Source organism: Dehalococcoidia bacterium, from assembly GCA_035310145.1.
Taxonomy (GTDB): Bacteria; Chloroflexota; Dehalococcoidia; order CAUJGQ01; family CAUJGQ01; genus CALFMN01.
This window is the reverse complement of the sequence record DATGEL010000146.1, coordinates 1-51,038: the sequence shown is the minus strand read 5'-3', so window position 1 is coordinate 51,038 and position 51,038 is coordinate 1. Positions and strand designations below refer to the sequence as shown.

The 51,038-nt window shown below is 70.4% G+C and carries 48 protein-coding genes and 1 riboswitch; of the genes, 12 read left to right on the top strand and 36 right to left on the bottom strand.

What is annotated here, in order from left to right; translation table 11 throughout:
- Positions 1-1,269 (top strand): hypothetical protein (locus VKV26_25805; protein ID HLZ73335.1); only part of this gene is annotated, 1,269 nt, incomplete at its 5' end.
- A 98-nt stretch (positions 1,270-1,367) separates the two neighbouring features.
- Here the strand turns inward: VKV26_25805 and VKV26_25800 are convergent.
- Positions 1,368-2,528, bottom strand: coding sequence for a citrate/2-methylcitrate synthase (locus VKV26_25800; GenBank protein ID HLZ73334.1), 1,161 nt, complete (start codon positions 2,526-2,528; stop codon positions 1,368-1,370).
- A gap of 183 nt (positions 2,529-2,711) precedes the next feature.
- Here VKV26_25800 and VKV26_25795 point away from each other — a divergent pair, with 183 nt between their 5' ends.
- The gene (locus VKV26_25795; protein ID HLZ73333.1) at positions 2,712-3,038 is read left to right on the top strand and encodes a helix-turn-helix domain-containing protein; all 327 of its coding nucleotides are present in this window, start codon (positions 2,712-2,714) and stop codon (positions 3,036-3,038) included.
- A 2-nt stretch (positions 3,039-3,040) separates the two neighbouring features.
- Entirely contained in the window at positions 3,041-4,174 is a 1,134-nt protein-coding gene (locus tag VKV26_25790) for a citrate/2-methylcitrate synthase (protein HLZ73332.1), read from the top strand.
- On the opposite strand, the gene VKV26_25785 is transcribed toward VKV26_25790, so the two are convergent.
- Positions 4,171-4,389, bottom strand: a complete 219-nt coding sequence (locus VKV26_25785; protein HLZ73331.1) for a hypothetical protein — start codon at positions 4,387-4,389, stop codon at positions 4,171-4,173. The genes VKV26_25790 and VKV26_25785 overlap by 4 nt on opposite strands.
- Positions 4,390-4,500: 111 nt before the next feature.
- Here VKV26_25785 and sppA point away from each other — a divergent pair, with 111 nt between their 5' ends.
- Entirely contained in the window at positions 4,501-5,295 is a 795-nt protein-coding gene (sppA, locus tag VKV26_25780; protein HLZ73330.1) for a signal peptide peptidase SppA, read from the top strand.
- Positions 5,296-5,308: 13 nt separating this feature from the next.
- Here the strand turns inward: sppA and VKV26_25775 are convergent, their stop codons facing one another.
- From VKV26_25775 to pyrR, 8 genes are all read right to left on the bottom strand, one after another.
- Positions 5,309-6,070 carry a hypothetical protein gene (locus VKV26_25775; protein HLZ73329.1) on the bottom strand — a complete coding sequence of 254 codons (762 nt, stop codon included), beginning with the start codon at positions 6,068-6,070 and terminating at the stop codon, positions 5,309-5,311.
- A complete protein-coding gene (gene carB, locus VKV26_25770) occupies positions 6,067-9,360 on the bottom strand; it encodes a carbamoyl-phosphate synthase large subunit (protein ID HLZ73328.1) in 3,294 nt (1,097 codons plus the stop codon). Before carB ends, VKV26_25775 begins: the two co-directional genes overlap by 4 nt.
- Positions 9,357-9,758 carry a hypothetical protein gene (locus tag VKV26_25765; protein ID HLZ73327.1) on the bottom strand — a complete coding sequence of 134 codons (402 nt, stop codon included), beginning with the start codon at positions 9,756-9,758 and terminating at the stop codon, positions 9,357-9,359. Before VKV26_25765 ends, carB begins: the two co-directional genes overlap by 4 nt.
- A 101-nt stretch (positions 9,759-9,859) precedes the next feature.
- Positions 9,860-10,318, bottom strand: a complete 459-nt coding sequence (locus VKV26_25760; protein ID HLZ73326.1) for a GNAT family N-acetyltransferase — start codon at positions 10,316-10,318, stop codon at positions 9,860-9,862.
- Between the two features lie 70 nt (positions 10,319-10,388).
- A complete protein-coding gene (gene carA / locus VKV26_25755; protein HLZ73325.1) occupies positions 10,389-11,498 on the bottom strand; it encodes a glutamine-hydrolyzing carbamoyl-phosphate synthase small subunit in 1,110 nt (369 codons plus the stop codon).
- Between the two features lie 11 nt (positions 11,499-11,509).
- Complete coding sequence (locus VKV26_25750) at positions 11,510-12,838, bottom strand: dihydroorotase (GenBank protein HLZ73324.1); 1,329 nt, start codon at positions 12,836-12,838, stop codon at positions 11,510-11,512.
- Between the two features lie 29 nt (positions 12,839-12,867).
- A complete protein-coding gene (locus tag VKV26_25745; protein ID HLZ73323.1) occupies positions 12,868-13,962 on the bottom strand; it encodes an aspartate carbamoyltransferase catalytic subunit in 1,095 nt (364 codons plus the stop codon).
- Complete coding sequence (pyrR, locus tag VKV26_25740) at positions 13,962-14,504, bottom strand: bifunctional pyr operon transcriptional regulator/uracil phosphoribosyltransferase PyrR (GenBank protein HLZ73322.1); 543 nt, start codon at positions 14,502-14,504, stop codon at positions 13,962-13,964. The genes VKV26_25745 and pyrR overlap by 1 nt, the downstream gene beginning before the upstream one ends.
- A gap of 541 nt (positions 14,505-15,045) precedes the next feature.
- Here pyrR and VKV26_25735 point away from each other — a divergent pair.
- On the top strand, positions 15,046-16,545 hold the full coding sequence (locus VKV26_25735; GenBank protein ID HLZ73321.1) for a trehalose-6-phosphate synthase: 1,500 nt from the start codon (positions 15,046-15,048) through the stop codon (positions 16,543-16,545).
- Between the two features lie 24 nt (positions 16,546-16,569).
- Here the strand turns inward: VKV26_25735 and VKV26_25730 are convergent, their stop codons facing one another.
- The 8 genes from VKV26_25730 to VKV26_25695 form a co-directional block, all read right to left on the bottom strand.
- Positions 16,570-18,594, bottom strand: a complete 2,025-nt coding sequence (locus VKV26_25730; protein ID HLZ73320.1) for an alpha/beta hydrolase domain-containing protein — start codon at positions 18,592-18,594, stop codon at positions 16,570-16,572.
- 91 nt (positions 18,595-18,685) lie between these two features.
- Complete coding sequence (locus tag VKV26_25725) at positions 18,686-19,267, bottom strand: DUF5655 domain-containing protein (GenBank protein ID HLZ73319.1); 582 nt, start codon at positions 19,265-19,267, stop codon at positions 18,686-18,688.
- 177 nt (positions 19,268-19,444) lie between these two features.
- Positions 19,445-20,905 carry an MDR family MFS transporter gene (locus VKV26_25720; protein HLZ73318.1) on the bottom strand — a complete coding sequence of 487 codons (1,461 nt, stop codon included), beginning with the start codon at positions 20,903-20,905 and terminating at the stop codon, positions 19,445-19,447.
- Positions 20,902-22,257: a M20/M25/M40 family metallo-hydrolase gene (locus VKV26_25715; GenBank protein ID HLZ73317.1), complete on the bottom strand. Its 1,356-nt coding sequence runs from the start codon at positions 22,255-22,257 to the stop codon at positions 20,902-20,904. The genes VKV26_25720 and VKV26_25715 overlap by 4 nt, the downstream gene beginning before the upstream one ends.
- A gap of 38 nt (positions 22,258-22,295) precedes the next feature.
- Positions 22,296-23,696, bottom strand: coding sequence for an MBL fold metallo-hydrolase (locus tag VKV26_25710; GenBank protein ID HLZ73316.1), 1,401 nt, complete (start codon positions 23,694-23,696; stop codon positions 22,296-22,298).
- Between the two features lie 208 nt (positions 23,697-23,904).
- Positions 23,905-25,266 carry a LuxR C-terminal-related transcriptional regulator gene (locus tag VKV26_25705; GenBank protein ID HLZ73315.1) on the bottom strand — a complete coding sequence of 454 codons (1,362 nt, stop codon included), beginning with the start codon at positions 25,264-25,266 and terminating at the stop codon, positions 23,905-23,907.
- A 110-nt stretch (positions 25,267-25,376) separates the two neighbouring features.
- Positions 25,377-26,453 carry a Gfo/Idh/MocA family oxidoreductase gene (locus VKV26_25700; protein HLZ73314.1) on the bottom strand — a complete coding sequence of 359 codons (1,077 nt, stop codon included), beginning with the start codon at positions 26,451-26,453 and terminating at the stop codon, positions 25,377-25,379.
- A gap of 137 nt (positions 26,454-26,590) precedes the next feature.
- Entirely contained in the window at positions 26,591-27,301 is a 711-nt protein-coding gene (locus VKV26_25695) for a hypothetical protein (GenBank protein HLZ73313.1), read from the bottom strand.
- A gap of 375 nt (positions 27,302-27,676) precedes the next feature.
- Between VKV26_25695 and VKV26_25690 the strand changes: the two genes are divergently transcribed.
- The 5 genes from VKV26_25690 to VKV26_25670 all read left to right on the top strand — a co-directional run bounded on the left by VKV26_25690 (position 27,677) and on the right by VKV26_25670 (position 30,397).
- Entirely contained in the window at positions 27,677-27,928 is a 252-nt protein-coding gene (locus VKV26_25690) for a MoaD/ThiS family protein (protein HLZ73312.1), read from the top strand.
- A 105-nt stretch (positions 27,929-28,033) separates the two neighbouring features.
- Complete coding sequence (locus tag VKV26_25685) at positions 28,034-28,258, top strand: hypothetical protein (GenBank protein HLZ73311.1); 225 nt, start codon at positions 28,034-28,036, stop codon at positions 28,256-28,258.
- Between the two features lie 66 nt (positions 28,259-28,324).
- On the top strand, positions 28,325-28,969 hold the full coding sequence (locus VKV26_25680; GenBank protein HLZ73310.1) for a hypothetical protein: 645 nt from the start codon (positions 28,325-28,327) through the stop codon (positions 28,967-28,969).
- A 166-nt stretch (positions 28,970-29,135) separates the two neighbouring features.
- Positions 29,136-30,161: an LLM class flavin-dependent oxidoreductase gene (locus VKV26_25675; GenBank protein ID HLZ73309.1), complete on the top strand. Its 1,026-nt coding sequence runs from the start codon at positions 29,136-29,138 to the stop codon at positions 30,159-30,161.
- On the top strand, positions 30,158-30,397 hold the full coding sequence (locus tag VKV26_25670; protein ID HLZ73308.1) for a hypothetical protein: 240 nt from the start codon (positions 30,158-30,160) through the stop codon (positions 30,395-30,397). Before VKV26_25675 ends, VKV26_25670 begins: the two co-directional genes overlap by 4 nt.
- Before the next feature lie 49 nt (positions 30,398-30,446).
- Here VKV26_25670 and VKV26_25665 read toward each other — a convergent pair whose 3' ends face one another.
- The 13 genes from VKV26_25665 to VKV26_25605 all read right to left on the bottom strand — a co-directional run bounded on the left by VKV26_25665 (position 30,447) and on the right by VKV26_25605 (position 44,568).
- Positions 30,447-31,442: a hypothetical protein gene (locus VKV26_25665; GenBank protein HLZ73307.1), complete on the bottom strand. Its 996-nt coding sequence runs from the start codon at positions 31,440-31,442 to the stop codon at positions 30,447-30,449.
- 88 nt (positions 31,443-31,530) lie between these two features.
- Positions 31,531-32,721 (bottom strand): M23 family metallopeptidase, encoded by a 1,191-nt coding sequence (locus VKV26_25660; protein HLZ73306.1) that lies wholly within the window; start codon positions 32,719-32,721, stop codon positions 31,531-31,533.
- A gap of 130 nt (positions 32,722-32,851) precedes the next feature.
- Positions 32,852-33,739 (bottom strand): type II secretion system F family protein, encoded by an 888-nt coding sequence (locus tag VKV26_25655; GenBank protein ID HLZ73305.1) that lies wholly within the window; start codon positions 33,737-33,739, stop codon positions 32,852-32,854.
- A 4-nt stretch (positions 33,740-33,743) separates the two neighbouring features.
- Entirely contained in the window at positions 33,744-34,700 is a 957-nt protein-coding gene (locus tag VKV26_25650; protein HLZ73304.1) for a type II secretion system F family protein, read from the bottom strand.
- A gap of 12 nt (positions 34,701-34,712) precedes the next feature.
- Positions 34,713-36,263, bottom strand: a complete 1,551-nt coding sequence (locus VKV26_25645; GenBank protein ID HLZ73303.1) for a CpaF family protein — start codon at positions 36,261-36,263, stop codon at positions 34,713-34,715.
- 156 nt (positions 36,264-36,419) lie between these two features.
- Entirely contained in the window at positions 36,420-37,655 is a 1,236-nt protein-coding gene (locus VKV26_25640; protein ID HLZ73302.1) for an AAA family ATPase, read from the bottom strand.
- Positions 37,656-38,060: 405 nt separating this feature from the next.
- Complete coding sequence (locus VKV26_25635) at positions 38,061-38,252, bottom strand: hypothetical protein (protein HLZ73301.1); 192 nt, start codon at positions 38,250-38,252, stop codon at positions 38,061-38,063.
- Between the two features lie 91 nt (positions 38,253-38,343).
- On the bottom strand, positions 38,344-38,532 hold the full coding sequence (locus tag VKV26_25630; protein ID HLZ73300.1) for a Flp family type IVb pilin: 189 nt from the start codon (positions 38,530-38,532) through the stop codon (positions 38,344-38,346).
- A gap of 76 nt (positions 38,533-38,608) precedes the next feature.
- On the bottom strand, positions 38,609-38,797 hold the full coding sequence (locus VKV26_25625) for a hypothetical protein (protein ID HLZ73299.1): 189 nt from the start codon (positions 38,795-38,797) through the stop codon (positions 38,609-38,611).
- 60 nt (positions 38,798-38,857) lie between these two features.
- A complete protein-coding gene (locus VKV26_25620) occupies positions 38,858-39,046 on the bottom strand; it encodes a Flp family type IVb pilin (GenBank protein ID HLZ73298.1) in 189 nt (62 codons plus the stop codon).
- A 188-nt stretch (positions 39,047-39,234) separates the two neighbouring features.
- A riboswitch (cyclic di-GMP riboswitch) is annotated at positions 39,235-39,343 on the bottom strand.
- A gap of 323 nt (positions 39,344-39,666) precedes the next feature.
- On the bottom strand, positions 39,667-40,899 hold the full coding sequence (locus VKV26_25615) for a CoA transferase (GenBank protein ID HLZ73297.1): 1,233 nt from the start codon (positions 40,897-40,899) through the stop codon (positions 39,667-39,669).
- Positions 40,900-41,003: 104 nt separating this feature from the next.
- Complete coding sequence (locus VKV26_25610) at positions 41,004-42,686, bottom strand: thiamine pyrophosphate-binding protein (GenBank protein HLZ73296.1); 1,683 nt, start codon at positions 42,684-42,686, stop codon at positions 41,004-41,006.
- 172 nt (positions 42,687-42,858) lie between these two features.
- Entirely contained in the window at positions 42,859-44,568 is a 1,710-nt protein-coding gene (locus VKV26_25605) for a CocE/NonD family hydrolase (protein ID HLZ73295.1), read from the bottom strand.
- Positions 44,569-44,672: 104 nt separating this feature from the next.
- Between VKV26_25605 and VKV26_25600 the strand changes: the two genes are divergently transcribed.
- On the top strand, positions 44,673-45,368 hold the full coding sequence (locus VKV26_25600; protein ID HLZ73294.1) for a PaaI family thioesterase: 696 nt from the start codon (positions 44,673-44,675) through the stop codon (positions 45,366-45,368).
- Positions 45,369-45,438: 70 nt separating this feature from the next.
- Here VKV26_25600 and VKV26_25595 read toward each other — a convergent pair whose 3' ends face one another.
- Both VKV26_25595 and VKV26_25590 read right to left on the bottom strand, forming a co-directional pair.
- The gene (locus VKV26_25595) at positions 45,439-46,023 is read right to left on the bottom strand and encodes a maleylpyruvate isomerase N-terminal domain-containing protein (protein HLZ73293.1); all 585 of its coding nucleotides are present in this window, start codon (positions 46,021-46,023) and stop codon (positions 45,439-45,441) included.
- A 2-nt stretch (positions 46,024-46,025) separates the two neighbouring features.
- The gene (locus VKV26_25590; GenBank protein HLZ73292.1) at positions 46,026-46,244 is read right to left on the bottom strand and encodes a hypothetical protein; all 219 of its coding nucleotides are present in this window, start codon (positions 46,242-46,244) and stop codon (positions 46,026-46,028) included.
- A 209-nt stretch (positions 46,245-46,453) separates the two neighbouring features.
- Between VKV26_25590 and VKV26_25585 the strand changes: the two genes are divergently transcribed.
- The gene (locus VKV26_25585) at positions 46,454-47,035 is read left to right on the top strand and encodes a CGNR zinc finger domain-containing protein (GenBank protein ID HLZ73291.1); all 582 of its coding nucleotides are present in this window, start codon (positions 46,454-46,456) and stop codon (positions 47,033-47,035) included.
- Positions 47,036-47,051: 16 nt separating this feature from the next.
- Here VKV26_25585 and VKV26_25580 read toward each other — a convergent pair whose 3' ends face one another.
- From VKV26_25580 to VKV26_25570, 3 genes are all read right to left on the bottom strand, one after another.
- On the bottom strand, positions 47,052-47,969 hold the full coding sequence (locus tag VKV26_25580) for an ABC transporter permease (GenBank protein ID HLZ73290.1): 918 nt from the start codon (positions 47,967-47,969) through the stop codon (positions 47,052-47,054).
- Positions 47,970-48,007: 38 nt separating this feature from the next.
- Positions 48,008-48,958, bottom strand: coding sequence for an ABC transporter permease (locus VKV26_25575; protein HLZ73289.1), 951 nt, complete (start codon positions 48,956-48,958; stop codon positions 48,008-48,010).
- Between the two features lie 85 nt (positions 48,959-49,043).
- The gene (locus tag VKV26_25570) at positions 49,044-50,783 is read right to left on the bottom strand and encodes an ABC transporter substrate-binding protein (protein ID HLZ73288.1); all 1,740 of its coding nucleotides are present in this window, start codon (positions 50,781-50,783) and stop codon (positions 49,044-49,046) included.
- Positions 50,784-51,038: the final 255 nt, after the last annotated feature.

Below are 51,038 nucleotides of genomic sequence, written 5' to 3'. Positions count from 1 at the left end.
CGTAACTCGGCAGGGTACCTGGTCACCTTTGCCATTGCTCCGTCCTCTCAAAGTCCGGAGCCTCCAGGATACCCGGGGCGGTTCAAGCAGTACCATATCCCGGTAATACTTCTTGGGAAGGAGACTCCGAAGGAGGCGGTGTGCCAGGTCTTCGAGAAAGTCAACACAGGCGGAGTATCCCTGACCGTATTCGAACTGCTTACGGCGACATTCGCAGCCGACGACTTTAACCTCCGTGACGACTGGGACGCACGCCTAAAGCGGCTGCGCAGGCACCGGGCGTTGGAGAGCGTTGAGAACACCGACTTCCTTCAAGCCATTTCGCTGCTGTCCACGCGGGCCCGCCAGCTCAACGCCGAGGCAGACGAGGCAACATCGGAGCGTTCTCCGGGAATTAGTTGCAAGCGCAAGGACGTACTGAAGCTCACGCTTCTCGATTATCAGGAGTGGGCCGAGTCGGTCACCGCTGCCTTCGAGCAGGTTGCAAGATTCCTACGTTCACAGCGAATCTTCACCGCACGAGACTTACCGTATAGGACACAACTGACACCACTTGCAGCGCTGTTCGCGGTACTTGGCAAGGACGGCGAGAACGATGGTGTGCAAGCCAAACTCGCCCGCTGGTACTGGTGCGGCGTGTTCGGCGAGTTATATGGCGGCGCCATCGAGAGCCGATTCGCGAAGGATTTGCCGCAAGTGTTGGCGTGGATCCACGGTGGAGTAGAGCCGGATACCATACGTGACGCGAATTTCACAGCATCTCGTCTGCTCAGCGTTCGTATGCGAATCAGCGCTGCGTACAAGGGCATTCATGCGCTACTGATGCGCGGAGGTGGAATGGATTTCCGCACAGGAGACACCATAGATCAGCAAACATACTACGATGAGTCGATCGATATCCATCACATCTTTCCACGAGACTGGTGTGTCAAACAGCAAATGAGTCCATCAGTATTTAATAGTATCGTCAATAAAACTCCAGTTTCAGCGCGTACAAATCGAATGATCGGGGGGAATGCCCCAAGCAGCTACCTGCAGCACCTCGAACGGACCGCGAAAATCAGCCCCGAACGCATGGATGAGATACTGCGGTCTCATCTGATTGATCCCGGTTTGCTTCGCGCCGACCGTTTTAGTGAATTTTTCGCGGCGCGAGAGGAGTCGCTCATTCAGGGCATCGAGCGCGTTATGGGCAAGCCTGTCGCCCGAGATGGCATGCCAACTGAAGAGGCCGAAGACGAGATCGACGACGACGATGCGGTTGCGTAAACGAAGGCCCGCTTCGCTCTGAGCGCGCGGCCACATCGACACCGCGAGACCGTCCAATAGGGCGGTCTCGCGGTGTGCACCACCGCCGAGAGGGGCGCTCAGCGCGCGGCGTCCGCCGGCACGTGGCGGCCGCGGGCGCCGGTGTACTCGGCGCGGGGGCGGATCAGGCGGTTGTTGGCGTACTGCTCCAGCGCGTGCGCCGTCCAGCCCGCCATGCGCGAGACGGCGAAGAGGCTGGTGTTCAGGTCGACGGGAATGCCGAGCGACTGGTAGACCAGCGCCGAGTAGAAGTCGACGTTGACCTTCAGCCCCTTCTCCGCCGCCATGATCGCGCGCACCCGGTCGGCGATCGCCAGCCAGTTGGCCGTGCGGGCGTCGCTGTCCGCCAGCACGGCGGCCATGCGGCGCAGGTGGGCGGCGCGCGGGTCGTCCACCTTGTAGACGCGGTGGCCGAAGCCGGAGAAGCGGGCCTTGATCATCTGGCGCTCGGCCGGCGGCAGCGTCTCGCGCCAGGCGAGCTTCTGCTTCACGTACACCTCGGCGCGGTCGGGCGCGCCGATCTCTTCCAGCATCACCAGCACGTCCTCGTTGGCGCCGCCGTGCTTGGGACCTTTGAGCACGGCGCAGGCCGCGGTGATCGCCGCGTGCAGGTCGGTCTCCGTCGCGGCGGCGACGCGGGCGGCGAAGGTCGAGGCGTTCAGCTCGTGGTCGGCGTGCAGGATCAGCGCCGCGTCGATCGCCCGTTCGGCCTCTGCCGAGGGCGCCGTGCCCAGCACGGCGCGCAGCAGGCTGGCGGCGATGCTGTCCGACGGCGCCGGCGCGACCGGCTCCTTGCCCGAGCGCAGGCGGTAGAAGGCGCCGACGATCAGCGGCGCCTGCACGGTCAGCCGCCGCGTCTTGCGCAGGTTCGCCTCGGTCGAGCCGTCTTCGCCGTCGGCGTCGAGGGCGCCGAGCGCGGAGACGGCGGTGCGCAGCGCCGTGAGCGGGTGCGTGGCTGCCGGCAGGCCGCGCAGCAGCGCGATCACCTCGTCGGGCAGCCGGCGCTCGTCCGCGAAGGCCCAGCGCAGCGCCGCGAGCTGCGCTGCGCTCGCCAGCTCGCCCGTCCAGAGCAGGTGGCAGACGGCCTCGAAGCTCAACTCGACCAGCTCGTCGGTGTCGTAGCCGCGATAGTAGAGCTTGCCGTGCACGCCGTCGATCTCGCAGATCGCGGATGTGCAGGCGATCACGTCTTCCAGGCCGGCCTTCGCCATCGTCGTCATGACTTCGCCTCCTCAGCGTTCGGGGGCGGTCGTCGCCGGCGGCGCCGGTCGCGCGCCGTCCCACGGCCATGGTGCGATGAAACTGGATGGAAGTCAATATCTATTGATTCATATTGATTTGTCGATACCGCGCCGCGTTGACGCCGCCGCGCCAGCCCCTACACTGAGATCGGGGAGCGCACGATGATCGACATTCACGGCGAGCTGTACCTGGACGTGCACGAGGCCGCCGCAAGCCTCGGCGTCAAGCCCGAGACGCTGTACGCCTACGTCTCGCGCGGCCGCCTGCGCAGCTTCCGCCGCGGCATCGGCCGCAACCGCCTCTACCGCAAGGCCGAGATCGACGCCCTGCTCACGCTGCAGCCGTCGTCGCCGTCCGCGCCGCCGTCACCAGCGCCAGCGCCCACCGCGGAGACGCCGGCAGCAGCGGAAGCGAGCGAGGCTGAACCGCCGGTGCCGCCCGATCAGGGCGGCTTCCCCCGCGCCGACCGCTGGGCGACGGAGCGCTAGCGATGGCCGAGCCGGGCGAGCTGGTCAAGCCGTTCGGCGTCACGGTGCTGCCCTCCGCGATCAGCTCGATCGACGCCGAGGGACTGCGCTACCGCGGCTACCGCGTCGAAGACCTCGCCGCCCGCTGCCGCTACGAAGCGGTCGCCTGGCTGCTCTGGACCGGTGAGCTGCCTTCAGCCGGCCAGCGCGCCGCGTTGCAGGCGGACCTCGCCGCGGGCGCGGCCCTGCCCGCGGCGCTGCGCACGGCGATCGCGGCGCTGCCGGGCGGCGCGCCGCCGAGCGTGCGCCTGCAGGCCGCGCTGCCTCTACTCGGGCTGCACGTCGCCGAGCTGGGCGCCCCGGTTGAAACCGTGACGACGGGCACCGTTGCGCGCCTGCTCTCCGCCGTTGTCCTGCTCGTCGCGGAGGTAGCGGCTGCCGGCAGCCGCCCGGGCGCTGACCTCCCGCTTCCGCCGCCGGAAGCGGGAATCGCCGCGCGATTTCTGGCGGCCCTGCGCGGAAGCGGCGCGGCGCCGGAGACTGCGCGGGCGCTGGAGCAGGTACTGATCCTCTACGCCGACCACGAGCTGAACGCCTCGACCTTCGCCGGCCGCGTGGCCGCCTCGACGCGCGCGGACCTGATCTCCTGCGTGCTCGCCGCCCTCTCCACCCTGCGCGGACCGCTGCACGGCGGCATCGACCGGCAGCTACGCTCGCTCTTCGCCGCCGCGCAGGAGGAGGGCGCCGAGAGCGTGGTGGAGCGCTACGCCCGCGCCGGCGCCGTGCTGCCCGGCTTCGGTCACGCCGTCTACCGCGGCATGGACCCGCGCGCCGTACTGATGCGCGAGCTGGCGCTGAGGCTGGCGCCCGCCGCCGGGCAAGGTCAACTGCTGGAGACGACCGAAGGAGTCGTCGAGGCGGCACGCGTGCGCGGCGTGCCGCCTCCCAACGTCGATCTCTATACGCTTGTGCTCTACCGGGCGCTGGACATTCCCGACCAGCTCTCCTCGCTGGTCTTCGCCATGGGCCGGCTGGCCGGCTGGTGCGCCCACATCCTGGAACAGTACGAGCGCAACCGCCTGATCCGCCCGCGTGCCGCCTACGTTGGGGCCGAACCGCGCGAACTGCCAGCCGAGTGGCCCGCGGCCGGCGATTAACGGAAGATCAGAATCAGGATGATGATGATGATGATCAGGACCAGCAGGCCCCCGCCGATGTACATGTTCGCTTCCTCTCCGTCGTCTGTCGCGGCGTCATCGACCGCAGCCGCGCGGGCTGACTCGATCGCCGCGCCATCGTCACGCCTTCCGCGCGACAGGGACAGGGTAGGCGGCAGCTCAGGAACGGCGCATACCCAACCGAGCCGTCTCATGACGTCAAACGGTGGTAGGCCGGCGACGGAGATGCGGGCCTGCAGGTGGTAGACTGGTGGAAGATTCGTGATCGTGACACCGCGGCCAGCGCAGAGGAGTGCGACCCGGCGATGAATCTGCCTTTGCCCAACCGGCCGCGTGTGGCCGTGGTCGAGATGAACGGTACGATCGGCGGCGGCGTGCGCTCGCGCAGCTATGCGCCGCTGTTCAAGGCATTGCGCGAGGACCGCGGCGTGCGGGCGCTGGTGCTCGACATCGATTCGCCGGGCGGCTCCGCCTCGGAGTCGGATTACCTTTACGGCCAGATCCGCCGCGCGGCGGCGCGCAAGCCGGTGATCGCCTTCATTCGCGGCACCGGCGCCTCGGGCGCCTACTTCATCGCCTGCGCCGGCCAGCGCATCATTGCGCAGCGCTCCAGCATCATCGGCAGCATCGGCGTGATCACGATCCGGCCGCAGGTGCAGGAGCTGCTGGAGAAGATCGGCGTCAAGGTCAGCGTCACGGCCACGGGCCCGCTTAAAGGGATGGGGCTGCCCTTCCGTGAGGAGTCGGAGCAGGAGAAGGCGAAGAACGAGGCGCTGGTCGGCGCCTTCTTCGAGCACTTCATCGACGTGGTTGCCGCGGGCCGCAAGGTGTCGAAGGAGACGGTGCGCGGCTGGGCCACCGGCGAGGTCTTCTGGGCGCCGCAGGCGCTGGAGCGCGGCATGGTCGACGAGCTGGGCGACCTCGAACACGCGGTCGCCGTGGCGGCGAAGCTGGTCGATATCTCGCCGAAGCAGGCGGTGACCGTGCGGCCGAAGCTGCCCTTCCCGCAGCGGCTGCTGCAGCGCGCCGCCGCGGCCTCGCTCAACGCCGCCCGCGCCGAGGCCGAGCGCCTGTTCGCAGCGCGCGTCGAGTATCGCTAAGCGGCCGGCCCCCTCAGACCAGATCGCGCAGCTCGAACCATGGCCCGTCCGTGCAGAAGAGGCGCGTGCCCTGACGCCGCGTCGCTACCGGGCAGGCCATGCACAAGCCCGTGCCGCAGGGCAGCGGCTGCCAGCGCATCGCGTGAACGGGCGTGCGACTCTGCGCCCGCAGGCGGCCGGCGCTCAGCTCGCGCAGCACGGCGTCGTCGCCGCAGACAAACACCTCGTCGGCCCAGGCGAGCCGGTCGATCAGCGCGCCTGCCGCCGCCGGTCCCGCGTCGGCCGCAATTTCTACCTCGACTTCCGGCGGCAGCAAGCCGGGCGGAAGGGCCGGCATGCCGGCGGCCGGCGCCGTCACCAGCGCGACTGAGACGCCGCGGACAACCGCCAGCTCGGCCATGAGCAGCAGCGGCGCGATCTCGATAGCGGCGCCGCCCAGCAGCAGGTGGCGCGTGCTCGCCGCCGGCGCCATGCCGCGGCCGCACCAGCCGATCACGCGCAGCGTGTCGCCGGTCCGGCGCTCCGCCAGCCAGGCGCTGCCTTTGCCCGCCGCCGCAACCAGCAGGCCGAAGCGCCGGCCTTCGCCCGCTGAGCCGAGCGTGCTGGTGAGGAAGAATGGGCGCGGCAGGAAGGGATCGAGGCCGTCGCCGCACTGGATCATCAGGAACTGGCCGGGCAGCGGGCGATCGGGCAGCTCGGGCGCTGCGAGCACGAGACGGTCATACGGGAGCAGCAGCTCCTCGGCTTCTACGACCCGCGCCCGCGTCACGATCACCGCGCGGCGGACTCCGCCGCCGCGGCGGGCTGGCGATACTGCGGCAATGGCAGCACCTGGTAGCCAGCGCCGCCCGCCAGCGCCTGCGCCGCCGCCAGCGCCGTGTCGATCGAGGTGAAGCAGGGGATGCGGCGTTCGGCGGCGGCCCGGCGAATATTGAAGCCGTCGCGCACCGGACCGCGGCCGCCTTCCGGCGTATTGATCACCGCGTTCACCAGCCCGCTGGAGACCACGTCGATCACGTTCGGATGCCCTTCCGCCACCCGTTTCGCCACCTGCTCGACGGGGATATCGATCGCGCGCAGCAGCGCCGCCGTGCCGCTCGTCGCGTAGAAGCGGTAGCCGGCCGAATGCAGCAGCCGCGCCACGTCGAGCGCGTCGGCCTTGTCGCGGTCGGCCACGGTCAGCAGCACGGCGCCGTTCGGCGGCAGCATCAGGTCGCAGGCGAGCAGCGCCTTCGCCAGCGCCGCCGGATAGGTCCGATCGACGCCCATCACCTCGCCCGTGGACTTCATCTCCGGGCCGAGATAGGTGTCCACGCCCACGAGCTTCGCCATGGAGAAGACCGGCGCCTTGACCGCGACCAGCGGCTGCCGCGGCCAGAGGCCGGCGGGGTAGCCCTGCGCCGCGATCGAGCGGCCGAGCATGATGTTCACCGCGAGCTCGACCATGGGCACGCCGGTGACTTTGCTCAAGAAGGGCACCGTGCGGCTGCCGCGCGGGTTCACTTCCAGCACGTAGACCGACGACGGCCCGCCTTCGGGGTCGCGCAGGATCACGTACTGGACGTTGATCAGTCCCTTCGCGCCCAGCGCCACGCCGATGCGCTCGGTGTAGCTCACCAGCGTCTCGACCTCGTCCTCGCGCAGACGCACGCCGGGGTAGACGGCCATCGAGTCGCCCGAGTGCACGCCGGCGCGCTCGACGTGCTCCATGATGCCGGGAATCAGCACCTGGGCGCCGTCGCAGATCGCGTCGACCTCGACCTCTTTGCCCTGCAGGTACTTGTCGATCAGGATCGGCCGGCCCGACGGCAGCTCGACGGCCGCGCCCATATAGCGGATCAGTTCTTGAGGCCCCTCCACGATCTCCATCGCGCGGCCGCCGAGCACGTACGACGGCCGCACCAGCACCGGGTAGCCGATCGACTGCGCCGTCTTCAGCGCGTCATCGATGTTCGTCACGGCCGAGCCGGGCGGCTGCGGCACGCCGATGCGCTGCAGGAACTCCTCGAAGCGGCGGCGGTCCTCGGCCAGGTCGATGACCTCGGCGTCGGAGCCGATGATCGGCAGGTTCGCCGCCGTCAGCGGCCCGGCGAGGTTGATCGCCGTCTGCCCGCCGAACTGCACGATCGAGGACGGCGGCTCGCCCGCGCCGTTTTCAGCCTCGCCACAGGTCTCGTTCTCGATGATGTCGCGCACCGCCTCTTCGTCCAGCGGCTCGAAGTAGAGCCGCTCGCAGGTGTCGAAGTCGGTGGAGACGGTCTCGGGGTTGGAGTTGGCCATCAGCGCCCGGTAGCCGGCGCGCTGCAGCGCCCAGGCCGCCTGCACCGAGCAGTAGTCGAACTCGATCCCCTGGCCGATGCGGATCGGGCCGCTGCCGATCACGAGCGCGGTCGGCCCGGCCTGCGGCTTGGCCTCGTTCTCCTGCTCGTAGGTGCTGTAGAAATAGGGCGTGGCCGCGTCGAACTCGGCGGCGCAGGTGTCCACCATCTTGTAGACGGGGCGGATCTGCCACTGCTTGCGTTGCTCGCGCACCTGCTCGGGCAAAAGATCGGCCAGCGTGCCGATCTGGCGGTCGGAGAAGCCCATGCGCTTGGCGCGGCGCAGGAGGGCCGGCGTCAGCGGCTCGGAGAGCAGCCGCTTCTCCATCGCCACGAGGTTCTCCAGCCGCTCCAAAAACCAGGGGTCGATGCCGGTCTGCCGCGCGATCGCCAGCGGCTCAACGCGGCGGCGCAGCATCGCGATCAGCGTCCACAGCCGCTCGTCGTTGGCCGCAAGCGGCCACTCGCCGTCCCGTGCCCACTCCGGCCGCTCCCAGAGCAGCGAGCGGCCACCCACTTCGAGCGAGCGCACCGCCTTCTGCAGGGCGGCCTCGAAGGTGCGGTCGATCGCCATCACCTCGCCCGTCGCCTTCATCTGCGTGCCGAGCGAGCGGTCGCCGAGCGGGAACTTGTCGAAGGGCCAGCGCGGAATCTTGACGACCACGTAGTCCAGCGCCGGCTCGAAGGCGGCGGTCGTTTTCTGCGTGACGGCGTTGGCGATCTCGTCCAGCCGCCGGCCGACGGCGATCTTCGCCGCCACGCGGGCGATCGGGTAGCCGGTCGCCTTGCTGGCCAGCGCCGAGGAGCGCGAGACGCGGGGATTGACCTCGATCACGTAATAGGGCAGTGCCTGCTGATCGCCCGGCTCCCACTCGGTTACGTCGGGCCGCGGGCCGAGCGAGAACTGCACGTTGCAGCCGCCCTCGATGCCGAGCGCGCGGATGATCTTCAGGCTGGCGGTGCGCAGCATCTGGTAATCGCGGTCGGAGAGCGTCTGGCTGGGCGCGACGACGATGCTGTCGCCGGTGTGCACGCCCATGGGGTCGAGGTTTTCCATGTTGCAGACGGTGATGCAGGTGCCGGCGCCGTCGCGCATCACCTCGTACTCGACCTCCTTCCAGCCGCCGAGATACTTTTCGACGAGGACCTGGTGGATCGGGCTGGCGTCGATGCCGCCCTGGGCGATGCGGTCGAACTCTTCCAGCGTGAAGGCGATGCCGCCGCCGGTGCCGCCGAGCGTGAAGGCCGGCCGGATCACGGCGGGCAGGCCGATGTGCTCCAGCGCCGCGTGCGCCGCCGCCAGGTTGGTAACCGTCTCGCCTTCGAGCACCGGCTCGCCGATCTCCGCCAGCATCCGCTTGAACAGTTCGCGGTCCTCGGCGCGCTGGATCGCGGCGAGCGGCGTGCCCAGCAGGCGCACGTCGTACTTCTGCAGCACGCCCGCCTCGTGCAGCGCCACGGCCAGGTTGAGGCCGGTCTGCCCGCCGAGCGTGGCGAGCAGCCCCTCCGGCCGCTCGCGGGCGATGATCCGCTCCAGCACGGGCACGGTCAGCGGCTCGATGTACACGACGTCGGCGATGCCCTCGTCGGTCATGATCGTGGCGGGGTTGGAGTTGACCAGGATCGAGCGCACGCCTTCTTCGCGCATCGCCTTGCAGGCCTGCGTGCCGGCGTAGTCGAACTCCGCCGCCTGGCCGATCACGATCGGGCCGGAGCCGATGATCAGGACGCTGCTGGGCTTGTTCACCGCTGTTCGTCTACTCCCTCGTCGCCGTCACCAGAATACTCGGCCCCGTCCGAGCGCCCCGGCAGCTCGATCACGCCGTCGCCGTTGCGCCGGGCGCCGTCCGGCCGCGCCGGCTCGACCCGCTGCCAGCCCGCGCCGAAGCTGATCTGCCTCGGCGCCGCGGCCGACGCGTCGGCCGTCGTGAAGCGCCGCACGCCAACCGCGAGGGAGACGAGCCCGACCGCCGCGAACGCCGCCGGGAAGACCGTCAGCAGCCCGATGCAGTTGAACAGGTCGTCCGTCGCCAGGCAGCGGATGCCGAGCACGATGCACAGCGCCGCGCCGAGCAGCCCCACCGCCGCGATCGCCAGGCAACCGTAGCCCTGCCGCCGGCTGATCGCGACCGGCTCAGGCGTCACGGCGCGACCCGGCGGACGAGGAAATAGGATGTAGGAAGTAGGAGATAGGGAGGGACGGCCTTGTAGCCCTATTTCCTCTTTCCTTTTTCCTACTTCCTCGCCTACAGCGGCAGCTCAAAGCGCATCTCCGGGTTCTGCATCGGCACCAGCGCGCCGAGCGCCGACAGGAACGACAGCGCCGGCGGATTGTTCTCCGGCAGGCGGCCGCGCACGCGGCGGTAGCCATGCTCGCGCGCGAAGTCGAGCACACATTCGCCGAGCTGCGTCGCCAGGCCGCGCCGGCGGTGCTCCGGCAGCACCCAGACGCCGATCGTGCCCGTGTCGGGCTCCTCCGTGTTGTAGTCCAGCGCGGCGAAGGCCACGATCTGGTCGCCGACCTCGGCCACGTAGAGGCAGCCCTGGTCGCCCAGCCGCCGCAGCCAACCGGCCACCTGTTCAGCGGACATCGCCTCGCGGAAACCGACCGGGTTTGGCTCCTGCATGATGCGGGCGATGACCGCCGCGATCGCGGGCGCATCGGCCGCCGTTGCCAGCCGCAGTGTCGCCTCAGCCGTCGTCATGGCGCGCCCCCAATCTGAGGTTGTCCGAGGTTGTCCTGTGAGCGCGTCGCGCGCTCGCCGGCCGCTCGCTTCACCCGGCCGCCTTCGCGCCCTGGGCAGACTGCACGAGGTCGAGAAAGCGGTCGAAGAGATACATGTTGTCGCGCGGGCCGGGCGCCGCCTCGGAGTGGTACTGGATCGAGACGATCGGCAGGTCGCGGTGCGAGAGGCCCTCGCAGGTGTTGTCGTTGAGATTCAGATGGCTGACCTGGGCGCCGCCGCGCAGCCCCTCCCCGTCCACCGCGTAGCCGTGGTTCTGCGAGGTGATGTAGACATTGCCCGTGGCCAGGTCCTTGACCGGGTGGTTGGCGCCGTGGTGGCCAAACTTGAGCTTGTACGTCTTCGCCCCGAACACCTGCCCGAGCACTTGATGGCCCAGGCAGATGCCGAGGATCGGCACGCGCCCGACCAGTCCCTCGACCGTCTTCACCACGTAATCGAGCTTCTCCGGGTCGCCGGGACCGGGCGAGAGCACCACGCCATCGGGCCGCAGCGCCAGCACGTCGGCGGCCGGCGTTGTTGCCGGCAGCGCGGTGGTGCGGTAGCCCCTGGCGTTGAGCATGCGCATGATGTTGTATTTGACGCCGGTGTCGAGCACGGCGATCTTCCCACGCGGCTCGCCGTCCGCCGCCTCCCAGTCGTAGGGCACGGGCGTGGAAACCTCACGCGCCAGGTCGGTGGTGCCGTAGGGTGGGCGCTCGCGCAGCCAGGCCAGCGCCTCCTCGGGCGCTTCGCCCGGCGCCGAGATCGCGGCCATGAGCACGCCGCTCGAGCGCAAGCGCCGCGTCAGCGCACGCGTGTCGATGCCAGCGATCGCGGGCACGCCGCGTGCCGTCAAAAACTCCCGCAGGCTTTCGCCGCTGCGCCAGTGGCTGGGTAGGTCGCACTCCTCGCGCATCACCATGCCCGCGGCCTGAATCTTGCGCGACTCGACGTCGTCGAGGTTGGTGCCGTAGTTGCCGATCAGTGGGTAGGTCATGGTCACGATCTGGCCGGCGTAGGATGGGTCGGTGAGGATCTCCTCGTAGCCGGTCATCGAGGTGTTGAAGACCAGCTCGCCGAAGCCGCGCACGGGCGCGCCCGCCGCCAGGCCGGCGAACCGCGCGCCGTCTTCGAGCACCAGCCAGGCCTGTTCGTCCACCGTCAACCGCCTCACGCCCCGGCGGCAAGGGCCGCCGTTTCGTACACAAGGGTACCATCGACGATCGTCGCGATCACGCGGCCGCGCACCCGCCGCCCGCGGAAGGGCGTGTTCTTGCCCAGCGAGGCGAACTCTCGCGGGTCCACGGCCCACTCCGCCTCGGGGTCGAGCAGCACGGCGTCGGCCGGCGCGCCGGGCGCCAGCGTGCCGAGGCCGGAGACGAAGCGGTCGAGGCCGAGCGCCCGCACCGGCGCGGCCGTCAGCGCCTCGATCGCGCGGCTGAGCGAAAGCTCGCCCGCCTGCACCAACTCCAGCAGCAGTGGCAGCGCCGTCTCCAGGCCGCTGATGCCCGGCGCCGCCTGGTCGAACTCGCATTCTTTATCTGTGAGGGCGTGCGGCGCATGGTCGGTGGCCACGCAATCGATCGCGCCCTCGGCCAGGGCACGGCGGCAGGCGTCGCGGTCCGCACGGCCGCGCAGGGGCGGATTGACGCGCGCGGCCGTGTCGTAGGCCGGCACGCCTGAGCCGGGCGGGCCGTAGAGCGCGGCCTCGTCGGTGAGGGTGAGGTGGTGCGGCGTGACCTCGGCCGTGACGTGCACGCCGCGGGCCTTTGCGGCGGCGACGACGACGATCGAGCCGGCGGTGCTGACGTGAGCGATGTGCACGTGAGCGCCGGTGAGTTCGGCAAGGCCGCAGTCGCGCGCCACCATCGCCTCTTCGGCCGCGGCGGGCTGACCTTTGAGGCCGAGGCGCGTGCTCACCCAGCCCTCGTGCAGCACGCCGCCCTTCGCCAGCGACGGCTCCTCGCAATGGTTGATCACCGCCAGACCGAGGCCGGAGGCGTATTCGAGCGCCCGCCGCATCAGCTCGGCGTCGGCCACGGGGCTGCCGTCGTCGCTGAAGGCGATGCAGCCCGCCTCGGCCAGCTCCGCCAGCTCCGCCAGTTGCTTACCGGCGCGGCCCAGCGTGACGGCGCCGATCGGCAGCACGCGGGCGAGGCCGGCGGCCCGGGCCGTGCGCAGCACGAACTCGACCACCGAGCGGTTGTCCGTCGCCGGCTCGGTGTTGGGCATGGCGCAGACGGTGGTGAAGCCGCCGCGCACGGCCGCCCCGAGGCCGGTGCGGATCGTCTCCTTGTACTCCTGGCCCGGTTCGCGCAGGTGGCAGTGCAGGTCCACGAAGCCGGGCGCCAGCACCAGCCCGGCGCCGTCCAGCACGCGCTCGGCCGGCCCGTCTGCTCCGGCGACGACGCGGCCATCGACGAAGCGCACGTCTTCCACGCGATCGATGTCCCGCGCCGGGTCGATCAGCCGCGCCCCGCGGATCAGCAGCGAACCCATGCCGGCCTCCTGCCGTTTCTTGCCGGCGGCTACGCGCCGCGCCCGATCAGGTAGAGCAGCGCCATGCGCACGGCGACGCCGTTCGTCACCTGCTCCTCGATCACCGACTGCAGCGAGCGGGCTACATCCGGCGCGATCTCCACGCCCTCGTTCATCGGGCCGGGGTGCATCACCAGCGCGTGCGGCGCGGCCAGCGCCACGCGCTCGCTGCTGATGCCGTAGCGGCGCGAATACTCGCGCAGGCTGGGCAGCAGGCCAGCCTGCATGCGCTCATGCTGCAGGCGCAAGGTCATCACCACGTCGGCGCCGCGCAGCGCCCGCTCGATCTGCGGCTCGATCGTCACGCCGGGCAGCGCGATCTCTTCCTGCTCCGTCTGCACGCGGCGGCCGAGCCCCGCGGGCAGCAAGGTTGGCGGGGCGCAGAGCACGATCTCGGCGCCCATGACGGAGAGCCCCCAGATGTCGGAGCGGGCGACGCGGCTGTGGGCGATGTCGCCGACGATGGCAACGCGCCGGCCGCGCAGGCTGCCGAGCCGGCTCTGCATCGTGTAGAGGTCGAGCAGCGCCTGCGTGGGATGCGCGTGCCAGCCGTCGCCCCCGTTGAGCACCGCCGCGTCGGTGTGCGCCGCGGCAAGATACGGCGCGCCGCTGCTCTTATGGCGCATCACAAGGATGTTGACACCGATCGCACGCAGCGTCTTCACGGTGTCGACCAGCGATTCGCCCTTCTCCACGCTGCTGCCGCTGGCGCTGACGTTGATCACGTCCGCGCCGAGCACCTTGCCCGCCAGCTCGAAGGAGGCGCGGGTGCGGGTACTGGCCTCGTAGAACAGCGTCGCCACGGTCGTGCCGCGCAGGGCGGGCACGCGCGGCACATCGCGCGCCAGCACCTCGCGCATGGCGTCGGTCGTTTCGAGCACGTACTCGATCTCGTCGCGGCTGAAGTCGTCGAGGTCGAGCACGTGGCGATGGCGCCAGCGGCCCGTGGCGGGGACGGTCGGCGCCGTCGTCACAGCCGCCGGGGCGCCGGCCGCCGTGTCCCGCGAGCCACCGGTTTCAAGGGCGGCGGCGCCGTGCCCGGCCGAACCATTCATCCGGACCAGTTGCAAATCGTCGCGTGCCATCAGTCGCCCTCCCGCGCCAGCAGCAGCACCGCGTCGCGGCCGTCCGTCTCCCGCAGCAAGACCTGGACCTCTTCGTCTCGCCGTGTCGGCACGTTCTTGCCGACGAAATCAGCGCGGATCGGCAGCTCGCGGTGGCCGCGGTCCACCAGCACCGCCAGCAGGATGCGCCGCGGCCGGCCGAAGTCGATCAGCGCGTCGAGCGCGGCGCGGATCGTGCGCCCGGTGTAGAGCACGTCGTCCACCAGCACGACGTCTTTGTCGGCGATACCCACGGGGATATCGCTGCGGTGCAAGGCGGGGCGCACGCCGCGGCGGCCAAGGTCGTCGCGGTGCAGGCTGACATCCAGGGCGCCGCAGGGGACGGCGGTGTTCTCGAAGCCGTCGATCAGCCCGGCCATGCGCCGGGCCAGGGGCACGCCGCGCGTGTGCAGGCCGACGAGCACGAGGCCGCCGGCGCCGTGCGCCTCTTCGACGATCTCGTGCGAGAGGCGCACCACGGCGCGGCGCACGTCGTCCGCCGTCATCAACTCGCGGCCGCTCATGAAAAAACCTCCCTCGAACGGGAGGCCGGGGAATGCACACGCCGGGCCACGTGGAAGCCGCCAGGCAGCAGGGGCACAACCACACCGCGCTCCTTGCGGGCCTCACAGGACCCACTTAAAGGCTCGCCGCACACCGCCCAATCGGCCGGCTCGATTACAGGGTAACAAGCCGGCCCCGGCTCCGGCAACTGCAGCACGGCAGTACGGCGCGAGGCCTTTGCATAACGGTGCGCCCGCTCGGCCCTCATCCTCTCTTCTCTCCTTCCCCCAATTTGCAACATCGCGCGAAGCGCGATCTGGGATGAGGGAAGGAGACGATCCAGCCTGAAGCGTTCCGGTTCTCCTGCGGTTAGCCCGACACCGTCCGAGTCGTGCTGCGCACGATCGCCCCTCGCCCAGGATTGGGCGAGGGGTATGTGAAATGAGGTGAGGGTCGAGGGCCGATCCGATCGGGCGTTGACGCCGCTTTCGGGGCGGTGCTAGCGTGTCGCTGCCTCGGCGGAATAGCCGTTCACGAAGCAGCGAGTGAAGGGACGACGGCGTGCAGGAGGCGCGCATACCGGAAACGGCGCTGCGCGAGCTGGCGGAGCGCATGTTGGCCACGCGGCGGCTGCTGATCGCCAGCAACCGTGGCCCGGCCGAGTTCCAGATCGAGGACGGCGGCTCGCTCTCCAGCTCACGTGGCAGCGGCGGCCTGGTGACGGCGCTGGCCGCCGTCAGCCACTTCGCCGAGCTGACCTGGATCGCCTCGGCCATGACCGACGGCGACCACGCGATCGCCGCGGACGGCCGCGCCGTCCCGCTGGGTGAAGACGGCATGCGTGTCCGCTTCGTGACGCTGCCGCCGCGCAGCTATCACCAGTTCTACAACGTAATCTGCAATCAGCAGCTCTGGTTCTTGCAGCACTACATGTGGAACACGCCGCGCAATCCCAACATCAGCCGCTCGATCTACGAGGCATGGGAGAACGGCTACGCGCCGGCCAACGCGGCTTTCGCCGCGGCGATCGCGGAGGAGGCCGCCGCGGACACCCAGCCGCCGTACGTGATGTTGCAGGACTACCATCTCTATCTCACGCCCAGGCTGGTGCGCGAGCAGCTTCCCGGCGCAGTCATCCAGCACTTCACCCACATTCCCTGGCCCGACCCGCGCTACTGGGCATTGCTGCCGCGGACGATGCGCGATCAGATCTTCGGTCATCTCTGCGGCGCCGATGTGATCGGCCTGCAAACGGTGCGCGACACCCGCAACTTCCTGCAGGGAGCAGAATCGTTTCTGCCCGGCGTCGAGGTCGATTACCGCCGCTCCACCGTCTGGTGGGAGGGCCACCTGACGCTGGTGCGGGCCTATCCGATCGCCATCGATGCGGGCGGCTTGCAGGAGTTCGCCGGCTCGGAAGCCGTGGGCGACTACGAGCGGCGCCTGGCGCCGCTGCTCACCCGGCGTACGATCGTGCGTGTGGACCGCGCGGAGCCGAGCAAGAACCTGCTGCGCGGCTTCCGTGCCTACGATCTGCTGTTGCAACGCCACCCGGAGTACCGGCGCACGACGCAAATGCTGGCATGCATCGTGCCCTCGCGCACGGACGTCGGCCTCTACCAGACGTACACCGACGAGGTCTTCGAGCTGATCGAGGCGATCAACGACGAGTACGGCGAAGCCGGCTGGCAGCCGATCGTGCGCTTCTACGAGAACAACTACGCGCAGGCGATCGCCGCGATGAAGCAGTACGACGTGCTGATGGTGAACCCCGTGATCGACGGCATGAACCTCGTCGCCAAAGAAGGGCCCCTCGTGAACACGCGCGACGGCGTGCTGCTGCTCTCCGAGACGGCGGGCGCCTATGAACAACTCGGTGGCCTGGCGCTGCCGCTGGCGCCGGCCGACATCGAGGGCACCGTGCGCGCCCTGCGCGACGCCCTGGAGATGCCGGCCGAGGAGCGCCGCCGCCGCGCCGCCGGCCTGCGCGAGCTGGTCGCCGCCGACGACATCCTCAACTGGCTGCTGCGCCAGTTCTCCGACCTGCACGCGCTGGCGTGAGGTGGGGCGTGCAGCGAGGCGAGGCTACGCCGGGCGGCTGGCGGCGGCGGCCGCGGCAGCGGGCTGCGCGAAGAGCGCCCAGCCGGCTGCGGCTCGCTCCATCACGACCGGCAGGTCTTCGCTGAGCAGCAGGCGGCGGGCGATCAACTCATCGGCAGCGGCGCGCACGCGTTGCAGGTAGTCGTCGCGGTCGGTGTACCGCTCGGCGATGCTGCGGCGCGGATCGCCCTGCGCGGCGGCCTGCTCCGGTGTCGCCGCGAAGGGGAAGATGCTGCCCAGCACGTTCGCCAGCGCCTCCGGCGCACCCGTGTCGGGGTGGCGCAGGTTCCAGCCGGTGTAGCTCGCCAGCGGCACGGCGACCTCGGGCAGGCGGATGCCGCCCAGCTCGTTGCCGTCGGCGTCGAGCGCGGGCACCAGCGTGGGATACTCGCGGCCCGCGGCAGGCGGCTCCTGCGCGATAACGCCGCGCGGCCAGTCGGGGCCGTAGTCCGGCTCGTAGGCCGGGCGCGAGCCCGGGGGGAAGCGCACGCCGGGCACTGCTGGCCACTGGCTCGCCGCGGCCGCGCCGCTCACCAGCGTGCGGTCGGCGAGGCGCGGATAGCAGCTCGCCGGCGGCTCCGAGCCGTCCCGCACCCAGGCTTCGAGCGCGAGGAACAGCGCCCGCAGCGACGCGCGGCGATCGACCGGCGTGGCCGGATAGCGGCCGATCGGATCGGCCACGCCGGGCTGGTTGCCCGCCGCGCCGGGCGGGAAGGGGCCGGCGACGTGCCCGGTGCCGGCGAAGTGGTAGATGCGCACGTTCTCGGCCGGCGGCGCGTCACGCGTGCCCAGCGGGTCGGTGTGGATCAGCGAGGCGCCCTTCGCCCAGTACTCGTTCGAGCTGTTGGTGTAGAAGAGCTTCGGCGCGCGGCCGCGGGCCAGCAGGCGGTCGAGCTGACCGGCGTTGCGGCCGCTGAGCGGATCGGGCACGGGCAGGTCGTGGAAGGGATACTGCTCGGTGGGGTAGCCGTTGCCCTCGTGGCCGCGGTCGAAGCGCGAGGGCTGGGCGAAGCGGTGGTTGAACGAGCCGCGCGGCGCACCGGCGATGTCACAGAGCACGCCGTCGAACACCATCCGGCCCGTCTCGTCCTCGTTGAAGCCTTCGTAGAGAAAATGGCGCAGGAAGCGGCCGCTCTGCGAGACGCCCCAGGCGATCGCCCGCGCCGGCAGCGGCCCGCCCTGTTCGGCCAGCGGATTCGCTTCGCCCCGCTCGTAGCGCAGGCAGGAGACGAAGTCGCGCACGGCGGCGAAGCCGAGGCCGGCCAGCGGCGGGTTCTCGCCGCGGAAGACCACCTCGTAGATGCGGCCGGGCGCGAAGCCGCCCTCCAGCCAGAGGTGCGAGCGGCCCGGCGCCGGCGTCCCGCCGTTCTCCGCTGCTGGCCGGCCGCAGAAGCGCCAGGCGCCGCGCGGCAACGGCCGCGGCGGGTCGAAAGGCGCATCGCGCACGGTCAGCACCGCGTCCGGCTGCTCGGGGTCGGCCGGCTCCAGCGGCAGGTGGTCGCGATCGGCCAGCGGCATCAGCGCCGTCTGCCTGCCGGGCACGAACTGGCAGCGCACCGGGCCGGAGACCGGCGCGGAGGGCGCCTGCATCGTCATGCGCCCCAGCCCGTCCGTCGCGTCCCACTGCCAGGCGCAGGCGGCGATCGTGACGCCGCGGCGCATGAGCAGGCCGTCGCCGAGGTGCTCGGCGCGCTGCGGGCGGTTGTTGACGAGCGCGTTGTTGAGGCGCAGCGCCGTCTTGTTGCCGCGGTTGAGCACGTCGAAGAGCAGCGTGCCATTGCCGCGCGCCGCCTCGCTCGGGCGCACGATCCAGAGATCGGCGCTGAAACGCACGCGGCCGGCGGCGTCGCGCGGCGCCAGCGCCAGGTCGCAGATCGGCGCGTTCAGCGGCTGCGCCGGGTCGAGCGCGAAGCTCGCGCGCCCCGTCAGCGTTTCGTACGGCCCGGCTGCGCCAAACGGCTCGCCGTCGGCAACCAATCGCCGGTCATCGATGCGCAGTTCGCTGAGCATGGCCGCCGCCTCCCTTCGCTCCGCCGCCCAGCGTACGCGCCAGCGGGCGCGGTGAACAGGGCCGGCAGCGACGGTGAGGCGGACTGGCGGCTCAGCCGGCCGCCCACTCGTAGGCGGCGTGCAGCCAGGCGAGCAGCTCTGCGTCCACGTCTTCGGGCGCGCCGAGGGCGACGCGATGCGTGACGCGCCCGCTGCCGAAGGAACCGGCGGGCTGCAGCCGCTCCGTGCTCTGCAGGTGCGGGCCGATCAGGCCGATGTCCACGCGCTTGCTCGAAACCGGCTGGATCACGGCGAACTGCTTGCCGCGGGTGAAGGTCATGTAGGTCTGGCGGGCCTCCACGCGCACATCCTCGCCCAGTGACCGCGCCGCCCCGGCCGCGCGTTCATAGATCGGCAGCAGCGCCGCCTTCGCGCCGGCGTACTGTTTGGCCAGCAGCGCATCGGCGCTCGGCTCAACGAAGTCGGCCGGCTTCTCCGCCTCGCTCACGACGAGGAAGGCGGTGCTGTGGCCCAGCCCGTACGCGGCCTTGAGCCAGTCGACGCGCGGCTTGAAGCCGCCCAGGCCGGCGCCGCGCACGATCGTCACCCACTCGTCCAGCGAGCGGCCGGTCTTCTCCGGCAGGCTGCGCAGGATGGCGGTGCGCATCTCGGCGGGACCACGCAGCGCGGGCATCGGCCAATCCCTCCCCGGCAAACGGCGGTGCCTGCCGCGATCGTACGACGCGCAGTCCGCCGCGCCGGCCCGGATTATGGCAGGCCGCGCGGCGATCTCGTCGTGGGTGCAACGGTGTGTCCGTCGATGGTGCAGGCGGGCTGCCCGCCCCGAGCGCGGCCCCTGGCGGGCAGATCGTCACTCCGCCAGCAGCGGCTCGCTCGCGGGCGGGGCGGGCTGGTCCGCGCCGGCGGGGTGGCGCATCGTGGCGGCGGCGTCGCGGTCGGGCACGCGCAGGGCCAGCAGCGCCGCCAAAAGCGCCAGCGCCGCCGCGGCCAGGTAGGCCGCGTGATAAGCGCCGGCGTGCGGGTGCGCCGCGCCGGCCGCGTCGTGCCGCAGCGGCCCGGCGATCGCCAGCACACTGCTGAGCAGAGCCACGCCGGTGGCCGCGCCGAGCTGGCGCTGCGCGTTGAACAGCGTGGAGGCGCGGCCCATCTGGCTCGGCGTCACCGTGGCGAAGCCCGCCGCCTGGTTGGGCAAGAAGACGAAGGCCATGCCCGTGCCCACGGCGAACATCAGCAGGCGGATCAGCCAGGCGCTCGTCTCCAGGCCGATGAAGCTGAGCAGCGTCATCATCGCCGCCACCCAGAGCATGCCCGCCGCCATCAGCCGCCGCGGCCCCACGTACGGATAGACCCGCGCCACAAGCTGCATCGAGAGCAGCACGCCGATCGCCTCGGGGAAGGTCGTCAGGCCCGATTCGAGCGCCGAGTCGCCGCGCGCCTCCTGCAGGAAGAGCGGCGTCACGAACAGCACGCCGAGGAAGGCGGCGCTGGCCGTCATCGAGGTCGTGGTGCAGCTCTGGAAGAGGCGGTTGGCGAACAGGCGCAACTGCACCATCGGCGCGGCCGTGCGCAGCTCCATCCGGACGAACGCCGCCAGCAGCAGCAGGCCGGCGCCCGCCGAGACGAGCACGGCGGCCGAGTCCCAGCCGCGCGAGGGGCCTTCCGTGACGGCGTACATCAGCAGGGGAAAGCCCGTGCCCGCCAGCAGGAAGCCGGGCAGGTCGAAGCGCCCGGCGGCGTGCTCACGGTGCTCGCGCAGAAAGAGCAGGCCGAAGAGCAGCGCCGCACAGCCCACCGGCACGTTCACGTAGAAGGCCCAGCGCCAGGAGAGCTTGTCCACGATCAGGCCGCCCAGCACCGGCCCGCTCGCCGGCGCGATGATCCCCGGCACGACGAGGATGCGCGAGGCACGCACGCGCTGCTCCGGCGGGAAGGTGCGGAAGAGCATCGCCATGCCCACCGGCGTGAGCATGCCGCCGCCGGCGCCCTGCAGCGTACGAAACGCGACCAGCTCGCCGAAGCTCTGCGCCTGGCCGCAGAGCGCCGAGGCGAGGCTGAAGATCAGCAGGGCGCAGAGAAAGACGCGCTTGGTGCCGAAGCGGTCGCCCAGCCAGCCGGAGGCGGGAATGAAGACGGCGAGGCTGATCAGGTAGCCGATGATCACGCCGTCGATCGAGGCGCCGGTGACGTGGAAGCGATTGCCGAGCGTGGGCAGCGCCACGTTGACGACGGTGCTGTCCATCGCGCTCATGAACTGCGCCGCGACGTAGACGGCGGCCACGGTGATGCGGGGATCGAGTTCGCGGCGTGTCACAGACCCGGCCCCAGCTCCTCCGCCACCGCCGCAAGCACCGCCTGGTACCAGCCCGGCTGGCGCAGGAAGTGCTCGATCAGCAGGTGCTCATTCACGTCGTGCTGGCGGTTGTTCGACTGCGCCCCCGGCAGCCAGTAGGCGGGCAGCCCCAGCACGTCGGTAAAGACGTAGGCCGGCAGCGTGCCGCCCAGCAGCGGCAGGATCACCGGTTCCTGTCCCCAGTAGGCGCGCGTGGCGACAACCACCGCCGCGTAGCCACGCTCGCCGGGCGAGGTGTACGACGCGGGACAGCCCGGCGTGCGGCGCATGGAGATCGTCACCCCGCGCGAGCGGGCGACCTCGTCCAGCCGTGCCGCCTCGATCGCTTCCAGCACCTCGTCGGGCTGCGTGTCCGGCGTCACGCGCACGTCCAGCGTGGCCTGCGCCCAGCCGGGGATGATCGTGCGCGTCGCGCCGGGCGTCACGCCCTCGCTGACGATGCCGTTGACGTTCACCGTCGGGTCGAGAAACGGCTCCCAGGCGGCGCGGTTGGGCAGTTCGGCGAAGGCCGTGAGCACGTCCTCGCGGAAAGCGGTGCGCGTGCGGGCGATGGCGGCCACCCGCTCGCCCAGGCCGGCGATCAGGCGGGCCAGCGGCGTCACCGGGCTGGCGACGATGTTGCCGTAGTTGCCGGAATGGACGGACTGGCCACGGCCGTTGTCTGCCCGCAGCTCCACGCCGACAATGCCACGCACGCCCAGCACGATCGTGGGCGCATCGTTTGACTTCGGCCCGTCCGAGCCGGCCAGCAGGTCGGCCTCGATGCGGGCGCGGTGGCGGCGCACGATCGCTTCGAGGTGCGGGCTGCCGTGCTCCTCCTCGCCGTCGAGCAGGATCTTCACCGTGCCGCGCAGCGTGCCCGCCGCCCGCCCCTGCAGCACGCCGAGGATGTTGCCCAGGTGCTGGCCCTTGTTGTCGCAGCCGCCGCGGCCGACGAGGTAGAGCCGGCCCAGCTCGGCCTCGGGCAGCGCCGCGGGCTCGGCGGGCTCCTCGCCGAGGAAGTAGGACGGCGTCCACGGGTCGCAGGCGCGGCCGCCCCAGCGCCAGCCGGCCAGGTCGCCGGGAGGCTGCACGTCGTAGTGGCCGTAGAGCAGCACCGCCGGGCCGGGCGCGGCGCCGCGCACCTCGGCAAAGAGCGCCGGCGCCCCTTCGTGTTCCTCCGGCCACAGCGCTTCGAAGTCGAGGCCAAGCTCCCGCCAGAAGGCGCGCACGGCCGCGACCTGCTCGGCGCCGACGGCGCGGCTCTGCGTCTTGATGCGCACGTAGCGGTCGAGCAGGGCGAGGCGGTCGTGCGCGGAGGTCGGTACGGTCATGCGAAGCTCCCCGGTTGCCGGTGTCGTGCCGGACGGCATCAGTCGAGCGCGATGCGCTCACCAAGCTGCGCCACGGAGACCATCCAGCCAAGCTGCTGTTCGATCAGGCTTTGCAGCGCCGCCGCCGACGCCGGCTCGCCGTGCACGAGGAAGAGGCGGCGTGGCGGGCGCAGCGCCTGCTTCAGCCAGCGCAGCACTTCGCCGCGGTCGGCGTGGGCGGAAAGCCCCTGCACGTCCATGATCTGCGCCCGCACCGGCACCGTGTGGCCGTACATGTTGACTTGCGTGGCGCCGTCCAGCAACTGCCGGCCGAGCGTGCCTTCGCCCTGGTAGCCGGCGAAGAGCACGGTGGTGCGCGGATCGTCCAAGTGGTGTTCGAGGTGATGCAGGATGCGCCCGCCCGTGGCCATGCCGCTGCCGGCGATGATGATCGCCGGGCCGGTCACGGCGTTGAGCTTCTTCGACTCCTCTGCGCTGCGCACGATCGTGAGGCCGTGCGGCTCCAGCGGGCTTGAGCCGTTGCGGATGCGCTCGGCCATCTCCGCGTCGTACTCCTCCGGGTGGCCGGCGAGCACGGCGGTGGCGCCGGTGGCGAGCGGCGAATCGACGTAGATCGGCACACACGGCAGTTCGCCCGTGTCCTGCAAGGCGCGCAGCACGTACAGCAACTCCTGCGTGCGGCCCACGGCGAAGGCGGGGATCAGGATCGGCCCGCCGTGCTGCAGCGCCTCCTTCAAGGCATCACCCAGCAGGTGCTCGGCGCTCTGCACGGGGTGGTCGCGGTCGCCGTAGGTCGATTCGACGACCAGGTAGTCGGCCGCGGGCGGCGGGTCGGGATCGGGCAGGATCGGCGCGCCGTAGCGGCCGAGGTCGCCGCTGAAGGCGATGCTGCGCCGCCCGCCGCCCGCGGCGGGCAGATCCAGCAACGCGATCGCCGAGCCGGGGATGTGGCCGGCGCGGAAGAAGGTCGCGGTGACGCCGTCGAGCGGCGCGAACGGCTGCTGGTAGAGCCGCGGCTTGATGTAGCGGGCGGTGTTGACCGCGTCGTCCTCGGTGTAGAGCGGCGGCTCGGCGTGGCCGTGGCGGGCGTCGCGCTCGGCGTCCTCTTCCTGGATGCGGCCGGAGTCGGGCAGCATGATCGCGCAGAGCGCCGCCGTGGCCGGCGTGGCGAACATTGTGCCGCGCCAGCCGGCCTTGCCCAGCACGGGCAGGGCGCCGGAGTGGTCCAGGTGGGCGTGCGTGAGCAGCAGGGCGCCGGCGTGCAGCGTCTCGGTGTCGGGCGGCTGGCGGTTGCGATCGCGCAGCTCCTTGCCGCCCTGAAAGAGGCCGTAGTCGACCAGCACGCCGCGCCCATCGGGCAGCGCCAGCAGAAAGCGCGAGCCGGTGACCGTGCCCGCCGCGCCGTTGATCACGAACTCCAGCCGGCCGTGCGTCGTCATGCCGCCTCCCGCCGGGCGCTGAAGCGCCCCACGTGGGCGATGCTACCGCGAAGCCGGCTGACGGCGCACCTAACCCTGACGGCGCAGGCGCCGTCTATCCCTTCCAGACACGGGCAGGGCCTCCTGGAGCGCTCCAAAGGGCGTGCGAGGGCGGCGGGGTTGGGGGTGTCTTCGCGGGTGGCGCGGGTCGCCTCTGCCGGATTCGTGCTCAGCGCGGGCGGAACTTCTCGATGCGGTTGTTGCTTGTGTCCGCGACGTCGATGTCGCCGTGCGAGTCGACCGCGATGCCTCCGGGCTCGTGGAACCGGCCATCGCCGGTGCCGCGGCCCCCCCATTCTCCCAGGTAGTTGCCCTGGCTGTCGAACTTCACGACGCGGTTCTGGTACTCATCGCTGACATACACGTCGCCCGCTGCGTCCAGCGCGAGCCCAAGCGGGTATATGATCTGTCCTGAGCCGAATCCGACGCCGCCCCACGTCCGTACTACGCGGCCCTGCGCGTCCAGCACCACTACCCGGTCGTTGTCGGTATCTGCCACGTAGATCTTGCCCGCGCGGTCCACAGCGAGCGGCTGCGGGCTGTAGAACTCACCGGGACCACTGCCCGGCGATCCCCAGACGCCGCGCAGGCTGCCATCGGGCGCAAAGACCTGAATCCTGCCGGCATCAGGACCGCCATCGCCGATATAGACGGTGCCATTGTGCGCAATCGCCAGAGAGCCAGGCCAGCTGAATTGTCCTGGAGCGCTGCCCGTGCCGCGGCTCGGCCAGGCTCCAAGGAAGCGTCCGCTGCTGGTGAACTGCTGCATCCTGCCGCTGTCATCCATGACATCAATGATCCCGTTGGCATCGACCGCAATTCCGCCTGCCCTGCCCGGTGGGTGGCGGAACTCGAACTGCCCGTCCCCGGTACCGGAACTTCCCCAAGTGGTGAGCAGCTTCCCGTCGCGATCGAACTTGACGATGCGGTTCTTACTCACGTCCATCACGTAGAGGTTGTCTTGCGCGTCAAGCGCGAGCAAGGTAGGCGCAAAATCGGCCAGCCCGCCGTCGCTTTGCCAGACAAACACGGCCGGGCCGTTGCCATTGAGGCTTGAGGCCGGATCTGGCTGGTCGGGCGGCGACGGCGTGACGCTCGGTGCTGGCGTCGGAGCGGTCTCGGTCGGGGCGGTGCCGGCGGGCGCCCGCGCCGCGGCCGCAGGCTTTGCGGCCGGGGCGTGGGCGCGCCCGCCGCCCGGCGCAACGATCACGACGCCCACGCCGACGGCCACGGCGATCGCCACCACGGCCAGCGCGGCGAGCGCGAGGATGATCGCAATGGTGCGGGTGCGGCTGACCTTTTGCGCCTGCTGTTGCTCGCGCCACCATTGCGCCAGTTCGCTGCGGTCGGCGCAGCCGGTTTCGGCCAGCAGCTCGCTCACGTGCCATTTCACCGTCTCGAAGGAGAGACCGAGCCGCTCGGCGATGGCGGGGTTGGACTCGCCAGCGGCGATGCCATCCAGCACGCGCTGCTGTGCGGCCGACGGCTGCCAGACGGCTTTGGCCCGGTGATAGCCCATGCGCGTGCTCATCTGAAGCCTCCGACAAGCCACTTCGCGTGCTGGTGAGGCTCAGTATCACACCGCCGAAATCGTTGTCACCCCCCGATCGCCATCAGAGAGAACCTGTATACCGGTGGCCGCTACAGGCTGATCCAGCGCCCCTCGCGCACCGAGCGGGTGATGGCGTCGGCGACGCGCTGGTTGCGCACGCCGTCCTCGAACGAGGGCGTTGCCGGCTTCCCGTCCAGCGCCCAGCCGCAGAAGCACTCCGCCAGCGCCACGAAGGGCATCAGCCGCTCGTCCTTCGCCTCGGGCAGCAGGTCGCGGCGGTGGAACGCCTCCGGGATCGGCAGCGGCTGCATGGCCTGGTCGCCGGCACGGGCGCCGCGCAGGCTGCCGTCCGGCTCGATCGCCAGCGCGCCGCCGGAGCCGAGCGCCTGCACGCGCAGTCCCTCGCCGTAGGGCGTCGCGAAGCTGCTGGTGGCCGAGACCAGGGCGCCGCTCTGCAAGCGCGCGATGAAGGCGTAGGCGTCGTCGGAGGTCACGGGGCGGAAGCTGCCCGCTTGCGTGCGCCGGTCCGTGAGCCAGGTGTCGAGCTGGCCGCAGACGCCGGCGAACTCGCCGAACCACACCCGCACCGCGTCGATCACGTGCGAGCCGAGCGCGCCCAGCAGCCCGCCGCCCTGCGCCGCGTCCGACCACCACGTCCACGGCCGCTGTGCGAAGCCCGGGCCGCCGCCGAACTGCGTGATCGTCACCGTGCGCGGCTCGCCCAGCCAGCCCTCGCCCACGAGCTGGCCGAAGCAGGCGCGCGCCGGCACCCAGCGGAACTCGTGGTCCACCATCGCGGCCAGACCGGTGCGCTGCGCCTCCGCCAGCATCTCCTCGGCCTCGTCCTGGTTCATGGCGAACGGCTTCTCGCAGAGCACGTGCTTGCCGGCGCGCAGGGCGGCGAGCGTCATCTCGTGGTGCGTGTGCGGCGGAGACGTGATTGAGACGGCGTCCAGCCCGTCCAGCTCGAGCAAGGCGTCGTAGCTGGTGAAGGCGTGGGGAATGCCGAAGCGCGCGGCCGCGCCGCGGGCGTGCTCCTCGCTCCGCGCCATCACCGCGACGACTTCGGTGCGCGGGTACGCCTGAAACCCGGGAATCTGCACCGCCGTGCCGAAGCCGGTGCCCACCACGCCGATGCGGAGTTTCTGCGATGCCGGCTCAGCCATGCCCGTCCTCCGGCTGTGCCGCCGCGCTCGCAGATCGCACAATACGGCAGCGCCACGGCATGCGTAGCGTACGCCGTCCGCGGCGCCCGTGCGCCATTCGCAACCGGCGGACGTGCCGAGCCAGGGCCGGCGATCGCTCAGGCGAAGCTGTCCGGGAACTGGGCGATGATGCCCAGCGAGAGCATGTCGGCCATCTCCAAGATCTGCAGGTGGACGGCATCGTAGGCGGCGATGTCGGCCGCATAGTCACCCTGCAGGTGGGCCACGGCCTCCGCCAGCGTGTGGTCGAGATGGTCGTGCATCATCGTCTGCATGTCGGCCAGCGGCCAGTTCGCCGGGTTAGCGCCGTTTAGAAAGGCGGCGATCGCATCGGCGTTGGCATACCAGCGCGTCTTCGCGTCGGAGAGCGCCGCGTCGCCGCCGGCGATGGCGGCCGTCAGCAGGTCGGCGGCGGTGAGGATGTGATCCTTGAGCAGGCCCGTCAGCTCGCCGCCGGCGGTGTCGCCATAGAACGGCTTGATCGCATCGCCGATGTCGTCCTGGTTGCGCAGCAGCCGATCCGTCGTCGCCTGGAGGTCGGGCAGGCTGCCGGCGGCGCTGACGATGAACAGGCGCGTCCAGGTGATGTGGTCCTCCCACAGCTTGCGCATGGCGTTGCGGAAGGCGAGCTGGGCGGCGGTGACGCCGCTGCCGGCCGGCATCTGCGGGCTTTGCGCCCGCGCCGTGGCGCCGCGGCCGAGCACGACGGCGGCGCCGACGCCGACGCCCGACCACAGCGCGTGGCCGAGCACGCGCCGGCGCGAGAGCAGCGCGGGGCGGGAGGGAGATTCCGGGACGGGGGGCAGCATGGGTGGCCTCCTCAGGGTGAATCGGCAGCATTTCGTGGCGCTTCTCCCGCATCGGCGGGCGTTGTCGCCTGCCGGGCGCGGGTGCATTCACCGGTTTGTCGTCGGCAGGCGGCGGATTCCGTCGCGTGCGTGGCCTCACCCCTTGGCCCCCTCTCCAGGGCTTTCCATCGCGCGGAGCGCGATCTTCGATAGAGAGGGGGAAGCTGGGGAGTGAGGTGTTTGAAGGGGGGAGGGCCGCTCCTCTATTCCCTGTTCCCTGTTCCCTGTTCCCTCTTCCCTCTTCCGGCATTGCCCTGCCCGTGCGGCTGCGGGACACTGGCGTTGCGGCGGGCCGGCGAATACGCCTGGCATGGACGGCGAACGGGGCGGGGCACGGTGACCACGGGCACAATCAGCATCTCGCTCAAGCTCTTCGGCGACCTGCGCAAGTACGCGGGCAAGGTCGCGCCCGACGTGCTGCCCGTGGCGCTGCCCGCCGGCGCGACGGTGGCGGACCTGGCCGCGCGCCTCGGCATCAAGGCCGAGGACGAGATGATCGCCGGCGTCAATGGCGAGCAGGCCGAGGCCGCCACCGTGCTGCACGACGGCGACCAGGTGCTGCTGCTCAGCCCGATGGAAGGCGGCTGAGGCGCCATCGTTCTTTGGCCCCGCGGCCGCCGAGCGCACGTTGACGGGGAAGGAAAGCGGGCGTACGGTGGCCCCGCGGGCGGTTTGCCGGAGGGAGGGGACGCCATGGCGGCGCTGACGATGACGATCGAGCCGGTACGCGCCTTCAACGGGCTCGACGTGCTGGTGGCGCGAGACGAGGGGCTGTTCGCCGAGGAGGGCCTGGACCTGCGTATCGTCAAGTACGAGCCGGGCGTTGTCCGCTCCACCGCGGACGGCACGCTTAGCCAGCCGAAGACGATGCAGGGCCGCATGCAGGACCGCGGCGCCGCCGCGATGTTCCAGGGTTGAGAGTGCGGTAATAACCGCCGTGTTGCGGAAAGTGCGGTTGGGGCGTTGCAGGTCGGGCGGCGCTCGATGGTCGTCTGCGGGGCGCTGATCGTCGCGCCCGACTCCGATATCTACACGCCGCAGGAGCTGGCACACCGGCTGGTGGCGCTCGACTACGGCAACGGCACCGCCTACGCCGGGCTGCTGATGCTGGAAGGCGCCATGCCGCGCGAGGCGGTCACCACCCGCGCCGCCCCCGCGCATTCAGGCGAGCGCGTGGCCGGCGTGCTGCGCGGCGAGTTCGCGGCCACGGTCGTGCAGGAGCCGTGGATCACAGTCGCGGAGAAGGCCGGCTGCCGTATCGTCTCCTCCACCTTCTTCCACGGCACCTGGGTAGCGGACGCGAGCGTCAGCGCCGAGGCCTACGCCGCCTTCATACGCGCGATCACGCGGGCGGTGCGGCGCATCAAGGCCGACAAGCGGCGCTACGTCTCCTACTTCCTGCGCGACTTTCCCGACTCGCCCGAAGTGCAGGCGCTGCGCCCCGACGACTTCAACCTGGGCCGCATTCAACTGAAGGAGCCGGGGCCGATCCCGGAGCACGAGGCGCGCTGGGCCTGGGAGTGGATGGCCGGCTGGGGTCTGCTGCAGGGCGAATTCGCCCCCACGGAGCAGATCAACCGCCAACTCGAGACCGAAGCGCACGCCTGCGCCATCGCCGGCCTGAGCTGAGCGGCGTTCGGCCCTCACCCCCGTCCCCTCGCCCAATCCTGGGCGAGGGGCGATCGGGCGGTGCTGGAATCGGACTGCACCGGGTTAACCGTAAGTTGATCGGAACGCTCAGTGCAGGATCGCCCCTTCTCCCAATCCTAGGAGAAGGGGACGGGGATGAGGGCCGATGCTCGAACGCTCGCTGGTGATGATGGCCGAGTCGGTGCGCGACTGCGCCGAGCTGGCGCGGCAGGCGGAGGCCGCGGGCTTCACCGGCGCCTGGACCACCGAGTTCTATGACAAAGACGCCTTCGTGCGCATGGCGGCGATGGGCCTCGCCACAAGCCGCATCCGCGTCTGCAGCGGCATCGCCTATGCCTTCGTGCGCAATCCCGTGCTCACCGCCGCGGGCGTGGCCGACCTGGACGAGCTGCTGGGCGGGCGCGTGGTGCTCGGCCTGGGCACGGGCACGCGGCGCATGAACGAGTCCTGGTACGGCATTCCTTTCGCCCACCCGGCGCCGAAGATGCGCGAGACGGTGCAGCTTTTGCAGGCGCTGTGGGCGGCGCGGCGTGGACCGACGTTCCAGTTCGACGGCCGCTTCTACCAAGTCGCGCTGGAGAACTACCGCCTGGCGCAGCTTGTGCGCGAGCGCGTGCCGGTCTACGTCGCCGGCGTCAACACCGGCATGATCGGCGCCGCCGGCGAAGTGGCCGACGGGCTGGTGGGACATCCGCTCTACTCGCGCCGCTACCTTGCCGACGTCGTGCGGCCGGCGCTGCGCCGCGGCGAGCAGAAGGCCGGCCGGCAGGCGGGCGCCGCCAAAATCGCCGGCTACGTGATCACCGCGGTGCACGAGGACGGCGCGCGAGCGCGGCGCGAGGCGAAGCACCAGATCGCCTTCTACAGCACTGTGCGCACGTACGATCCGATCCTCGATCTGCACGGCTGGCAGCAGCCGGCGCAGCGCATCCGCGCGGCCTTCCACGCGCGCGACTGGCAGGCGATGGTGGAGGCCGTGCCGGACGAGATGGTGGAGCAGATCGCCGTGGCCGGCACGCCGGCCGAGTGCCGCGCCCAGCTGCAGCAGTGGGACGGCCTGATCGACGAGGCGTTGCTCTATTCGCCCACGTTCTTCCTGCCGCCCGAACGCGCGCTGGAGAACCACCAGGCGATCATCAACGCCTTCACCCAGCCGGTGGCAGCGCAATGAATGCGGGCGGCTGCACCGGGCCAATGCTCTTCGATCCCGAGGTGCGCGACATGTTCGCGGCGCTGATCGCGGAGATGCAGTCACGCTTCGCCGACACGCCGGCCGCTGAAGTCGAGCGCCGCGTGCAGGCCGAAACTGCGGCCGTCCGGCGGGCGTCGCGACAGGGCGGTAGGGCCATCGCGGCGCCTGGTAGCGTTCCCGATCGCAAGCCGCGTTTACTGGCTGCTTGGGGCTGAAGCGCGTAGCGGAGCGCGGAGTACCGCAGCTCACGGATGCCGCGGGCGGCTACTGCGGCAACTGGCCGCGCGCCGCGCTCACCCGCCGCACGCCCGAGGCGAGCAGGCCGGCGCCGAGGTCCACGCGGTCGGGCACGCTCTGCAAGAGGCCCGTGATCGTCTCGTTCATGCCGTCGCCGATGTCGGCCAGCGCCAGCACCAAATCGGCCTGCACCGTGGCGTACCGATCCGGCGCGTTCAGAATCTGCAGCGAGGCCAGGTCCTTGCTGACCGCCTGCGCGTCGCCACGCATATCGTTCCAGATCTCGTCGCCCGGCCGCGCCGGATCGGCCACGGCCACCGCGTCGGCGAAGTGAGCGATATGCGTCGCCACGTCGGTAAGCAGCGGATTGATGGCAACGATGTAGTTCAGCTCGTCGCTGGGCGTGCTGGCGCCGGGCAGCGGCGGCACGGGGCCGATGCCCGGCATCACCGCCGTGCGCGGCGGCGGCGGCGAGAACGGGTCCATGAACACATCGGCGTCGGTGTCGGCGTAGACCAGCGCCGCCTGTCCGGGCTGCACCAGGTCGGCCGGCTGGAAGCCCGACTGCGGATCGTACACCAGCGCCAGGTCGGCGCCGCGCACGGCGGCCGGCTTCGCGCCGGAGTTGCCCAGCGTGGCCCATTCACCGCCGTTCACATGCACCTGCGTCACGGCTTGCGGCACGCCGACGAGCAGCAGCGTCTGGCCGCTGGCGTAGAAGACCCAGTAGCCCTGGCCGTTCTGCGCCGTGCCCTCGCTGTTGGCGGCGTACTGCGGCTGGTCGCCGCCGAGGCTGTACAGCGGCTCGCCGTGCAGCGCCAGCCGCGCGCCCTGCGGCCCGGCGACGAGGTTCCAGCCGGGGGGGTAAATCTTCCAGAAGGCGACGGTTCCAGGCGCGGGGGCGGCGCGGAGCGCGGCAGGAGCCAGCGCCCCTCCCAGCAACGCGCACAGCAGCATCACGCCGGCGGCAAGCCAGCCGCGCCGGGCAAGACGAGGCGAGTGCGCGGAGGCGCGCTGCGGCATGATCACTCTCTCCCCATTCGGTCGCGACCAGTATATGCGGAAGCGCGACCGCGCCGCAGCGCTTAGGTCAACTCGCCGGCAGGCGGGCTCAACCCGGCAGCACCAGCAGCGGATTCACCGGCACGCCGTGCAAGCGCACCTCGAAGTGCAGGTGCGGCCCGGTGCTGAAACCCGTTGTGCCGGAGAGACCGATCGCGTCGCCCATGCGCACGCGCTGGCCCGGACGCAGGGCCGAGGGCACAACCATGTGCCCGTAGCGCGTCGTCACGCCGTTGCCGTGGTCGATGTCCACGTAATAGCCGTAGCTGCAGCAAGGGTCGCCGCCGGCGAAGGTGACCACGCCCGCCGCCATCGCCCGGATCGGCGTGCCGGTATTGACGCCGATGTCGATGCCGAGCGGGTGCGAGGGGCCGAAGAAGCTGGTGATTGGACCGGTGACGGGCCAGATCGCGACGGCGCCCGGCGGAATCACGATCGGCGCCGTTTGCGGCGGCTGCGGCGCAGAGCTGCCCCAGCCGCTCGGTGCGCCACCGGCGTTGGTTGTGGCCGCGCCCCAGCCCTGAGCCGCTGCCGGCGCAGCGGCCGGAGCGGCGCTCCCCGGCGCGCCGGCGGCGGCAAGCGCCGTGTTGAGCGCCTGGCGGACGTCGGCGGCGGTGGCCTGCTGGCTCTGCTGCGGCGCCACGCTCCCCGCCGCGTCGGGGTTGAACGGCGTCGGGGTGGTCGGCGCCTGCGGGTGCATCGGCGCGTCCGCCCCCTCGGCGGTGCGGGCAACCTGGCATACGGCCGAGACCAGCATCACGCTCAGCAGGATCACGCCGACGACCATGCCCACGCGGGTCACGACCACGCTCGAACCACCGCGCGCGGCCAGCTGGCGCCAGGGCCGCTCGTCCGCCGGTTGCTGCGCCGGCTGGCGCTGGATCAGCCGCTCCCACGGCCGCGCGGTCGCGGGATCGGGCCGCGGCGCCGTGGCCGGCTGCGCGGAGACGGCCAGCACGGCGCCGGCTGCCATGCCGGACAGCGCACCGACCTGTGAGAAACGGCCGAGGCGCACGGGCGAGATGCCGTTGTCTTCCATCCTGACGGCGGCATACTCGGTGGCGCTGCGGAAGGCATGCCGCGGTGCGGGTGAAGGGCGTTCGGGACCGCGCGCGATGCGCTGATGGCTGAGCGCGAGGTTCGTCAGACGGCGGGCCAGCAACTCGTTCGGAGAGAGCGCTCGTCCCCTCGGCCGTTCCTCATCGATGCCCTCGGGGGCGATCATTCCCGGCACGCTCATCGCTTCTTGCACCCTGCGCGGACCGCGGACTGCAGACCCAACCAGCCGCCGGCTGCGGTCTGGCGCCCGGTACCCGTCGAATCGGCGCCCTCCCTGCTGGTCATAACGGCGAACCGCGCCCGGCCCTGCCTCAACCGCCGAACCCGCTGTTCATCAGGCTGATCGCCGCCGGGCCGAGAATCACGATGAACATCGAGGGGAAGATGAACAGCGCCAGCACGATGATGATCTTCACCGGCGCCTTGTAGGCCTGCTGCTCCGCCCGCTGCTTGCGCGCCACGCGCAACGCCTCCGACTGCACGCGCAGCACCTGGCCCAGGGACACGCCCATCATCTCGGCCTGGATGATCGCGCTGGTGAACGACTGGATCTCCGGCAGCCCCACGCGCGAGGCAAGCTGCGTCAGCGCATCGCGGCGGGTGCCACCCATCGCCATCGTGCGCAGCACGATGCGCAACTCTTCGGCCAGCGGCTCCTTGGCCTTCTCGGCCACGCGGGCGACCGCGGCGTCGATGCCGAGGCCGGCTTCAACGCAGGTGGTCAGCAGATCCATCGCGTCGGGCAGGCTGAGCAGGATCTTTTTGCGCCGGGCCCTGGCACGGCTGCGCAGCACCATCAGCGGCACGTAGCCGCCGAGGCCGACCAACGCGAGCGGCAGCAGCGCGGCCTCGCCCTGCGGCAAGCCGCCGCTGACCACGAGGTAGAGCGCGACCGGACCAAGGGCCACGCCGGCCCAAATGGCGGCCACCGTTTCCGGCGGCGCCTGTATACCCGTCTGCACGAGCAGGGCCGCCAGCTTGTCCAGCATGCTGCTGGGCATCACCTGCCGCAGCCTGCCGCGCAGCAACATCCCGCGCGAGGGGCCATCGTCGTCGCTGCCGCGATAGGTCGCGGCCTCTATCCGGCCGGCCACCAGCGAATCGAGGCGGCGCTGGGTGGCCGGCGCCGAACCGACCAGAACCGCGAACAGGAACGTGCCGACCGCAATGGCGGCGCAAAACGCGGCGATCATCACCATGGCGCTACACCTTGATGTTTACGATGCGGCGGATCATGAAGAAGCCGATGGCCTGGAGCGTGCCGCCGGCGGCCAACAGCATGCGCCCGAGCGTCGTCGAGAACATCGGCGCCAGGTACTGGTGGTTCATGATGTTGAAGCCGAACAGCAGCAGCAGGGGCAGGCCGCCCACCAGGTAGCCGCTGAACTGCTGCTGCACCGTCAGGGTCTTGATCTCGCCCTTGATGCGAATCCGCTCGCGCATCACGTGCGAGACGTTCTCCAGCATCTCCGCCAGGTTGCCGCCCGTGGTGCGCTGCACGAGGATGCCGGTGATGACGATATCCAGGTCTTCGCTCTTCATGCGCTGGTTCAGCGCGTCGAACGCGTCGTCCGGGGAAGCGCCGATGCGCACATCGCGCAGCAGGTGGCGGAACTCTTCGGAGATTGGCGGCTTGAGCGCGGTGGCGACCTGGTCGATCGCCTGCATCAGGCCGACGCCGGCCTTGAGCGCGTTCGCCATCATCGTCAGGCCATCAACGAGCTGTTTGACGAACTGGTCCTTGCGCCGCTTCACCGCGAAGCGCAGCAGGACGTAGGGCACGACCAGGCCGACGAGCCCCAGGACGATCGCGATCGGCCTCAGCAGGAACTCGCCCACGAAGAAGAAGACCACGCCGGCGCTGCCGGAGATCGCGAGGAACTCCGGCACGCGCAGCTTCCAGCCGGCACGTTCGATCAGGTCGCCGAGTTGCTGCATGGAGCGGACGCCGGACAGCGCCCTGGCCGCGCTGCTCTTGCCGAAGCGGCTGCTGCCCCTGAGCGCGACGCCCTGCACCTCGTCGGTGGCGACCACCTCCACGCCGCTGGCGCGGCCGAGGCGCCGGTCCACCACCTGCTGCAGCTCTTTGCGGCGGCTGCTGAGGCCCAGAACCAGCGCCGTGACCGCCACGAACACCGCGATCGCCGCGAACCCTGCCATCGTGCGCTCCCCCTAGCGATCCCAGCGGCCGTCGCCCGCGAACATCGACGCCGGGATATCGAGCCCCGCGAGCGAGAACTCGTCGGCGAACGTCGGGCGAATGCCGGTGGATTTCATGCGGCCGCGGACCTTGCCCTCGCTGTCGATACCCTCGTGCTCGAAATGGAAGATGTCTTGCAGGGTCAGCGTCTGGCCCTCGAGGCCGGTCACTTCGGTGATGTGCGTCACCTTGCGGCTGCCGTCGCTGAAGCGCGTCTGCTGGATGATCAGGTGAATAGCGGAGGCGATCTGCTCGCGGATCACGCGCAGCGGCAACTCCATGCCCGTCATCATCACCAGGCTCTCCATGCGGGCGGCGGCGTCACGCGGGCTGTTGGCATGGATTGTGCTGATCGAACCTTCGTGGCCCGTGTTCATCGCCTGGAGCATGTCGAAGGTTTCGCCGCCGCGCACCTCGCCGATGATGATGCGGTCCGGCCGCATACGCAGGGCGTTGCGCACCAAATCGCGCTGGGTGACTTCGCCGCGGCCCTCGATGCTGGCCGGCCGCGCCTCCAGCGTGACGACGTGCGGCTGCTGCAGGCGCAGCTCGGTCGGGTCCTCGATCGTCACCAGCCGCTCGTAGTCCGGAATGGCGCCGGAGAGCGCGTTCAAGAGCGTCGTCTTACCGGAGCCGGTGCCGCCGGAGACGATGATGTTGCGCTTGATGTGCACGCAGGCGCGCATGAAGGTGACGGCCTCGGGCGCGATCGAGCCGAAGCCCATCAGGTCTTCGAGCGTCAGCTTGTCTTTTTTGAATTTGCGGATGGTGATGCAGGGGCTCTTGGGCGCCACCGGCGGGATGATGATGTTGACGCGCGAGCCGTCGGGCAAGCGGGCGTCCACCATCGGCGAGGATTCGTCCACGCGCCGGCCGACGCGCGAGACGATGCGCTCGGCGATGCGCATGATGTGGGCGTTGTCGCGGAAACGCACGTTGGCGCGGTGAATGCGGCCGGCGCGCTCGAAGAAGATCTCGTCGGCCGCGTTGATCATCACCTCCGAGATGCTGGGGTCGCGGATCATGTTCTCGATCGGGCCGAGGCCGAGCACTTCGTCGGTGACGGCAGCGATCACCTCATCGCGGGCCAGGCCGTAGACCTCCGGCATCTCCTGCGTCAGCAACTGCCGCGCGGCCTGCGCCACCGCCGTGCGCGCCTCGTCTTCGCTCATGCGGTCGAGCCGCGAGGCTTCCAGCTCCTGGATCAGGCGGCGGTGCACCCGCGTCTTCGCCTCTTCTAGGCCGGCTATCTGCGGCGAGACGCGCGGCTCCTCCGTCATGGCGACCGTCTCGCCCGGCTCCGGCGTCTCCGGCGCCAGCGGGCGGCGAATGCGCTGCGGGGAGGGCGGCGCCTGTTCGCGGCCGCGGCCCAGCCAGCGCGCCGCCAGCAGCGCCGGCCGTTCCGTGCCGCTGGCCGCCTGCGCCGCCTCGCTCTGGCTGGCGTCGTCGTGCGGCTCCTCGGGCGGTGGCGGCTCCGGCGAGCCGTCGTTGGACGCGAAATGCCTGCGGATGTCGATGCCCATCGCTGTTCGCTCTGCCTTATCTGGGGTGAATCGTCGTGGCGGGGGTGTGCGCACCCGGACGACGCCCTGCACCGCCGGGGGCCGGCGCCGCTACTGCTGCTAATCGGACCGCGAGCCGCCCCGGCTCAGGCCGTGACGGCTCGGCGGATCGCGCTGTCAGTTAAGGAAAGGTAACAGCCGCCCCAGCAGGCTCTTCGCCGGCTTCTGTGCTTTCGCCGGGCCGCCGCCGCCGAGCAGCGTCGCCAGGTGCGTGAGGTTCGCCGCCGCGCGCGACTTCGGCCGCCACATCACCAGTGGCTGCCCCACCTGCGTGCTCTTCGAGACCATGTCGTCGTAGGGGATCGACCAGAAGATGCGGTAATCCAGCGTGCGCGAGATGTCGGACTCTTTGACGCTGTTCGCCAGGTTGGAGTGGTTGACGGTGAGCCGCACCTTCTCTTCGGGGAAGGACCAGGAGCGCAGCATGTTGAGGCAGAGCGAGGTGTCCTTGATGCTGGCCATGTCCATGCTGGTGACGAGCAGCACGACGGTGGCCAGATCCAGCGCCAGGGCCACCGTCTCGTTGAAGGCGCCCGGCGTATCCAGGATGACGTAGTCGTGCGTTTGCGCCAGCAGGTGCACGACGCGCTCGATCTGGCCCAGGTCGATCGCGTCCCAGTCGGCCGGGTTCATCGACGCCGGCAGCAGGGAGACGCCCGAGGGGTGGCGCGTCAGATAGCGGCGGATCGAGGTGCGGTCGAGCTTGTCGATGTCGCGCGCCGCGTCGGCCAGGCTCGTCTCCGAGCTGGCGTCCAGCATGATCGCCACGTCGCCGAAGCGGGTGTCGAAGTCGACCAGGGCGACGGAGGCGCGGCCCTGAGTGGCCAGCGCCACCGCCAGGTTGGTCGAGATCGTCGTCTTGCCGATGCCGCCCTTGGCGCCAAACACGGTGATCACCATGCCGGCCGCGGCGGGCGCGGCGGCGCTGGACGCGGGCACGGTGCCCGCGGCGGGCGCCACCCCGGCGGCGACCGTGGCGCCGCTGCGCTCGATCACCGCCTGGATCGCCTCGCCGACGGTGCGGCCGTTGAGCGGGGCGACGAGATAGTCGCTGGCGCCGGCGATCATCGCGCGGCGCACGGCGGGGCCGTCGTCGACCGTCGAATAGACGATCACCGGCATGTCCGGGTGCGAAGCGGCGATCGCCTCCAGCGTCTGCAGGCCGCGCTCGACCGGATGCTCGAGGCCGAGCAGCACGGCGTCGGGCAGCGTTTCCTGGATCAGCGTGAGGCCCTCCACGCCGTGCCCGCCCTCCATCAGCACGGAGAGGTTGGCGAGCGTGAGCGTACGGTGCACCTCGGCGCGGTTCTCCAGGTTGGGGTCCAGAATGACGACACTTGGCTTTTTGCTCATCGATCGCTCTCCGGGTCCGCGGCTCTCCAGATCGTTCCCGCGCGTTGGCGTCCTGGCAGCAGCTGTGAAACGGCTCTCACCCGCAACGGCCCGCGGTGAGACGCACTCACCGCAGGAACTACACGCATCACCGGACTCCCACAGACATCAATCGGCAGTCCGCTGCCGCCACTGCAGGGGTTGACGGAATACTGCTGCGCGCGATGTCTGCTCACCGCAACGCCCCACGGCGACAGGCATCGGCCCGACGGCCGCTTGCTGCAGCCTTCAGGCCGTCCGCATCCCCGTGCGGTCACGAGCTGCCCGGTCGCACCACAGGCGTCTGCCGGGCGTCACGCTCCAGCTGGACGTGGCGGCCGAAGGAGTGCGGCCGGCGCCGCCGGCACACACCCCCGGCCGTCGCGCCTAGAAGGAGCCAGCCATATTGTTCAGGGCGCTGCTGATGCCGCCGCCCAACAGCGTCAGCGCGGCAACACACACCAGAGCGACCAGCACGAGGATCAGCGAGTACTCGGCCAGCCCCTGGCCGCGTTCATCGCCCTGCCCCCGCTGCGCCGCCCGCAGTCCCTGTATGAAGAAGCGACCGAAAATCGACATGAAGAGTATCCCTTCCTGCTGCTGTGCGAGCAGGCGGTGAAACTGGGCGGCGTCCTGGCCGCCGTGGCCAGGACGCCGCCGGCGAACCGATCTAAATGCTGCCGGCGACGCTGTTCAGCACGTTGCTGATGTTGCCGCCCAGCAGCGTCAGGGCGGCGACGCAAACGACGGCGATCAGCGCGAGGATCAGGCCGTACTCGGCCAGCCCCTGGCCCGCTTCACTCTTCGTGCTGTAGACAGCGCCCACGAACTGCATGAACACGCGGTCGATGATCGACATCGTTTGGTCTCCTCTCTCCGAACGAGGGCGGCGTCCCGTCGGCGAGACGCCGCCCTTATCCTTCTGCCGCCGGTAGCTACAGGCTGCCGGCGATGCTGCCGAGCGTCTTGCTGATTCCGCCCTTGAGCGCGGCCAGCGAGGCCACACACAGCAGCGCGACCAGGGCGACGATCAGGGCGAACTCGGCCAGGCTCTGGCCCTCTTCGCCCCGCTCCGCGGCAAGTCCACAAGCCAGCTGCACCCACGCGCGGTCGAAAATCGCCATGCAGGAGATCCTCTTCATCGGCGTTTGCTGGGGGCAGCCGGCTGCGGTGCGCCGCACGTCTTAGATGCTGCCGGCGACACTGCTCAGCACGCCGCTGACCTTGTTGCCCAGCAGCGTCAGGGCGGCGACGCAGACGACGGCGATCAGCGCGAGGATCAGGCCGTACTCGGCCAGCCCCTGGCCCTCTTCGTCCTTGCGGCTGGAAACGGCGGTCAGGAACTGCACGAACACGCGGTCGATGATCGACATTTGATGGGTCTCCTCATCAGTTTGTGGGGATTGAGCTGAACGCTTGGTGGATCGTTGGGTTGTCAGGGCAGGGCGTGTTGTGGTCTTCGTACTGAGCGCGTCCCCCCTCGCTTCAAACTCGGCAGCGTAAGGCCGCTGCCGGCTCCGGTACCCGACAGCGGCCGCATCGCAGACCCGATCGCTGCGCCTTCGGCAGCCCGGCTGCCTGTGCCGCTCCGGCGAAGCTGTGCCGCACGGATCGGCCGAAGGCCCGTGGCATTGCGCCCCCGCCTCTCGACGGGTTTGCCCTTGTCGGGGGCATATCGGCCGGCGGCTCTCGCCGGCATGGCCCGGAACGGCTGTCCGGTTACTGAAGCTATCGAGACGGTTCGCGCAGGAGATAAGGGGACTTGACGATTTATTGCAGCGTCATTACTGTTCCGTTACTGGCCGCGCCGCCCGCGGGGTCCGTGGCGATCGCGCGCCGGGGCCGTCATGCTGTCTCGGCAGGCGCAGCCGGGCGATCCGGCGGCGCGCTGCACCTGGCGCGGAGCTGGGAACGAAGAAGCCGCGCTCGGCGCGGCTTCACCTTTTGGCCCGAACCTTCACGAGCAAGGAGCGGCGGGAGCGACGGCTCCGCGTCAAGCTTCGGCGCAGCGCACCGCACCCGTGGCGAGCAGCGCACCGATCTCTTCTTCCGAAAAGCCGGCCTCGCAGAGGATCTCGCGCGAATGCTCGCCGGGCACGAGCGGCGCGTGGCGGCGAATGCTGGCCGGGCTGCCTTCCAGCGTGGCCACGAGGCCGGGCGCCTTCACCGTGCCCTGCGGGTGCTCGTAGACGGCGACGTAGCCGTTGGCCAGCGCCTGCTCGTCCTCGGCGATCATCGTGTAGTCCTGGGCGATCGTGCAGGGGCAGTCGTTGGCGCGGAGCTGCTCGATCCACTCGGCGGCGGGGCGCTGGATCACGGTCGCGTCGATGATCTCCACCAGCTCGCCGTGGTTCTTGCCGCGCCCCTGCGGTGTGGCGAAGCGCGGGTCGTCAATCAGCTCGTCCAGCCCCAGGCCGCGGGCGAAGTTTGGCCACTTGCTCTTCTCCAGGAAGCCGAAGGCGATCCAGAGGCCGTCGCCGCAGAGGGCGCGGTGCGAGAGCACGGCGGAGGACTGGCCGGGCGGGCGCAGCGGCGCGTGGTGCAGCGCCTGCACGAAATGGATGCCCTGCAGCGCGATCTGGCTGCCGTAGAGCGAGACATCGACCTTCTGCCCGCGGCCGGTGCGCAGCCGGTGTACGAGTGCGGCGAGCATGCCGTGCGCGAACATCATGCCGCCCACCTGGTCGGCGCTGCCGGGCTGGGCCGGCCGCGGCGTGTCATCGTTGTGGCCGAAGGCCTTGTTGAAGCGGCGGTTGAACATCATCATGCCGCCGGCCGCCTGCGCGATCGTGTCATAGCCCGGATCGTGCCCACGCGGCCCGCGCGGGCCGAACATGCTGGCCGAGGCGAAGATCAGCGCCGGGTTCTCCTTGGAGAGTTCCTCGTAGCTCAGCCCCAGCTTCTCCATCGTGCCGGGGCGGAAGTTCTCGGAGACGATATCGGCGCGGCGAGCCAGCCGCTTCACCAGGTCGCGCCCCTCGGGCAGGCGCAGATCGATGCAGATGCTGCGCTTGTTGCGGTTGAGCGACTCGAAGTACGAGGAGAAGCCGTCGACGTGGTTGCCCAGCGTGCGGCCGGGATCGCCGCCGGGCTGCTCGACCTTGATCACGTCGGCGCCCAGGTCCGCCAGCAGCAGCGAGCCGAACGTCCCCTGCTGAAAGCGGGTGAAGTCGAGGATCGTGATGCCGGCGAGCGGGCCGGTCGCTTCGGATACGGGTTCGGTCATGAGGCGCCTCCGTGACTAGGAAATGGGAGCGAGAAGATAGGAAATCGGAACCTGGGGACGTGCGTCTCGTTCCTGTTTTCTATTTCCTCGTTCCTATTTCCTCCCTAATACCCCATGAGCGCGCTGGCGCGGGCGCCCGCCGTCGGGATCGGCCAGACGGCGTTCGGATCGACCGAGACATCGACCAGCGCCGGACGGCCGGCGGCGAAGGCGCGGCGCAGCGCCGGCCCGACCTCGTGCGGCTGCTCGACGTGCTCGCTGTAGCCGCCGAACGCCTCCATGATCTTGTCGTAGCGGGCGCTCGGCGTGTACATCGCCACGCGCTCCGGGTGCGGCTCGTGGAACATGCGCTTCTCCAGCACGCCGCCCATGATCCCCTGGTTGTTATCCACCAGGAAGACCACGTCGGCGCCGGTGCGCACCGCGGTCTCGATCTCCATGCCGTTGAAGCCGAAGGCGCAGTCGCCGTTCGCCGAAAGCACGGGCGCCCGCGGCCGCGCCAGCTTGGCGCCGATGGCGAAGGGCACGCCCACGCCCATGCAGCCGTTGGAGCCGGAGTTGAGCCGGCTGGCGGGCGTGTAGCTCTGCAGCACCTGGCGGCCGGTCGCCAGGATCACCTGCCCGTCCACGGTGATGATCGCGTCGCGCGGCAGCACGTCGCGCGCCTCTTTAAGCAGGCGGTGCGGCGTCATCGGCGTCATGTCCGAGTTCAGCAGGTTGTCCACGGCCTGCTCGTTCTTACCGCGCGCCTCGCGCAGGTCGGAGAGCCAGGCGCCCTCGGCGCGGCGCTCGGCGAGGCCGGCGGCGCGGCCTTCCAGCGCGGTGTTGAGCTGGCGCAGCGCGGCGCCCGCGTCGGCGACGATGCCGACCTCCGGCTCGCGGTTGTGGCCGATCTCGGCCGGGTCGATGTCGATCTGCACGATCTTCGCATCGGGCGCCAGGCCGCGGCCCATGCCGAACATCCAGTTCAGCCGCGCGCCCAGCACCAGCACCACGTCGGCGCCGCGCATCGCCGTGCCGCGGGCGGCGCTCATGTTCAATGGATGGTCGTCGGGCAGGAAGCCGCGACCCATGGGCGAGGGCAGGAAGGGCAGGTGCACCGTCTCCACCAGCTCGCGCAGCTCGCGGTAGGGCTGCGACCAGCGCACGCCCTTGCCCAGCAGCAGCACGGGGCGCTCGGCCTCGGCCAGCAGGTCGGCGGCGCGCTCGATCGCGACGGGGTCGGCGGCGGGCGGCGGCGGCAGCTTCACGGCAGGAAAGAAGCGGACGTTCTCCTCGTCGAGCTTCGTCTGCAGCACGTCGGCGGGCAGGTCGAGATAGACGGGGCCGGGGCGGCCAGACATCATCTCGCGCATCGCCAGCGCGATCAGTTCGGGCAGGCGGGCGGCGCTGTCGGCCTGGCCGACCCATTTGCAGACGGGCCGCATCATCGTGACCGAGTCAGTTTCCTGGAAGGCGCCGCGGCCGCGCTGCCGCAGGGCGCTGGAGCCGCCGAGTATGAGCACGGGCCAGCAGTTGTCGCGGGCGACGTGCGCGCCGGTGATGCCGTTGGTCACGGCCGGGCCGGAGGCGAGGATCGCCACGCCGGGGTCGCCGCCGACGTACTGGTAGGCCTGGGCCATGAGCACGGCGGCCTGCTCGTGGCGGCAGCCGATCGGGCGGATGCCGAGGTCGCCGCAGGCCCCGACCGTTTCGATCACCGGCCCGCCGACGACGGTGAAGATCATCTCCACGCCCTGGTCTTTGAGCGCCCGCGCCACGATCTGGCTGCCCTCGATCTCGGCCATCTTCTGTTCTCCTCGCTTCGCCTGCCGCGCCCTGCCCGCGCGCACCCGGTCGAGCGGGGCGGTCTGACGATCGGGATGAAGATAGCACGCAACGCGGATTGCGGGGGAAGCGCGGCGCCCATCGCGACGCGGAGACCGCCTCACTGCCGTCCGTACGCCCTGGCCCTTCGTCCTACGCGCTTTGACGCGGAATCAGGGGCAGCAGCAGGTGCGAAGGGTGGTCGGCGTCGTGGTAGATCGTTTGCACGGCGGGGCGCCACTCGCGCGCCGTGGCCGCCGGCTCGCCCGTGTTCGGGTTGCGGTCGTAGCGCGGGAAGTTGCTGCTGGAAACCTCCACGCGGACCTGGTGGCCGGGCTGGAAGCGGTTGCTCGTCATCAGCAGGTCGATGCGCAGCTCGTACGGCCTGCCCGGCTCCAGCAGCGCCGGGCGCTCGCCGCCGTCGCGGTAGCGGGCGCGCAGGATGCCGTCGCAGAGGTTGCGGGCGCGGCCGTCCGGCGCCACGTCCACCAGCTTGGCGGTGAAATCCGTGTCCGGCGCCGAACTCCCGGCCCAGAGTACGAGCTGCACGGGCCCCGTCACCTCCAGCGCCTCGCGCAGCGGCGCCGAGGTGTAGACGAGCACGTCGGTGCGGCGCTCGGCGGGGCGCTGGTCCCAGACGCCGGCGGCGCCGACCGTGGGCACAGGGTTGAGCGGGTTGTAGAGGAAGACGTCGGGCTGCTCGCCCGCCGGCGCCTCCTGGCCGAGCCGGCCGTCGCCGTCGAGCGCGTTGGCGCGTCCGGCGCTGTGCAGGTAGAAGGGCGTGTAGCGCGTGCGCGCCAGCGGCCACTCCTGCTCGTCGCGCCAGCCCTCGTTCATCACGTAGAGGCGCACCGGCGGCTCGTCCAGCAGGCCCGTATCCGCGTCGCGCAGCCAGTGGTCGAACCAGCGCAGTTGCAGGTCGTCCATCTGCACGGCGGCGCCGTAGCCCCAGTTCGTCTCGCCCGCCTGCGTGATCGAGGGCGAGTTGTGCGTCCAGGGGCCGATTACGAGTTTTTGGCCGCGCCGCGCCTGCTCGGTTTTCGCGTGCTGGCGCAGGCCGGCGAAGTTGCGCGGCGGCCCGGCCAGGAAGAGGTCGTACCAGCCGCCGAAGTTGAAGGCCGGCACGGCGATCTGCTCGTGGTGTGCGCTGATGCTGCACGAGCGCCAGAAGGCGTCGTCGTCCGGGTGTTGCAACCATTCATAGAAGTAGGGCGCCAACCCCTCGCGGCCAAGCAGCGGCAGCTCGGCCAGCGGCAGGTGCGAGAGCGTGCGCCGCAGCCGTTCCAGCGCCTGCATGAAGCGTGCCTCTTCGCCGCGTCGCTCCTCGGGCGCAAGGCCCAGCCGAGCGAGGTGCGGCAGGGCGAGGAACTGCGCCGCCCAGGCGGCGGTGAAGGAGAGGTTGAAGGCGCCGCCGAGGTAGATCCAGCCGTCGTGATAGTCCGCGGCGGTGAGCGCGGGGAAGATCGCCTGCAGGTGCGGCGGCGTCGAGATCGCGGCCAGCCACTGCGTGGCGCCGACGTAGGAGATGCCGTACATACCGACGCGGCCGTTCGACCAGCCCTGCGCCGCGCACCATTCGACCGTGTCGTAGCCGTCGGGAATCTCGCAGTGAAAGGGCTGCCATTCACCGTCCGAGGCGTAGCGGCCGCGGCAGTCCTGGATCACCACGGCGTAGCCGGCCTCGACGGCGCGCAGCGGATCGAGCATGCTGGAAGCGAGCTGGCCGCGGCTCTTGTCGTAGGCGGTGCGTTGCAGCAGCACGGGGCGCTGGCCGCCGTCCGCCGGGCGGTAGACATCGGCCAGCAGGCGCACGCCGTCGCGCATCTCCACCGGCACGTTGCGCTCGACAAGAATGCCGGCCATCGCTCGCTCCCGCGGTCGCCGCTCGCGGCCGCCGACATGCAAATCGCAGGTATCTTGCTCGCTGCCCTGAGCAAATGCAAGGACCAACGCCGGCGAGGTGACGATTGAGCGTTGAAACGAACGACGGGCCGCGGCGCACGGCCACGCGCTGGATCGAGGACCGGGCGGAACCGAGCGCCCACCGGCAGGCGCTGCACCGCGTGGCCGACGAGCTGCGCACGGTCACGGCGCTGCTGAGTGAGACGGCCGCGCCGCGCGAGCTGCTGGAGGAGCTGGCCGAGGAGGCGGCACGGCTGCGCGAGCGGCTGGCCGCGGCGCCGGGCGGCCGCATGCGCACACGCTACCGCCTTGATGAGAACGGGGGCGACGAGCAGCGCCGCTTCCTCGACACCAGCCCGCTGATCGGGCGCGCCAACCCGGTGGCGCCGCCGCTGCGCCTCTCGCTCGACGGTGAGACGGTACGCGGCGTCTGCGTCTTCAGCCGCGCCTACGAGGGGCCGCCGGGCTGCGTGCATGGCGGCTTCATCGCCGCCGCCTTCGACGAGGTGCTGGGCGCGACGCAGGCGCTGACGGCGCGGCCGGGTATGACGGGGCGGCTGACGGTGCGCTACCGGCGCCCCGTGCCGCTCCTGCGCGAAGCCGTCTTCGCCGGCTGGCTGACGCGGGTGGAGGGGCGCAAGATCCTGACCGAGGCGACGCTCACGGTCGACGGCGTGCTGCACGCGCAGGCGGAGGGGCTGTTCGTCTCCGTCGACCCAGCGCGGCTGCGCGGTGAAGCGGCCAGGCGAAACCAGGGTTAGGCGCCCCGCATGGCCGCCGCGCACGAACGCGGCTGCCGCCCCGATGCGCCCGCGCTGTTGAGAGCCGATTTCAGCGCGGCCCGCTGCCCGTGGGCGCTGCGGTACCATCCAGCCAGGCGCGGATCTCGGCGGCGTGCTCTTCGTAGTGCTCGTAGGTGTCGCTCGCGATCTGCTCCCAGAGAGGGCCGCCGGGCTCGCCGAGGCGAACGGTGCCGTTCAACTCCGCCTCGCCCAGCGCCGACACCGTGGCCAGCAGCTCGGCGTAAACCTGGCGATGCGCGGCCAGCGTTTCGGCGGGCGTGCGCACACGCGCCGCCGCCACCGATTCCGCGTTGACGCGGTGCATCTCCGGCTCACTGAGGGGCGCGGGCTGCTCGGCAGCAGACAGGCCCAGCCGCCAGAGCAGGCGCTGTTCCCAGAAGCAGACATGGTCGAGCAGATCGCGCACCGACCAGTCGCCGGTGACGCCGGGCTCGCTGAGACGGGCGGTGTCCACCGCGGCCAGTGCCGCCTCAAGTTCGGCGTGCGCTTCCTGCAACCGCACGAGCAGGGTGGAACGGTCCATGCGATCGGGCATCGGCTGCACCCCTTTTGCCTGCGGCCGCGCCGGTGGCCACACGAGCAGCTCGTACGGATGTGCGGTGAGCGCGGCCATCGCTACCTCCCGTCGCCGGGAATGGCGCGGCGGCTCGCAACGTGCACCGGCCGCTCTCCAGAAATGGCGCCGTTCGCGCCGCGCAGCCTTTGCCAAAAGCGCAGGCGCCGGGAGCCGGCCCCAGGGTGTTCGCCGGCCAGCTGGGCGCGCCAGAGCCGGCGTCGATCGGCCTGATTTCGCTCCAGGTCGCGCACCATTTTCCAGACTTCCAACTCGGGCATCACGGCCTCCGTTCCTAACCACTGTATGCCATACAGTAGTGTTGGTCCACGATCCAGTTTAGCACACATGTTCTGAGCAGGCACGACGTATTCTGCCGGTTTTCGTGCAAATCACCAGATCGCATAGGCGGCTTGTCCAATAACCAGTAACGGGCGTATTGTGGTGTTGTAACGCGCGTTCTGTGCGCGGCAGAGAAAGTCGTATCTCCATGGCAAGCCGGCCGCCCGCGCCGGGCGAACTCGCGCTGGTGCAGGCCCTCGTCAACACGCTGGACATCGAAACGGGGCACGACGATCTGCGTAACGCGGCCGCCCTGCGCGACTGGCTCGCCGGCCGCGGGCTGCTCGAAGCCCCGGCCGAGCTTGCCCCCGCGGACCTGCGCCGGGCGCTGGCGCTGCGCGAGGGGCTGCGCGAGCTGCTCGCGGCCAACCACCGCGGGCAGGGAATGCCGCCCACGCAGTCGATCGCCGCGCTGAACGCGCTGGCGAGCGCGGCGCCGCTGCGTCTGCGCTTCTCCGCCGAGGGCACGGCGGCGCTGACCGGGGCGCGCGGCGGCTTGCCTGGCGCCGTGGCGCGGCTGCTGGGCATCGTCTGGACGGCGATGGTGGACGGCACCTGGCGGCGGCTGAAGATCTGCCGCGCCGATCGCTGCCGCTGGGCCTTCTACGACGCCTCGAAGAACCGCTCCGGCGCCTGGTGCGCGATGTCGGTCTGCGGCAACCGCACCAAGGTGCGCGGCTACCAGCAGCGCCGGCGCACAGAGGCTGCGGAGCGCACGGCCAGCAGCTGAGCGACGTGAAGCGCCGCTAGCGCCGGCCGCGCAGGCGCGGGTCCCAGATATCGCGCAGGGCGTCGCCCAGCAGGTTGGCGCCCAGCACGGCGAGGCTGATCGCGAGGCCGGGGAAGACCACCAGGTTCCAGTGACCCAGCCGCGCAAAGGTGAGGTTGGCGCCGCTCAGGTCGATGCCCCAGCTCGGCGTGCCCGGCGCCACACCCAGACCCAGGAAGGCGAGCCCCGACTCGGCCAGGATCGCCGCGCCCAGCCCGCTGCTGATCAGCACCACGGTGAGCGGCAGCACGTTGGGCACCACGTGGCGAAAGAAGACGCGCCGCTCACTGCAACCCAGCGCCCGCGCCGCATCGACGTAGGTGCTGTGCCGCTCCACGATCGTGGCCGCGCGCAGCACGCGCGAGCCGCCGAACAGCCCGCCCACGGCCAGCGCCAGCACGATCGTCTTCGGCCCGCGGCCGAAGGCGGTGATCAGCATCAGGTAGAGGATCAGGCCAGGGAAGGCGGCGAACGCCTCACCCGAGCGCTGCAGCAGGTAGTCGAGCCAGCGGCCGTAGAAGCCGGAGAGAATGCCGATAAACGACCCGAGCGAGCCGCCGATCAGCACCGCCGTGCCGGAGATCGTCAGCGTGGTGCGCGCCCCGGCCAGCACGCGGCTGAACAGGTCCTCGCCCAGGTTGTTGAGCCCGAACGGGTGCGCGGGCGAAAGTCCACCCAGCGGCGAGCCGGCGCGCAGTCCGCGTGGGTCGTAGGGCGCCAGTGCCGGGCCGAAGAGGCCGAGCACGATGAAGCCGATCAGCATCAGCAGCCCGAAGACGCCGAGTGGATAGCCGCGCAGCAGCCGCCCGACGCGGCGCAAGAGGCCCGGTTGCTGCCAGGCGCCGCCGCCCCACGCCAGCTCGCCCGCCGCTGCCGCCCCGCTTATCGCTGCCATCCGCCCTCTCCGCCCATATTCCGGCGCCCGATCGGAAGCTAGGTGTAGCGCACGCGCGGATCGAGCAGCACGTAGCTCAGGTCCACGAGCAGGTTCAGCACGATCACCACGCCGGCTGTGTAGACGACGAGGAACTGCACCACGGGAAAATCGCGCGCCAGCACGGACTGGAAGAAGAACTGTCCCAGGCCGTTGATGCTGAAGACCTGTTCGAGAATCAGCGCCCCGAAGAACAGCTCCGCGATCAGCGTGCCGGTGATCGTGATGATCGGGATCAGCGCGTTGCGCAGCGCGTGACTGAGGACCACGCTGCGCTCGCGCAGCCCTTTCGACTTGGCCGTGCGCACGTAGTCCTGTCGCAGCACGTCGAGCAGGGTCGATCGCGTGAGCCGCATGAGAATGGCGGAGTGCGCGATCGCCAGGATCAGCGTCGGCGGCACGTAGAGGCGCAGGTTCTCCCACGGGTGCGCGAACAGCGACTTGTGCCCGCCCACCGGCGGCGAATAGTGCCACCAGAGCGAGGGCAGCACGATCAGCAGCACCAGCAGGAAGAAGCTGGGGATCGACTGGCCGAAGACGGCGAAGACGCGCAGGCCGTAGTCCAGCCAGGTGTTCTGGCGCACGGCCGAGATCACGCCGTAGAGCACGCCGAAGAAGGTGCCGAACAGCACCGCCAGCGCCATGATCTCGAAGGTGATCGGCAGCCGCCGCGTGATCTCCGGCCAGACCGGCTGCTGGCCGCGGAAAGTCTTGCCGAAATCGCCGCGCGCCAGGTGCAGTAACCAATCGCCGAACTGCACGATGATCGGCCGATCGAGACCGAGCGTGTGGCGGATACCGGCGACCTGGTCCTGCGAGGCGCCCTGCCCGGCGAGCAGGATCGCCGGATCGCCCGCCCAGGGCGAGCGCAGTATGGCGAAGGTGATGATCGACACGGCGGCGGCGATCACCGGCAGGGCGAGCAGGCGGCGGATGACGTAGCGGCGCATGGCAGGCTCGTTCGGGGAGAGTCGGGAGCGGTGCGCTCCGGCCGCGGCGGCGCTGCGCCGCCTGGCCGGAACGGCTCACGCCGCGCTACTTGTCGATGTAGAGGCGGCCGTTGAACAAGCCGTAGCTGCCGCGGCCCACGAGCCGGCCTTTGACGTAGCTCCAGAACAGGTCGTTGGAGAAGGCGACGTAGAGCGGAATAAACGGCGCGAACTTCTGGTAGGCCTTGCGCTGGATGTCTTTGAGCATGGCCGTGCGCTTGCCGTCGTCAAACTCCAGTTTCTGCGCGGCCACGGCCTGGTCCAGCTCGTCGTCCTTGAAGCCGGCCCAGTTCGGCCGGCCGCCGATCACCTTGCCGTAGGCGCCGATGTAGCTGCTGGGGTCGTCGTAGTCGAGCGTGGGATAGATGATGAAGCCGTCGTACTGGCCCTGGTAGAGCGATTTCGCCAGCCAGGTGCCGAAGTCTTCGGCCGTGAGCTTCACCTTCATGCCGAGGTTCTTCTGCAACTGCCCCTGCACGATCTGCGCGAACTGCGCCGGCTTGTCCGTGAGGATGTAGTACTTGATCTCGTATTCGTGGCTGAGGTCGAAACCGGCGGCCTGCAGCAGTTGCTTGCCCTGCGCCGGGTCGAACTGCCAGAAGGTCTTGGTCAGCTCGTCGTTGTCCAGCGCGAAGGTCTTGAAGCCGGGCGGAATCGGGCCGGACTTGACGCCGTTGCCCAGCTCCAGCAGCTGGATGTACTCGTCGCGGTTGAGGCCGAGGTAGATCGCCTGGCGCACACGCGGGTCGGCGAAGGCGCCGTCGGCCCGCGTCTCCACCGTCCAGATCGCGCCGGTGACGGTCGTATCGACGTCCACCTGCTTACCGAGCTGCGAGACGAGCTGGTCTTTCTCGGCCTTGTTCTGCGCCGCCAGGTGGTCGATCTGCTGCGCGGCGAAGGCGGCGTCGGCGGCGGCCTGTTCTTGAATCAGCTTCTGCTCGTAGCCGCCGGTCCAGGGCTCGCCCGCCACACGCCACTTGTCGAAGCGCTTCATCTTGGGGTTGGCGCCGTTCTCGTGACTGACCCACTGATAGCGGCCGCTGCCGATCAGGTCCTTGTCCATGAAGTCGGGCTGGGTGGCGATCTCTTGCGGGATGATCGAGCCGCTCAAGGGGCTGCCGGCGTTGGTGGAGGTGAAGGTCCAGGCGTCGGGCTGCTTGAGCGTGAACGACACGGTGCTGTCGTCCGGGGTGGTGATCGTGTCCAGCGTCTTCGTCCACCAGTCGCTGTTGGAGATCGTCTTGGACTTCGCCGCCGCCTCGTAGCTGGCCTTGATGTCGGCGGCGGTGACGGCGCGGCCGCTGGTGGGCGGCTTGTCGTGGAAGACCGCCTTGCCGATCTTGACCGTGAAGTGGAGCGGGTCGGGCTGCTCGATACCGGTGGCGAGGAAGAGCACGCGCTCGTTGGTGTCCTTGGTTGTGTACCACATGTGGTCGTAGATCGTGAAGCCGAGCGTCAGGCCGGTGATCAGGTCTTTGTAGGGGTTGATCGTGGGCCAGGGCTGGCTCTGGCGGTCGCGGTAGACGTTGTTCTTGTTGATCTTGGATTCGTCCACGGCGGCGGTGGGGCGCACGGTGAGCGTGGGCAGCGCGGCCTGCGTGGCCGGGGCGGACGTGGCATTGCCGCCGCTGGGGGCGCTCGTGGTCGTGCTCGCGCCCTTGCTCTTGTTATTGTTCGAGCCGCTGCAGCCGGCGAGAAAGGCGGCCATGCCCAGCCCACCGAGGGCGGCGCCGCGCAGCGTTTGCCGGCGCGTCGTGCGCCGCTGCCAGTAGCCTTGCTCGCTCATCGCACCCCTCCGCCGGCCCTGCCTCACCGCGCGATTCATGGCCATCATTCGAACCGCGTTCGACCGGTGGCTGAGTATAGTCGGCGGCGAAACGGCGCGTCAACGGGGCGATGTGGCCGGGTGTGCCCAGAAGTTGTGGAAGCACGGTGCAGGGATGAGACGGAGGCGAGGCGTGGCGATGCAGTAGGGTAACGAGGAAAACAGAGCGACCGACCGTAGTGAGGACGGTCGGTCGCGCAGGAAGGGGCCGATGAC

Excerpts from the sequence above, each read along its gene's own strand:
- VKV26_25585 (HLZ73291.1), top strand. The coding sequence starts at position 46,454 with ATGGCAAGCCGGCCGCCCGCGCCGGGCGAACTCGCGCTGGTGCAGGCC.
- VKV26_25640 (HLZ73302.1), bottom strand. The coding sequence starts at position 37,655 with ATGAGCAAAAAGCCAAGTGTCGTCATTCTGGACCCCAACCTGGAGAAC.
- VKV26_25710 (HLZ73316.1), bottom strand. The coding sequence starts at position 23,696 with ATGACGACGCACGGCCGGCTGGAGTTCGTGATCAACGGCGCGGCGGGC.
- VKV26_25795 (HLZ73333.1), top strand. The coding sequence starts at position 2,712 with ATGATCGACATTCACGGCGAGCTGTACCTGGACGTGCACGAGGCCGCC.
- VKV26_25685 (HLZ73311.1), top strand. The coding sequence starts at position 28,034 with ATGGCGGCGCTGACGATGACGATCGAGCCGGTACGCGCCTTCAACGGG.
- VKV26_25800 (HLZ73334.1), bottom strand. The coding sequence starts at position 2,528 with ATGACGACGATGGCGAAGGCCGGCCTGGAAGACGTGATCGCCTGCACA.
- VKV26_25665 (HLZ73307.1), bottom strand. The coding sequence starts at position 31,442 with ATGCCGCAGCGCGCCTCCGCGCACTCGCCTCGTCTTGCCCGGCGCGGC.
- VKV26_25705 (HLZ73315.1), bottom strand. The coding sequence starts at position 25,266 with ATGAGCACGCGCATGGGCTATCACCGGGCCAAAGCCGTCTGGCAGCCG.
- VKV26_25650 (HLZ73304.1), bottom strand. The coding sequence starts at position 34,700 with ATGGCAGGGTTCGCGGCGATCGCGGTGTTCGTGGCGGTCACGGCGCTG.
- pyrR (HLZ73322.1), bottom strand. The coding sequence starts at position 14,504 with ATGAGCGGCCGCGAGTTGATGACGGCGGACGACGTGCGCCGCGCCGTG.
- VKV26_25680 (HLZ73310.1), top strand. The coding sequence starts at position 28,325 with ATGGTCGTCTGCGGGGCGCTGATCGTCGCGCCCGACTCCGATATCTAC.
- VKV26_25660 (HLZ73306.1), bottom strand. The coding sequence starts at position 32,721 with ATGAGCGTGCCGGGAATGATCGCCCCCGAGGGCATCGATGAGGAACGG.
- VKV26_25575 (HLZ73289.1), bottom strand. The coding sequence starts at position 48,958 with ATGCGCCGCTACGTCATCCGCCGCCTGCTCGCCCTGCCGGTGATCGCC.
- VKV26_25630 (HLZ73300.1), bottom strand. The coding sequence starts at position 38,532 with ATGTCGATCATCGACCGCGTGTTCATGCAGTTCGTGGGCGCTGTCTAC.
- VKV26_25645 (HLZ73303.1), bottom strand. The coding sequence starts at position 36,263 with ATGGGCATCGACATCCGCAGGCATTTCGCGTCCAACGACGGCTCGCCG.
- VKV26_25675 (HLZ73309.1), top strand. The coding sequence starts at position 29,136 with ATGCTCGAACGCTCGCTGGTGATGATGGCCGAGTCGGTGCGCGACTGC.
- VKV26_25605 (HLZ73295.1), bottom strand. The coding sequence starts at position 44,568 with ATGGCCGGCATTCTTGTCGAGCGCAACGTGCCGGTGGAGATGCGCGAC.
- VKV26_25750 (HLZ73324.1), bottom strand. The coding sequence starts at position 12,838 with ATGGGTTCGCTGCTGATCCGCGGGGCGCGGCTGATCGACCCGGCGCGG.
- VKV26_25695 (HLZ73313.1), bottom strand. The coding sequence starts at position 27,301 with ATGCTGCCCCCCGTCCCGGAATCTCCCTCCCGCCCCGCGCTGCTCTCG.
- VKV26_25590 (HLZ73292.1), bottom strand. The coding sequence starts at position 46,244 with ATGCCCGAGTTGGAAGTCTGGAAAATGGTGCGCGACCTGGAGCGAAAT.
- VKV26_25655 (HLZ73305.1), bottom strand. The coding sequence starts at position 33,739 with ATGGTGATGATCGCCGCGTTTTGCGCCGCCATTGCGGTCGGCACGTTC.
- VKV26_25670 (HLZ73308.1), top strand. The coding sequence starts at position 30,158 with ATGAATGCGGGCGGCTGCACCGGGCCAATGCTCTTCGATCCCGAGGTG.
- VKV26_25700 (HLZ73314.1), bottom strand. The coding sequence starts at position 26,453 with ATGGCTGAGCCGGCATCGCAGAAACTCCGCATCGGCGTGGTGGGCACC.
- VKV26_25610 (HLZ73296.1), bottom strand. The coding sequence starts at position 42,686 with ATGGCCGAGATCGAGGGCAGCCAGATCGTGGCGCGGGCGCTCAAAGAC.
- VKV26_25595 (HLZ73293.1), bottom strand. The coding sequence starts at position 46,023 with ATGGCCGCGCTCACCGCACATCCGTACGAGCTGCTCGTGTGGCCACCG.
- VKV26_25615 (HLZ73297.1), bottom strand. The coding sequence starts at position 40,899 with ATGACCGAACCCGTATCCGAAGCGACCGGCCCGCTCGCCGGCATCACG.
- VKV26_25730 (HLZ73320.1), bottom strand. The coding sequence starts at position 18,594 with ATGCTCAGCGAACTGCGCATCGATGACCGGCGATTGGTTGCCGACGGC.
- VKV26_25745 (HLZ73323.1), bottom strand. The coding sequence starts at position 13,962 with ATGGCACGCGACGATTTGCAACTGGTCCGGATGAATGGTTCGGCCGGG.
- VKV26_25620 (HLZ73298.1), bottom strand. The coding sequence starts at position 39,046 with ATGTCGATCATCGACCGCGTGTTCGTGCAGTTCCTGACCGCCGTTTCC.
- VKV26_25760 (HLZ73326.1), bottom strand. The coding sequence starts at position 10,318 with ATGACGACGGCTGAGGCGACACTGCGGCTGGCAACGGCGGCCGATGCG.
- VKV26_25785 (HLZ73331.1), bottom strand. The coding sequence starts at position 4,389 with ATGAGACGGCTCGGTTGGGTATGCGCCGTTCCTGAGCTGCCGCCTACC.
- VKV26_25625 (HLZ73299.1), bottom strand. The coding sequence starts at position 38,797 with ATGGCGATTTTCGACCGCGCGTGGGTGCAGCTGGCTTGTGGACTTGCC.
- VKV26_25790 (HLZ73332.1), top strand. The coding sequence starts at position 3,041 with ATGGCCGAGCCGGGCGAGCTGGTCAAGCCGTTCGGCGTCACGGTGCTG.
- sppA (HLZ73330.1), top strand. The coding sequence starts at position 4,501 with ATGAATCTGCCTTTGCCCAACCGGCCGCGTGTGGCCGTGGTCGAGATG.
- VKV26_25580 (HLZ73290.1), bottom strand. The coding sequence starts at position 47,969 with ATGGCAGCGATAAGCGGGGCGGCAGCGGCGGGCGAGCTGGCGTGGGGC.
- VKV26_25570 (HLZ73288.1), bottom strand. The coding sequence starts at position 50,783 with ATGAGCGAGCAAGGCTACTGGCAGCGGCGCACGACGCGCCGGCAAACG.
- VKV26_25635 (HLZ73301.1), bottom strand. The coding sequence starts at position 38,252 with ATGTCGATTTTCGGTCGCTTCTTCATACAGGGACTGCGGGCGGCGCAG.
- VKV26_25725 (HLZ73319.1), bottom strand. The coding sequence starts at position 19,267 with ATGCCCGCGCTGCGTGGTCCCGCCGAGATGCGCACCGCCATCCTGCGC.
- VKV26_25715 (HLZ73317.1), bottom strand. The coding sequence starts at position 22,257 with ATGACCGTACCGACCTCCGCGCACGACCGCCTCGCCCTGCTCGACCGC.